The sequence below is a fragment of the Gramella sp. AN32 genome (assembly GCF_023718305.1).
Classification (GTDB): domain Bacteria; phylum Bacteroidota; class Bacteroidia; order Flavobacteriales; family Flavobacteriaceae; genus Christiangramia; species Christiangramia antarctica.
The window spans coordinates 1-57,671 of the sequence record NZ_QEYO01000008.1; the positions used below are offsets into that span (position 1 = coordinate 1).

Annotated in this window: 46 protein-coding genes (1 of these 46 running past the window's edge); 10 read left to right on the forward strand and 36 right to left on the reverse strand. The window is 36.3% G+C overall.

Annotated features, from left to right (window positions below; all coding sequences use genetic code 11):
• Positions 1-290 precede the first annotated feature (290 nt).
• Positions 291-818: an AraC family transcriptional regulator gene (locus DHD80_RS20005; protein ID WP_251741114.1), complete on the forward strand. Its 528-nt coding sequence runs from the start codon at positions 291-293 to the stop codon at positions 816-818.
• A 512-nt stretch (positions 819-1,330) separates the two neighbouring features.
• The gene (locus tag DHD80_RS10440) at positions 1,331-2,530 is read left to right on the forward strand and encodes a site-specific integrase (RefSeq protein ID WP_251741115.1); all 1,200 of its coding nucleotides are present in this window, start codon (positions 1,331-1,333) and stop codon (positions 2,528-2,530) included.
• A gap of 1,110 nt (positions 2,531-3,640) precedes the next feature.
• Here the strand turns inward: DHD80_RS10440 and DHD80_RS10445 are convergent.
• Positions 3,641-4,363 carry an NUDIX hydrolase gene (locus DHD80_RS10445; RefSeq protein ID WP_251741116.1) on the reverse strand — a complete coding sequence of 241 codons (723 nt, stop codon included), beginning with the start codon at positions 4,361-4,363 and terminating at the stop codon, positions 3,641-3,643.
• A 463-nt stretch (positions 4,364-4,826) separates the two neighbouring features.
• Here DHD80_RS10445 and DHD80_RS10450 point away from each other — a divergent pair, with 463 nt between their 5' ends.
• The 4 genes from DHD80_RS10450 to DHD80_RS10465 all read left to right on the forward strand — a co-directional run bounded on the left by DHD80_RS10450 (position 4,827) and on the right by DHD80_RS10465 (position 9,759).
• The gene (locus tag DHD80_RS10450; RefSeq protein WP_251741117.1) at positions 4,827-5,462 is read left to right on the forward strand and encodes a hypothetical protein; all 636 of its coding nucleotides are present in this window, start codon (positions 4,827-4,829) and stop codon (positions 5,460-5,462) included.
• A gap of 25 nt (positions 5,463-5,487) precedes the next feature.
• A complete protein-coding gene (locus tag DHD80_RS10455) occupies positions 5,488-7,203 on the forward strand; it encodes a hypothetical protein (protein WP_251741118.1) in 1,716 nt (571 codons plus the stop codon).
• Between the two features lie 19 nt (positions 7,204-7,222).
• Positions 7,223-8,719 carry a mannitol dehydrogenase family protein gene (locus DHD80_RS10460; protein ID WP_251741119.1) on the forward strand — a complete coding sequence of 499 codons (1,497 nt, stop codon included), beginning with the start codon at positions 7,223-7,225 and terminating at the stop codon, positions 8,717-8,719.
• Positions 8,720-8,829: 110 nt separating this feature from the next.
• Positions 8,830-9,759: a carbohydrate kinase gene (locus DHD80_RS10465; RefSeq protein WP_251741120.1), complete on the forward strand. Its 930-nt coding sequence runs from the start codon at positions 8,830-8,832 to the stop codon at positions 9,757-9,759.
• A 176-nt stretch (positions 9,760-9,935) separates the two neighbouring features.
• Here DHD80_RS10465 and DHD80_RS10470 read toward each other — a convergent pair whose 3' ends face one another.
• Both DHD80_RS10470 and DHD80_RS10475 read right to left on the reverse strand, forming a co-directional pair.
• Complete coding sequence (locus tag DHD80_RS10470; protein WP_251741286.1) at positions 9,936-11,393, reverse strand: potassium/proton antiporter; 1,458 nt, start codon at positions 11,391-11,393, stop codon at positions 9,936-9,938.
• A 160-nt stretch (positions 11,394-11,553) separates the two neighbouring features.
• Positions 11,554-17,490, reverse strand: a complete 5,937-nt coding sequence (locus tag DHD80_RS10475) for a HAMP domain-containing protein (RefSeq protein ID WP_251741121.1) — start codon at positions 17,488-17,490, stop codon at positions 11,554-11,556.
• A 240-nt stretch (positions 17,491-17,730) separates the two neighbouring features.
• Here DHD80_RS10475 and DHD80_RS10480 point away from each other — a divergent pair, with 240 nt between their 5' ends.
• Positions 17,731-18,108: a response regulator gene (locus DHD80_RS10480; protein ID WP_251741122.1), complete on the forward strand. Its 378-nt coding sequence runs from the start codon at positions 17,731-17,733 to the stop codon at positions 18,106-18,108.
• A 641-nt stretch (positions 18,109-18,749) separates the two neighbouring features.
• Positions 18,750-19,142 carry a hypothetical protein gene (locus DHD80_RS10485; protein ID WP_251741123.1) on the forward strand — a complete coding sequence of 131 codons (393 nt, stop codon included), beginning with the start codon at positions 18,750-18,752 and terminating at the stop codon, positions 19,140-19,142.
• A gap of 344 nt (positions 19,143-19,486) precedes the next feature.
• On the opposite strand, the gene DHD80_RS10490 is transcribed toward DHD80_RS10485, so the two are convergent.
• From DHD80_RS10490 to DHD80_RS10585, 20 genes are all read right to left on the reverse strand, one after another.
• Positions 19,487-20,068, reverse strand: coding sequence for a hypothetical protein (locus DHD80_RS10490; RefSeq protein ID WP_251741124.1), 582 nt, complete (start codon positions 20,066-20,068; stop codon positions 19,487-19,489).
• A 100-nt stretch (positions 20,069-20,168) separates the two neighbouring features.
• The gene (locus DHD80_RS10495) at positions 20,169-20,747 is read right to left on the reverse strand and encodes a hypothetical protein (RefSeq protein ID WP_251741125.1); all 579 of its coding nucleotides are present in this window, start codon (positions 20,745-20,747) and stop codon (positions 20,169-20,171) included.
• Positions 20,748-20,749: 2 nt separating this feature from the next.
• On the reverse strand, positions 20,750-23,821 hold the full coding sequence (locus DHD80_RS10500; protein ID WP_251741126.1) for a hypothetical protein: 3,072 nt from the start codon (positions 23,819-23,821) through the stop codon (positions 20,750-20,752).
• 30 nt (positions 23,822-23,851) lie between these two features.
• On the reverse strand, positions 23,852-24,643 hold the full coding sequence (locus DHD80_RS10505; RefSeq protein ID WP_251741127.1) for a hypothetical protein: 792 nt from the start codon (positions 24,641-24,643) through the stop codon (positions 23,852-23,854).
• A 225-nt stretch (positions 24,644-24,868) separates the two neighbouring features.
• Positions 24,869-25,513, reverse strand: coding sequence for a hypothetical protein (locus tag DHD80_RS10510; protein ID WP_251741128.1), 645 nt, complete (start codon positions 25,511-25,513; stop codon positions 24,869-24,871).
• Between the two features lie 450 nt (positions 25,514-25,963).
• Positions 25,964-26,260: an STAS domain-containing protein gene (locus tag DHD80_RS10515; RefSeq protein WP_251741129.1), complete on the reverse strand. Its 297-nt coding sequence runs from the start codon at positions 26,258-26,260 to the stop codon at positions 25,964-25,966.
• A gap of 404 nt (positions 26,261-26,664) precedes the next feature.
• Positions 26,665-27,372, reverse strand: coding sequence for a LytTR family DNA-binding domain-containing protein (locus DHD80_RS10520; protein ID WP_251741130.1), 708 nt, complete (start codon positions 27,370-27,372; stop codon positions 26,665-26,667).
• 12 nt (positions 27,373-27,384) lie between these two features.
• Entirely contained in the window at positions 27,385-27,708 is a 324-nt protein-coding gene (locus DHD80_RS10525; RefSeq protein ID WP_251741131.1) for an Hpt domain-containing protein, read from the reverse strand.
• Positions 27,689-28,753 carry an ATP-binding protein gene (locus tag DHD80_RS20010; protein ID WP_251741132.1) on the reverse strand — a complete coding sequence of 355 codons (1,065 nt, stop codon included), beginning with the start codon at positions 28,751-28,753 and terminating at the stop codon, positions 27,689-27,691. The genes DHD80_RS10525 and DHD80_RS20010 overlap by 20 nt, the downstream gene beginning before the upstream one ends.
• Positions 28,750-29,886, reverse strand: coding sequence for an FIST N-terminal domain-containing protein (locus DHD80_RS10535; RefSeq protein ID WP_251741133.1), 1,137 nt, complete (start codon positions 29,884-29,886; stop codon positions 28,750-28,752). Before DHD80_RS10535 ends, DHD80_RS20010 begins: the two co-directional genes overlap by 4 nt.
• Positions 29,887-29,889: 3 nt before the next feature.
• Positions 29,890-32,256 carry a PAS domain S-box protein gene (locus DHD80_RS10540; protein ID WP_251741134.1) on the reverse strand — a complete coding sequence of 789 codons (2,367 nt, stop codon included), beginning with the start codon at positions 32,254-32,256 and terminating at the stop codon, positions 29,890-29,892.
• A gap of 4 nt (positions 32,257-32,260) precedes the next feature.
• Positions 32,261-32,794 (reverse strand): heme NO-binding domain-containing protein, encoded by a 534-nt coding sequence (locus DHD80_RS10545; RefSeq protein WP_251741135.1) that lies wholly within the window; start codon positions 32,792-32,794, stop codon positions 32,261-32,263.
• Positions 32,795-32,797: 3 nt separating this feature from the next.
• Positions 32,798-33,211, reverse strand: a complete 414-nt coding sequence (locus tag DHD80_RS10550) for a response regulator (protein ID WP_251741136.1) — start codon at positions 33,209-33,211, stop codon at positions 32,798-32,800.
• A 699-nt stretch (positions 33,212-33,910) separates the two neighbouring features.
• On the reverse strand, positions 33,911-36,133 hold the full coding sequence (locus tag DHD80_RS10555) for an amino acid permease (RefSeq protein ID WP_251741137.1): 2,223 nt from the start codon (positions 36,131-36,133) through the stop codon (positions 33,911-33,913).
• A gap of 135 nt (positions 36,134-36,268) precedes the next feature.
• A complete protein-coding gene (locus DHD80_RS10560) occupies positions 36,269-36,661 on the reverse strand; it encodes a response regulator (protein WP_251741138.1) in 393 nt (130 codons plus the stop codon).
• A 10-nt stretch (positions 36,662-36,671) separates the two neighbouring features.
• Positions 36,672-39,362: a PAS domain-containing protein gene (locus DHD80_RS10565; RefSeq protein WP_251741139.1), complete on the reverse strand. Its 2,691-nt coding sequence runs from the start codon at positions 39,360-39,362 to the stop codon at positions 36,672-36,674.
• Between the two features lie 355 nt (positions 39,363-39,717).
• Positions 39,718-40,680: an acyl-CoA desaturase gene (locus DHD80_RS10570; protein ID WP_251741140.1), complete on the reverse strand. Its 963-nt coding sequence runs from the start codon at positions 40,678-40,680 to the stop codon at positions 39,718-39,720.
• A 500-nt stretch (positions 40,681-41,180) separates the two neighbouring features.
• Positions 41,181-41,516, reverse strand: a complete 336-nt coding sequence (locus DHD80_RS10575; protein ID WP_251741141.1) for a hypothetical protein — start codon at positions 41,514-41,516, stop codon at positions 41,181-41,183.
• Between the two features lie 86 nt (positions 41,517-41,602).
• Positions 41,603-43,852 carry a molybdopterin cofactor-binding domain-containing protein gene (locus tag DHD80_RS10580; RefSeq protein WP_251741142.1) on the reverse strand — a complete coding sequence of 750 codons (2,250 nt, stop codon included), beginning with the start codon at positions 43,850-43,852 and terminating at the stop codon, positions 41,603-41,605.
• Between the two features lie 48 nt (positions 43,853-43,900).
• Positions 43,901-44,368, reverse strand: coding sequence for a (2Fe-2S)-binding protein (locus DHD80_RS10585; protein WP_251741143.1), 468 nt, complete (start codon positions 44,366-44,368; stop codon positions 43,901-43,903).
• A gap of 216 nt (positions 44,369-44,584) precedes the next feature.
• On the opposite strand from DHD80_RS10585, the gene DHD80_RS10590 reads away from it, so the two are divergent.
• The gene (locus DHD80_RS10590; RefSeq protein WP_251741144.1) at positions 44,585-44,971 is read left to right on the forward strand and encodes a hypothetical protein; all 387 of its coding nucleotides are present in this window, start codon (positions 44,585-44,587) and stop codon (positions 44,969-44,971) included.
• Entirely contained in the window at positions 44,968-45,162 is a 195-nt protein-coding gene (locus DHD80_RS10595) for a helix-turn-helix transcriptional regulator (RefSeq protein WP_251741145.1), read from the forward strand. Before DHD80_RS10590 ends, DHD80_RS10595 begins: the two co-directional genes overlap by 4 nt.
• A gap of 1 nt (position 45,163) precedes the next feature.
• On the opposite strand, the gene DHD80_RS10600 is transcribed toward DHD80_RS10595, so the two are convergent.
• The 13 genes from DHD80_RS10600 to DHD80_RS10660 form a co-directional block, all read right to left on the reverse strand.
• The gene (locus tag DHD80_RS10600) at positions 45,164-45,739 is read right to left on the reverse strand and encodes a class I SAM-dependent methyltransferase (protein ID WP_251741146.1); all 576 of its coding nucleotides are present in this window, start codon (positions 45,737-45,739) and stop codon (positions 45,164-45,166) included.
• Entirely contained in the window at positions 45,736-46,368 is a 633-nt protein-coding gene (locus DHD80_RS10605) for a Yip1 family protein (RefSeq protein WP_251741147.1), read from the reverse strand. The genes DHD80_RS10600 and DHD80_RS10605 overlap by 4 nt, the downstream gene beginning before the upstream one ends.
• 518 nt (positions 46,369-46,886) lie before the next feature.
• On the reverse strand, positions 46,887-47,300 hold the full coding sequence (locus DHD80_RS10610) for a hypothetical protein (RefSeq protein ID WP_251741148.1): 414 nt from the start codon (positions 47,298-47,300) through the stop codon (positions 46,887-46,889).
• A gap of 316 nt (positions 47,301-47,616) precedes the next feature.
• Entirely contained in the window at positions 47,617-50,694 is a 3,078-nt protein-coding gene (locus DHD80_RS10615; RefSeq protein ID WP_251741149.1) for an efflux RND transporter permease subunit, read from the reverse strand.
• Positions 50,695-50,937: 243 nt separating this feature from the next.
• Positions 50,938-52,440 carry an efflux RND transporter periplasmic adaptor subunit gene (locus DHD80_RS10620; protein ID WP_251741150.1) on the reverse strand — a complete coding sequence of 501 codons (1,503 nt, stop codon included), beginning with the start codon at positions 52,438-52,440 and terminating at the stop codon, positions 50,938-50,940.
• A gap of 355 nt (positions 52,441-52,795) precedes the next feature.
• A complete protein-coding gene (locus DHD80_RS10625; protein WP_251741151.1) occupies positions 52,796-53,053 on the reverse strand; it encodes a hypothetical protein in 258 nt (85 codons plus the stop codon).
• A 181-nt stretch (positions 53,054-53,234) separates the two neighbouring features.
• Complete coding sequence (locus tag DHD80_RS10630) at positions 53,235-54,419, reverse strand: TolC family protein (RefSeq protein ID WP_251741152.1); 1,185 nt, start codon at positions 54,417-54,419, stop codon at positions 53,235-53,237.
• Positions 54,420-54,495: 76 nt separating this feature from the next.
• Entirely contained in the window at positions 54,496-54,879 is a 384-nt protein-coding gene (locus DHD80_RS10635; protein ID WP_251741153.1) for a hypothetical protein, read from the reverse strand.
• 159 nt (positions 54,880-55,038) lie between these two features.
• Complete coding sequence (locus DHD80_RS10640) at positions 55,039-55,461, reverse strand: DsrE family protein (protein WP_251741154.1); 423 nt, start codon at positions 55,459-55,461, stop codon at positions 55,039-55,041.
• The gene (locus DHD80_RS10645; RefSeq protein ID WP_251741155.1) at positions 55,458-55,865 is read right to left on the reverse strand and encodes a DoxX family membrane protein; all 408 of its coding nucleotides are present in this window, start codon (positions 55,863-55,865) and stop codon (positions 55,458-55,460) included. The genes DHD80_RS10640 and DHD80_RS10645 overlap by 4 nt, the downstream gene beginning before the upstream one ends.
• Positions 55,866-55,933: 68 nt before the next feature.
• Positions 55,934-56,308 carry a hypothetical protein gene (locus DHD80_RS10650; protein WP_251741156.1) on the reverse strand — a complete coding sequence of 125 codons (375 nt, stop codon included), beginning with the start codon at positions 56,306-56,308 and terminating at the stop codon, positions 55,934-55,936.
• A gap of 259 nt (positions 56,309-56,567) precedes the next feature.
• Positions 56,568-56,984 (reverse strand): transcriptional repressor, encoded by a 417-nt coding sequence (locus DHD80_RS10655; RefSeq protein WP_251741157.1) that lies wholly within the window; start codon positions 56,982-56,984, stop codon positions 56,568-56,570.
• A gap of 13 nt (positions 56,985-56,997) precedes the next feature.
• Positions 56,998-57,671, reverse strand: partial view of an efflux RND transporter periplasmic adaptor subunit gene (locus DHD80_RS10660; RefSeq protein ID WP_251741158.1) — the 3' portion only. 511 nt of this gene lie beyond the right edge of the window; only the last 674 of its 1,185 coding nucleotides appear in the window; the start codon falls outside the window, past its right edge; its stop codon occupies positions 56,998-57,000.

Consider the following 57,671-nt stretch of genomic DNA (forward strand, 5'->3'; position numbering starts at 1 on the left):
TCCCGCCTTCTGCTTCGGGTAATAAAGGAGGTGATTTACTCGGCTAACCCCTATCTTTCCATTTCCGATGGTGGATCCGGAGGAAAAATAAAGGTATTAATTGTCTTGATAACATCCCAGAAAATTTTCCCGCCACGGTAGTAATTATATATTGCTATTCTGAAATTACCTCGAACTTGCCATCGGTACTTATATAAATGATACTTTCATTGATAGAAACATCTGGTTCAAGGAAGCGGCTTATATCCTCGAACTACAACCAATTGCCCGGTGAGATTATCAAAAACGAAGTGGACCGACAGCATCTGGAACTCATAGCCATGATACTTCAAGAATCGAGAGGGTATGGAGAGGAATCGATTATGCTTATAAAAAGCCTGATGACCAGTGTCCTGGAGATTTTAATACGAAATATCAAAAAAGGAAGCCATTACGAGGTGGCCGAGACCAATGCAGATGACAGGGCCACCAGGATGCTGACCTATATCAATGAAAATATCAACCAACCGGAATTATTGAAGGCTGACCACCTTGTCAGCACTTTTGCCATGTCACCCACTTCTGTCAGCGAGTTTTTTAAAAAACAAATCAAGATGTCCTTGCGTGAATACATTATAAAGGCGAAGCTAAAATTAGTAGAGATTCGCCTGCTTAAATCTGATTATACCCTTACCGAAATCACGGATGATTTAGCCTTTACGGATGTAAGCCACCTCTCTAAAACCTTTAAGCGATATGTGGGCATGTCCATACGTGAGTTCAAGAATAATGGGGAGTATAAACTTCTAAAAAAAAGTATATGTGAGACCAATAAATGAATGGATAAAATGCAACATTGTTAACCATATTATACTGAATCAAAATTTACTTTACCGGCAACCTCCTTTTTGAAACCATTGTAATCAAACTACCATATTAAATTATAATTTTCTATATTTATTCTTATGCGCGATCTTTAAATTTCAGATCAATTAAATTGATATTTTGAGTCCGATTCGGTGACCTTTTAAAAGATAAATTTTGAAATAGCACTGTTAACAAGGCATATGGGAAAGAGTGTGCGTTCTGCCACCCCGACTTTTTAACATTTCATTAAGAAATAAACAATAGGGTAATTATATGATTTTCATGTAATTACCCTTTTTTTATGCATTAAATTAACACAATTTTACACAAATAAAACGTGAGTTTTTAGTGAGTTCATGTGTCAATCGTGAGTCAATCGTGAGCTTATTTTTTGTATCTTGATAGAAGTTGGATGGTCCCATCCACGTATTGTTGATTTGACTTTCGTACCCAGAATTTTTTGTCTCATTAAAGTCAAATCGTTATGCGTACTACCCAAACTTTTTCTATTTCTTTTTTTACCCGCAAAAAGAAAAACCAACCTGAATCAGCCATCCTTTATGCCCGAATTACCATTAATGGTAAAAAGCTTGAAATTAGTCTAAAACGGACCATTGCTGTGGACAAATGGAATCAAGCCTCTAGTAAAATGATGGGAAACAGCCCGGAGGGTTTCCAGATCAATAAGAAGATTAACGAGGTCAGGAGCCAGTTATTTAAAATCCATGATGCTTTACAAAAAGAAGATAAAGTGATTACCGTAGATTTAGTAAAATCCAGATTTCTGGGAACTGACCAGGAACACACAACCTTGTCCCAGCTGATTGAATACCATGATACGAATATGGGCAAGGTCTTAAAGTATGGCACCATGAAAAATTATACGACTACTGGTGCGTATTTAAAAGATTACCTAAAGACAACATACCAGAATAGTGATGCTTATCTAAAGCATATCGACTACCAGTTTACCCTGGGTTTTGAGAGTTATCTAAGAAATTTGGAGGGATTGCATAACAATGGACTGATGAAGCATATGGAACGCTTTAAAAAGCTCATGCGGTTAGCGGAAGATTTAGACTGGATCGAAAAGAACCCCACCAAAAGATTTAAACTGCGTTTTGATTCGGTGGATATGGTTTACCTCTCTAAACAGGAGCTGGAAAAACTGAAGGCAGAAGAACTGGAAAATCCAACCTTAAGGTTAAACCGGGATATTTTTATTTTCGCTTGCTATACCGGACTGGCTTATGCCGATGTAAAAGCCTTGAACAAAAACCATCTGCAGTTCGGGATTGATGGCAAGAAATGGATCTATACCCGCAGAAGCAAAACAAACACTTCGGTCAGAATTCCGCTATTAGAAGAAGCAGAGAATATATTGGACCGGTATAAAGATCACCCAAAGGCAGAGCAAAACAATACCTTGCTCCCCGTATATTCCAACCAGAAAACCAATCATTACTTAAAGCAAATCGCCAAAAAGGCGAAGATTAATAAGAAACTAAGTTTTCATACGGCCAGACATACATTTGCCACTACCGTGACCCTGGCCAATGGAGTGCCCATTGAAACTGTATCCAAATTATTAGGTCACCATAAAATTTCCACTACCCAGATCTATGCCCGGGTGATTGATTCTAAAATAGCAAAGGATATTGACGGCCTGAGAGGAAGATTGTAGTTTTAAAAACAAGGTTTAAAGCAAGCAAAGCAAGATGTGTCATTGTCATGACAATCTTGCTTTGCGCCCGGAGGTTGCAAAGTTCTAAAAAGATTTAACTTCTGAATTATTTTTTATAAATTAGAATAATCATTTTTACAGTCCTATTGAAAATGATGAAGAGGGAAGTACAGGTAACAGCGTACTTCCCCCTTTTAATTTACAGTCAACTGATGAACACCCCAAACACTTTATAGTATTAGTTCGGTAGATATGGGGGCTTTAAGTCTGCTACTATTCACGATGCTGTTTTCGCCATAAACATCTCTTTTTTCATTGCGACCATCGGGAGTAATCAAGATTGTGCCCACAGGCACACATCTTGCATTATTTTTTCTTTATGGAATTATGAAATAGAAATTACTGCTGTTGAGAAAAAAGAAGTTCTACTCTCCTCAATTATTTAGATCCAGAATTAAATTCCTATGCCAAACCCTGGAAATTTAATTTTGAAAAGTTCTAAAATTCAAAATCTTTTTTATCCAATTACCCAGCCCAGTAGGAATAGGTGTTTAGATCATAATTTGATTTATTTTCTAATTACCCAAAAGTTCAGGTGGGGTAATTAGAGGGTAATATATTTAAACTCCTTAACTACCCAGTTTGAATGGACTGATAATAGGACTTCGGAGCTATTTGGGTAATTGGGTAATTGGGTAATTAATATTATATATATTTTTATTTCATGAGCATATAAGGGAACAATACGCAGCAAAATAATTTGTACCTTTCACTTGTACAGAAGTATCAAATTACTTCAATACGTTCTATTGATGTTGTGAGTTAATCGTGAGTTTTAAAACTTGGGATTACGTGAAACCATATAAATACTGGGTGTTTCAGAGCTTTAAAAGCATTCTGCCGCCCCGACTTCTGATGTTTTAAATAACATTAAATAATACCTAAACAAATGATTTTCAATACTTTAATAGAATTGAGGGTTATTTGTTTTTATTTAAAATTATCCTTAAAGTGACCTAATCGGTCACCTTTAAGGATGGTTTTTTCTTAACTTCAACTTACCGGACTTTTCAAAGTGATTTGACTTTCGTTTATCCCAATTATCAACTTTTAAAAGATGAAGAGCTGGTGTTTTTCAACTATTTTATTGTAGATGTCCTTACTAAAAATATAGAGCTGAGCAGGTTTTTTAGAGTTTCCCTTCCTTTTTTCATCCAGAAGAACAATATATTTTTTTCTAAGAACCTTTTTCCGGAAATTTCTGTTATCCATTTTAATGTCTAAGATGGCTTCAAATGCAATCTGGAGTTCATTTAAAGTAAATTTATCTGGCAAAAGTTCAAATATCAAAGGCTCAATTAAGACCTTCTTTTGCAAATATTCGTACGCATTTTTTATAATGTCTGTATGATCAAAACCTAATTCGGGAAGTTGGTGGATAGGGAACCATTCCAGGTTTTCATCATTTATTTCAAATAAATTCGCTGTTAAAAGGGATATATAGCCTACGGAAAGTATCCTTGGGTTAACATCCAGTTTTTGCATCCATAATAAATCTTTTTCATTCTTAATACGGTCTGGATCCCCAAATGCATTAAACTGTTCCTGATATGCTTGAGTTAATATAACGTATCGCTTGAGAATTCTTTTTGCTGCTTCCCGAAGTGTTTCGCTTTTCTGAACATAATCACCAGTGATCATCCAGTCATCAATAGTGGTTTCTCCGAGATTCATTTTCAGTTTCCTTTTGGATAGAAGAATTTTTAATTCCGAATCATCCAACCCAAAAATTACACACTCTAAAGAAACATTGGGGATTTTTCTGAAATCCATTTATCATGCTTTTTGAAAGACAATCATAGATAGTCTTAATTGTGAACGAAAATACTAATTGAAAACTTTAATCCCAACTAAAAACTTAAAAACAAATATATTTAAACGTGTATACTACGCTTAATAGTGTCATTTTAAACAATTATATTATTGGAATTATAAGGCTAATTTATTAGCAATAACAGCTATATAATAGGATAAATTTACAATTATATAAAATAAATCATGGTGTTTTATGAAAATTTGATATATTTGAAAATATATAACGTCATATAGACGCTTTATAAATTTTATTTTAATGTATTAAATATATATGATGAAGCCTGATAAAAACTATATAAAACAATATTTCCAAATTGGCTTATTTATATTTATAGTTTTAGGCGTTGCTCGTTTTTCCTATGGGCAAAGAGAAAATAGATCGTTTTACGAAAACGTTTCCTTAAGTATAAATTTAAAAAATATGCACACGTGGCATGGATTCGTGGTTACTCCCGGGGCTATGGTAGCCTCCAGCTTAGATTATAGCTTTTATAATAATAAATTTAAAATTGGTGCCTGGGGTGGTTCAAGTTTTAATGGAGAATATATCGAGCTTTCCTATTTCTTAACTTACAATACGGGCAAAAGCTTCAAAGCTTCCTTAATTAGTCACAATAACTATAGTGGGTGGGAAAATCCAAATATTTTTAGTTGGAATAAATATAATTCTCCAAATTTTCTAGATATCGTAGTAGAAACCTCAATCTCAGAAAAGTTTCCTTTAGATATGTACTTCTCAACCATCTTATTTGGTCAGGGTGGTGATTTCCAGACTACTCCTAATGGAGAAGTAACTAATTCTTATTCTAATTATTTAGAATTAAGATATCCGGTTGTTATTAATGATAGATTAAAAATAACGCTATTTGCCGGAGGGGCTTTCTCCTTCTTTACAGAAAAAACATTCTACACCAGGCACGATAATCTTGTGAATATAGGCCTGAAGTTACAAAAGAATATTTCCATTTTAAAATATTACAGAATCATTAAAGCAAAGGCATTTTGGAATCCCGAAAGTAAAAGAGCGGCTCTGGAAGTAAACATTGCACTTTTATAAACCCACTTTTAAATATAAACCAAGCATGGAAAATACATCTCAGCAAAATTTTGATCATTTAAATGAGGAGCAATTACCTGTTCCCAAGTCTAAACTCCATGGCGGTAAGTACTTTGCGGGATTATACGCAGGAGAACATGTTGCCGCGACCGAGTTTGTTATTGGTGCTACATTTGTTTCGCTCGGTGCAGGCGTCCAAGATATTATTCTTGGATTATTAATAGGGAATATTCTGGCTGTGCTCAGTTGGACATTTATTACCGCACCCATTGCGGTACAAACCCGGCTAAGTCTTTATACCTATTTAAATAAGATTGCGGGAGATTCTATGACAAAATTATATAACTGGGCGAATGCAATAATATTTACGGTGATATCGGCCGCAATGATTACTGTATCTGCTTCAGCGGTACGCTTGTTATTCGATATACCTGCACAATTGCACTGGTACTCCACTAACCTGGGGTTTTTATTAATTGTAGTAGCGGTAGGTGCCGTGGTAGTTTTTGTGGCGATTTACGGTTTTAAAACAGTGGCAAATTTTTCTGGTATTTGTGCGCCATGGTTATTTGTTTTATTTGTGTCTGGAGCCTTACTCCTATTGCCTGTATTATCTCATGCAGTTCTTGGGGAAACTTCCGTGGGAAGTTTCCAGGAGTTTTTAAAAATTGGGAGCGAATCTATTTGGAAAGGCGTTACTAATACGGGAGAATCGGGTATTGGACTTTTAGAGGTAATTGGTTTTGCCTGGGCGGCAAATAGTATTACTCATTTTGGATTAATAGATATGGCCCTTTTTAGGTTTGCAAAAAAACCATCTTATGGGTTATATACAAGTTTTGGGATGTTATTTGGTCATTACATCGCCTGGATCGCGGCCGGGATTATGGGAGCTGGTGCGGCAATTTTATTAAAACAAGATGTAATTGCTTTAGATCCTGGTGATGTCGCTTTTAAGGCACTGGGGGCCTCCGGCTTCATTATAGTTATCGTAGCAGGATGGACTACGGCAAATGCTAATCTTTATAGGGCAGGACTCGCAGCCCAGGCTATTTTCACAAGCTGTTCAAGAAGAAAAGCCACGATCATAGTTGGTATTTTCACCGTGATTATAGCATGTTTCCCATTTGTATTTTCAAAAATTTTACCTCTGCTTACTTATGCCGGATTATTGGTAGTTCCTGTGGGCGCTATTGTGTTTGCTGAACATTTTATATTTCCCAAAATAGGGCTCAATCGATATTGGGCGTATTATAAAGATTTAACTACCAGTAAACCTGCAATAATTTCGTGGATTGTTGGCCTTGTTTTCGGTTTTGCCTTAAATGCGCTAGATATTATGTCATTCTATTATTTGTTTATTCCCACCTGGATTTTTACCATAATTTTGTATACCGTATTAGCCAAATTTAATGGTGCTTCTGAAGATTTTACTGAAGAAATTCAGAAAGAAAAAGAGCTTCAGGAAAATATAAAAAGTTATCAGGAATCTAAATCCAGAAATGATAAGGAACATGTTGATGATACTTCAGTTTTTTCCAAAATCTTGAAGGGTTTATCAATAATATTTTTACTCATTATTGTAATACTGGCAATAAATACTTTTGTAAACAGCGAGAATCTGGATATTTACTACACAAACAAAAACCTCTTCAATACATACGCTTTTGTTGCAACTCTGGGATATTTTATAACTGCGTACTGGGCGTTGAAAAGATCACAAACCTTAAATAAGAATTAAAATACATTATACATATCTTATGAAAACATCAGTAATATTAAATCAGGAAAATTTAGGTAGCGTGCTTTCGAACGTGAAAGCACCTACTTACGATCGGGATAAAGTAACTACCAGTATTGTGCATATTGGCGTGGGAAATTTCCATAGGTCTCATGAAGCCTATTATACAAATGAACTTATGGAACATTTTGGTGTGCTGGACTGCGGAATTTGTGGCATTGGATTACTGGATTATGACCGAAAAATTTATAACATTCTTAAAGATCAGGATGGACTGTATACCTTGATGATTAAGGAATTAGACGGGACTTATACGGCAAAGGTTATCGGCTCTATTGTTGAATTTATTTTTGCCCCGGAGAATCCCTTTGCGGTTATCGAGAAAATCGCCCATCCAGATATAAAAATAGTATCCTTGACGATAACGGAAGGAGGGTATAACCTGAATGAAGCGACCGGTAAATTTGATTTCAGCAATCCGGTGATCATTGAGGATATGAAGAATCCCATGTCGCCAAAATCTGTATTTGGCTACCTTACCCAGGCTCTAAAATTACGAATGGAGCGTGGAGTTGGGGGAATCACTATTCAATCTTGCGACAATATTCAGGGGAATGGAGATGTTGCAAAAAAAGCGCTTACAAATTATGTGAAAGAAGCAGCACCTGAATTACTTTCCTGGATCGAAGAAAATGTATCCTTCCCAAACGCAATGGTAGATAGAATAACCCCTGTAACGGTTGCAGCAGATAAAGAAATCCTGAAAGAAGAATTTTTAATAGAGGATCAATGGCCGGTAGTTTGCGAACCTTTTATTCAATGGGTGATTGAAGATGATTTCAAAGCTGGACGCCCGGCCTGGGAAAAAGTAGGAGCTCAATTTGTTGAAAATGTGGTTCCTTTTGAGAACATGAAGCTTCGATTGTTGAATGCAGGTCATAGCTTACTGGGAATGCTGGGTGCACTTCACGGGTACAATACGATTGATGAGGCGGCAAATGATCCCGATTTCGAGCAATTCTTAAAAGATTTTATGGATGTGGAAGTCACTCCAACCTTAGGGGATCTGGGAGATATCAATCTTGATAAATACAAGAAGAGTTTAATAGATCGTTTTCAGAATATTTATATCAAAGATCTTATTTCAAGGATATGTTTAGAAAGTTCGGCAAAAATCCCAATTTTCCTACTTCCCACCTTAAAACAACAATTAAGAAATGATGGGGAAATTACCCGAGCTGCATTTGTAGTTGCGGCCTGGTGCAAATATAACGATGGCGTTGATGAGAATGGTAACACTTACGAAATTAAGGATGCAATGAGCGATACACTAATTAGAGCTGCGGCCTTGTCACATAAAGATCCTATTGCATTTCTTAAAATTGAAGCTGTTTTTGGAGAACTTGTCAATAACAAGAGGTTTGTTGAAACTTTCACCAACACATTGAATATGTTACGGATTAATAGTGTTAAACTTTGCGTTCAGAAAATAAACAGCTCTTCTACGAGTGTATAATGGCATCCGATTTAACCAAGTGGCAAGTTTACACGAGTTCATTCCCTCTAACGGCACTTAAAACGTTTGGGGGATTTTAAAATCTTAAAAAATTACCAGTTCTAAGTAGTATGTTTAAAAATAAAAATCTCAAGTTCATCAGTTTCGGGGAAGTTTTGTTTGATGACTTCGGAAAAGACAAAAAAATAGGAGGAGCTCCTTTAAATATTGCGTTGCGTATTAAGTCTTTCGGCTTTCCGGTAGCGATGATTAGTGCTGTTGGGGCAGATGAAAGCGGAAAAGAAATTCTTGAATTTATACAGCAGAAGGAAATTCATATGGCTTCAGTTTCAATTGTTCCTGAATATCAAACCGGCCTGGTGAAGGTGTCTTTAGATGAAGAAGGAGTAGCCGACTATGAAATAGGCCATCCAGTAGCCTGGGATGCAATTTCATTATCTGATAATACCAAAAAGATTGTGAATAATGCCGATGTGATTATTTACGGCAGCTTAGCTAGTAGAGATGAGGTTTCCAAAGATTCGCTTTTGCAAATACTTAAGAAATCAAATGGCATGAAAGCATTTGATGTAAACCTTCGCCCGCCACATTATAATGTGGAAACCTTAAAAGAATTAATTCAGCAGGCTGATTTCATTAAATTTAATGAAGAGGAATTGTTGGAGATTTCAGGTTTATTGGGTTCTAACGACATTTTGATAGAGAAAAATATAAAATTTATACATAAAATCACCAATGTTCAAACAATTTGCGTAACGCGGGGAGGTGCCGGAGCAGTTCTTTTTCATAATAATCAACTTTACTACAACGGTGGTCATAAAATTCAAGTGGTAGATACCGTAGGAGCAGGAGATTCATTTCTGGGATCTCTTTTATGTCACTTGTTAAGCAATGGAAATCCTCAAAATGCCCTCGATTTTGCCTGTACCGTAGGAGGAATTGTAGCCAGTTCCGCCGGAGCGAACCCCAATATTGATCTTGGAGAAACAGAAGCTATACTAAACAGGTCTAAAATATTTGCAACTAAATCTTCATTTTAGCCGTAACTGACTATAATTATAAACATCTCTCTGGAATAAAATTCCCGGTCAGAGCGGGAATTAATAGATTATTAGTTCGAAACAATCTAAAAAAGAAAGATTTCTAATTCCCATCGATATCGATAAGGTTTGATACAATTTTCTTTCTATATTTTATGAAGTACTTAGAGTAAGGATTATTCCAGATATTCCTTTATCTGCAAAAAGTTAGAACGATCTTCGGTTAGGATTAATAAAATATCGTTTTCCTCTACTACGGTATCTCCTTTAGGTGTAATGAAGTTATTGTTCCGCGTAATCATCGCTATAATGGCGCCACTTGGAATTTTCAGATCCACAATGCGTTTTCCTATTGCAATACTGCCTTTCGGAATTTCAATTTCCTGTAAATGGGATTTACTTTCATCCATCAGGATCTTATCTACCGGAGATAATTTTTTTTCAGAGCTTGGCAGCGATACCCGAAACCAATGTGCAACAGCAGCCAGGCTGGAACCTTGAATCAATACCGAAGTAAGCGAAACAAAGAAAACAATGTTAAATATCAAATTAGCCTTTTCGATCCCGGCGATAAGTGGATATGTCGCAAAAACAATGGGAACAGCACCTCTTAGGCCTACCCAGGAAATGTACAGCCTTCTTTTCAATTTCATTTTAAAAAAAATCAAACTTAGAAATACTGCAATTGGCCTTGCCACGAATATGAGAACTGCTGCTATCGCCATCCCAATTCCTATCACGGGGACCACCTGAGAAGGAAATACCAGTAGTCCCAAAGTTAAGAATAATACTATTTGCATAAGCCAGGCCAGCCCGTCAAACATGCGAATCACTGTATTTTTATGGATTAGGTTCTGGTTTCCAAGATAAACTCCACATAAATAGACCGCTAAAAACCCATTTCCACCAATGGCATCTGTAGCTGAAAAAGTGATGAACATGAGGGATATAACTAGCACCGGATAAAGCCCTTCAAATCCAAGCTTAATTTTATTGATAACCAGTTTACTTATATGTCCAAAGGCAAATCCGGCAATTGTTCCAATTATTATTTGCAGGAAAAAGATAGGGATGATACTCCAAACTGAATCTTCAGGATTCATTACTAAACTTAAAAAAGCAATGGTCAGGAAATAAGCCATGGGATCGTTACTACCACTTTCTAATTCCAGGGTTGGCCTTAAGTTGGAGCGTAAGGCCAGATTCTTAGATCTCAAAATAGAAAAAACCGCGGCGGCATCTGTAGAAGAAATTATGGCCCCTAATAATAACCCCTCCATTAAAGTAAAATCTGTAATCTGCCAGGCAAAAATTCCAATACACAAAGCTGTTATCAGTACACCTAAAGTTGAAAGCGATATTCCCTGCCATAGCACAGGCTGAATACTTTTCCAGCGAGTATCCAGACCCCCAGAAAATAAGATAAAATTGAGGGCTACAATCCCAATAAACTGGGCAATTTTGGGCTCGTCAAAATAGATCCCCCCAATACCTTCGGAACCTGCAAGCATTCCAACTGCCAGGAATAATAGCAGGGTGGGTACTCCAAATCTATATGAAGTTTTACCCGCCAAAATACTGATGAACAAAAGAAGTGAACCAATAAGTAAAATATTCTCAATAGTAATATCCATCAGGGCCGTAGCATAAAGTTTTTGCAAAAATATTGTTTTAAATACAAATCAACATATTAATATTTTCGTAATCCTTTAAAATAGAAATTTGGTAGGTATGGAAAACTATGAGTGCTATTCCTTCTTAGTTTAGCTCTATGATTTACTTCATTCTCTGATATTATTGGCTTAGCCATAAACGCACTACGTTTATTAATTTATCAATTTTAACCGGTTTGGTAAGGTAATCATTGGCACCTGCCTCCAGGCTTTTGGCTTTATCTTCCGGCATTGCTTTCGCGGTTAATGAAATTATTGGTAATTTTTTATAGGTTGCATATTTCCTTATTTTTGTCGTGGCTTCATACCCATTCATAATGGGCATCATTACATCCATTAGGACAATATCTATATCTTTATCCTCTTCTAATTTTTCAATTGCAACTTTTCCATTATTTGCGACTATCACCTTCATACCTGAGTCAGATAAAGCTTTAGAAAGTGCATAAGAATTGCGTTCATCATCATCTACTATCAGTACTTTTCTGTTCTTCAAGACATGTTTCGGATCATGCAAGTCAGATATTATCTTTTTTTGCTTAGGCGATAATTTAATTTCGTTAAAATGTATATATAAAGAAACCTCATCTAAAAGTAACTCCGGTGAAGATGCCCCTTTAATTAAAATACTGTCTGTAAATTTGTTAAGTTCTACGTTTTCTTTTTTTGTGAGTTCCTTTCCGGTATATACCACTACCGGAATATGATCTGCTTTTTGACGGGATTTCAGCTTTTCCAGTAACTCAAATCCGGTAATATCCGGGAGTTTAAGATCAAGAATTATACAATCGAAGCTTTTGGATTTTAGCTTTTGCAATGCAACTTTCCCCGTAGTTGCGGTAGAAATTTTAACCTCCTTATTCTTCAGGATACTTTTAATTGCCTTTAAAGTTGCCTCATCATCTTCAATAATAAGAATCTCCCTAACCGGTGTGTTATCTATTTTTTCCACCTTTTGAATGACATTCTCAACAACCTTGGCACTTATAGGCTTTAGACTAAATCCCATTGCTCCTTTACTAAGGGCCTCACGACTTTTATCTTCATCTGCCATGAAATATACCGGTATATGTCTGGTTTTTAAATTAAATTTTAAATGATCCAAAACACTTAGCCCTTTCATATCAGGTAACTTTTCATTCATGAGGATACCCTTGGGTTGATATTGCTCTGCCAGTTTCATTCCTTCTTTTCCATCCTTTGCAAAAAGTAACTTAAAGCCATATTTCTTAACTAGTTTTTTTATTGTCTGCGCTAGATATTGATCCTGATCAATTATCAACAGGGTGTATTCCGAAACTTTTAAATTCTCTCTATCATCAGGTATATAAGATTCTATAGTATTTGTAGTTTCACTTTCTGTCAACTCCCTCCCCTTATCTCTAGAATGAATTTGATTTGACTCACTATAAGAAGAAATGGCATCATCCATTTCTTTTATAGGCGCACTTGGTAGGTCCATAGGAATATATACTTTAAAGTCGCTTCCTTTTCCTTCCTTACTCTCTATATGTATTTCACCTCCTAATAATCGTGATAATTCCCTCGAAATTGTCAATCCAAGCCCTGTGCCTCCATATTGACGACTGGTACCTCCTTCCGCCTGTTGAAAGGCTTCAAAGATCATCATTCGCTTGGCTTCAGGAATTCCAATTCCTGTATCTTTTACTGAAATTTCTAATACTTCAGATTTTGAGAGGGTTATTTCACTGAATTTAACGCTTGCATCTGGTTTACAAATCATAACATTCACCGATCCTTTTTCTGTAAATTTAATGGCGTTTGAAATAAGGTTCTTAATAATTTGTTCCAACCGCTGCCCATCGGTTACTATCCTTTCAGGTGCATTTGGTTTAGATTGTATAGAAAACTTTAGCTTTTTCGATTTTGCCAGGGGCTCAAACTGGTTTTTAAGGTTATTTACAAGACCTTCTATTACGACTTCTTCTGGATTAATCTGTAGTTTTCCTGCTTCTACTTTTGAAAGATCTAAAATATCGTTAATAAGGTTTAACAGGTTTAATCCTCCTTCATATATAATGCTAGCGGACTTTTGTTGATCTTTAAATAAGTTCCCTTTATTATTATCACTAAGGTCTTTGGAAAGGATCAGAAGACTGTTTAATGGTGTTCTCAATTCATGAGACATATTGGCCAGAAATTCTGATTTATATTTACTGGCAAGTTCTAATTCTTTTGCTTTGCGCTCTACCTCGACTCTACTGGATTGTAAATCCTCTTTCTGCATCTCTAAATCTGTAGTCTTAGTTTCAAGATCCTCATTGGCCATCTGTAATTCCTGACTCTGAATCTTTAATTTTTCCTGTTGTTGTAATAACTCTTCAGATTGTCGCTGCGACTCTTCCAGGAGGTCTTTCATTTTTTCCCTATCCAGGGCAGAGTTGGTAGTAATAGCTATATTTTCTCCTACTGACCGTACTAATTCCAGCTGATTATCATTAAAAGACTTGAAGGAACCAATCTCAATTACACCTTTTACCTCACCATCAATGATGAATGGCTGAACCAGAATATGTCTGGGTTCTTTTTTTCCCAGGCCTGACGATACACTTATATAATCTCCGGGTATACCTGAAAGAACAATGGCTTCTTTCTCCATAGCAGCCTGACCCACGAGTCCTTCGCCAAAATCAAAAGTAGTTTTAAGGGATTTTCGGTGGGTAAACGCATAGGAACCTGTCATCCTTAGTTGTTTCTTCTCTTTATTTTTTTCAGACAGATAAATTACTCCTACCTGACCATCAAGGTACTTAGTTAAATAGGAAATAATATTCTTCGACAAAGTCAAAAGATCTTGTTCGCCCCGCATTCGGTCATTAAGCCCGGCCTGTCCGGTCTTAATCCAGGCTTCATTTTCGTTTTCCTCTGATATCCGTTTTAAGTTCTCAGTCATTGAATTCAGGGCAATACCCAGCTGATCAGCTTCACTTCGAAGGGGCATCTCTATTGCAAAGTTCCCTTCAGCAATAGTATTTGCCGCCTTCACAATAGTGGTGAAACTGTCTACCATTGCATTAATGTTATTTTTTAGTTCCTGAACTTCACCTTTTACTTCTACATCAATTTTTCTGGAGAAATCACCCCTGGCAAGGGCAGTAGAGACCCCGGCGATATCCCGTACCTGCGACGTTAAATTGCTCGCCATTTGATTTACATTATCGGTAAGGTCTTTCCATGACCCGGCCACATTTGGCACCTCGGCCTGCCCGCCAAGAATCCCTTCCGTACCCACTTCGCGGGCAACATTGGTCACCTCATCTGCAAAAATGTTAAGAGCATCCACCATTATATTAATGGTAGTAGAAAGTTCTAATACTTCGCCCCCTTTTCCCTGTTCTGAAATTTTCTGTGAAAGATCTCCGTGAGCAACGGCAGTGGTCACCGAAGCAATCTCTCGTACCTGTGTGGTCAAATTACTGGCCATGGTATTCACGTTATCGGTAAGCCCCTTCCAGGTACCTGCAACATTAGGCACCCTGGCCTGGCCCCCAAGCATACCTTCAGTTCCAACTTCCCTCGCCACACGTGTTACCTCCGCTGCAAAGACATTCAGCGAATCCACCATCTGATTAATAGTGTCTTTTAATTCGGCTATTTCACCTTTTACATCAATAGATATCTTTTGGGAGAGATCTCCGTGTGCTACCGCTGTTGCTACATTGGCAATCTCCCTCACCTGACTGGTAAGATTACTAGCCATAGTATTCACATTACCGGTAAGGTCCAACCAGGCACCTGCAACATTAGGAACTTCTGCCTGACCTCCCAACATACCTTCAGTACCTACCTCACGGGCTACACGCGTTACCTCATTAGAAAGTATGTTCAGGGAATCCACCATCGTGTTAATAATGGTAGAGAGTTCCAGTACTTCTCCTCCTTTTTCCTCTTCAGAAATCTTTTTAGATAAATCCCCATTGGCAACGGCTTTGGTTACCGATGCAATTTCCCTTACCTGTGTGGTAAGATTTGATGCCATGGTATTTACGTTATCCGTTAATTCCCACCATGCGCCACCTACGTTGGGAACTTCTGCCTGACCACCCAGGATACCTTCGGTACCTACTTCCCGTGCAACACGGGTAACCTCATCAGAAAAAATGTTCAGAGAATCCACCATCGTGTTGATGGTTTCTTTTAGTTCGGCTATTTCACCTTTGGCCTCAATACCAATTTTTTGTGCCAAATCACCTTTTGCCACTGCGGTTGCTACATTTGCAATCTCCCTTACCTGTGTGGTAAGATTCGAGGCCATATAATTCACATTATCGGTAAGGTCTTTCCAGGTTCCGGCCACATCGGGCACCTTAGCCTGTCCGCCAAGAATTCCCTCTGTACCTACTTCACGGGCCACACGCGTTACCTCATCAGAGAAAATATTAAGGGAATCCACCATCTGGTTGATCGTATCCTTAAGTTCCGCTATCTCTCCTTTTACATCAATCGTTATTTTTTGTGAAAGATCACCATCGGCTACTGCGGTTGCTACGTTTGCTATTTCTCTAACCTGGGTAGTAAGGTTGCTCGCCATGATATTAACATTATCAGTAAGATCTTTCCAGGTTCCGGCTGCACTTGGCACAGTTGCCTGGCCTCCCAGTTTTCCTTCCGTACCCACTTCACGGGCCACACGCGTTACCTCAGCGGCAAACAAGGTTAATGAATCAACCATACTGTTGATTGTGTTGGAAAGAATTAATACTTCTCCTCCTTTTCCTTCTTCAGTAATCTTTTGTGAAAGGTCTCCCTGCGCAACCGCGGTTGTGACCGAGGCGATTTCCCGCACCTGATTGGTCAGGTTATTTGCCATGGTATTTACATTGTCTGTAAGGTCTTTCCAGGTTCCGGCCACATCGGGAACTTTGGCTTGTCCTCCCAGTTTTCCCTCTGTACCTACTTCCCGTGCCACACGGGTAACCTCATCGGAGAAAATGTTCAGCGAGTCCACCATCTGGTTAATCGTATCCTTTAGCTCTGCGATTTCTCCTTTTACATTAATAGATATTTTCTTTGAAAGGTCACCATTTGCAACTGAAGTTGCCACTCCGGCGATCTCCCGCACCTGAGCGGTAAGATTGGAAGCCATTGTATTTACGTTTACCGTAAGATCTTTCCAGGTTCCTGCAACGTCCGGCACATCTGCCTGGCCTCCCAGTTTTCCTTCAACCCCCACTTCCCGGGCAACATTTGTTACCTCTGCGGCAAAAATGTTCAGGGAATCTACCATTCTATTTATGGTGGTGGATAACCCAAGAACTTCCCCACCCTTTCCTTCTTCCGTAATTTTTCTTGAGAGATCTCCATCAGCTACCGCTGTGGTTACTCCCGCTATTTCACGTACTTGCTCCGTCAGGTTGCTTGCCATCTGGTTTACATTATCTGTAAGATCTTTCCAGGTCCCCGAAACGTTCGGTACACTTGCCTGTCCTCCCAGTTTTCCTTCCACTCCCACCTCACGGGCCACTTGCGTTACTTGTTCTGCAAAAATGTTCAGACTACCTAAGGTTCGGTTGATTACATCAGCCATGGCTCGAAAATCACCGGTTACCGTCAGACTAAATTTATCTTCCAGCTTTCCTGCCGCTATACTATTAAGGATCCGACTTACTTCAAGTACAGGTTTGGCTATCGCTTCAATAAGGATGTTTATATTGTCTATCATATCCTTCCATACCCCACTGGAAGCCTTAAATTCCGCCCTCGCGTCCAAATTACCTTCAATTCCCCCCACACGTGATATACGTGATACTTCAGTACTAACCCCACCAATCATTTCAACCATGGAATTGTAAGCTTCGGCCACATCCGCGAATTTATCATTTCGCTCCTTTGATAGCCGAACGGAAATATCCCCTTCCCTAAACGCCTCCAGTGCAAATATCAGTCTATCCAGTTGTTCATGCATATAATCATTATCCTTGAACATATCTTTATCTGGTACGCGTTTGGCCTTTTTAACAATTTGGTCTTTTGCCGGGATAGTTTTACGGGTAGAGGTTTTACTTTTGGTGTTAGGGGAAGTGGTCTTTTTGGACATTCTAATTGGCTGATTTAAATTATTTAAGAAAAATAAAAATGAATGTTTTATTAGGAATCATTAAAATTTCGAAATGTAAAAAAAGCTTTTAAATCTAAAAGTTGTGTGAAATTTATGTGAAAAATGGAGAAAAATATATTTCTAAAGGTATTTTTGATAAAAGAAAATTCGTTTTCGCCACATATATTTTTCTACCCTCTATAGCGGGCAAAAACTACAAATTTGACAAAAAGTCTCAAAATGAATAAAATCTTACTGGTTGAGGATGACGATCACCTGGGTTTAATACTCAGAGACCAACTGGAATTGAATGGTTATGAGGTGCAACTATTAAGGTTACCCTCTAAAACGGTCGAAAATCTCTTAAAAGATAAATTTGATTTGGTAATAATGGATAAGTTATTGAGCGGAATCGATGGGACGGATATCTGTGCCGATATTAGAAATACAGTGCCTATTTCAACTACTCCCATTCTTATGATGTCCGGATGGGATGGGGCTGAAAAAATATGTATCGCCGCCGGGGCTACAAATTTTATTGCCAAACCCTTTGATGTTAATAGCTTCCTAAGGCACATTGAAAGTACCCTAAATAAGGCCAAGGATTTTCAGGATTGAATTGGTTTATTTTATCATTGGGTTAATCCATAATTATCAGGAAAAACCAAGTTTTATCTTAAAACATTTGAGTCCAATTCAATGATCTCTTATTATTTTGGACTGATTGCCCCAACAGAAAATTCTTCCACGAGCTTCAAAAAGAAAATAATGAAGTGTTGGCATTTTTTATCAGTGAAAGGGAATTTAGAGGGAAGTACGTGTTACCTGTAATTCACTCTTGATCATTTTCCAATAGTACTGAAAAATGACTATTCCAATTTATAAAAAATAATTCAGAAGTTAAATCTATTTAGAACTTTGCAACCTCCGGGCGCAAAGCAAGATTATCATAACAATGACACATCTTGCTTTGCTACTCAAAAATGAATTCCTCCCTAGGAGAAATTACTGGTCTATTTATATTTCTCATATGAAATTAATTTTTCCACTTTACTACCTTTTTTTAAATTAAATTTCCAATAACAGCTCCAATTAAAATTCAGGTAGTTTGTCTATACATCTTATATATTTCGTCGAAAAACAGGTCTATTAAGAAGATAATTACCTCAATTTTAAAGAGAAATTAGAGGTAGTTAACTAATGACAAAACAATTTCCTATTTCTATTGTCTCCCAAAATTATTAATAAAAATAATTCAGATGAATAGTATTACTATATTTAATGACATGTATACGGGAATGCTTATAAAGGAGTTTTCCGATGGTATGGATTGCCTAACCTCCATGGAATATTTTTCCAATGCTATGGATGCAATAAAATATGTGAATGAAAATCCAGTTGATCTTATTTTATTAGAGCTTCACCTCCCTGAATTTATGGGATTAATTCAATCTTTAAAGAAAATTCCAAAAATAATTATCATTATTTCAGATTTGCCATCCGTTTATAAAGCCTCTGGATTTCCTTGTGAAGTAGAGTATTTGATAAAGCCTTTTTCCAAGGAAAAATTCGATGTAGCATTACATAAAGCTCACAATTATAAATCTATAAACAGCAATTCTTTTCCAATTGGATTTGCAGGGAAAAATTAAGAATCTAAAAGGCCCTACTGGCAGACTCTAATCTAGATGATTGTTGTTTGGTTAACTTCTTGAAGAAACGAAATGCCGGTAAAATTACCGGCATTTCTATATTGAAAAGGTTAAATGCGCAGGTATTGAATAACCATCCTTTTATTACCTGTTTTAATTGAATTATCTTGAATGAGAGATCAGGAAGTTTATATTTGAATTAGATAACCCAGTGTTCTAAAAAAGGTATATAAGACAGTAAGTATAAAATTGAATTGTAAACCAACACGTTACACTTTTTTATATGCCAAATTTGAAGAACATTATAACATACAAAAAGTAACTACTAATAAGCTTAAAAGCTTTTACATTAAACTTCCAACAACGGTATAATAAATATCAAAGTTACTAGGCGTGCCGGGAACCAAGGCACTTGCTTTAATTTTGAATTGAATAGGAATATCAGTTCGGCAACCTGTAAACTCAAATATTTTTATAGCTTGGGAACCGCTATTTGGAACGGTAATATAAGATCCTCCATTATTTGGCGTAAGGTCTCTAGGCCCAAGTGGTTGTATGGGAAGTGAATCATAAGTGCTAACCGCTGGAAAACGCAGTCCGCTATTAAAAGTTGTTTTCGCTTCAAGTATTAATCCTACTGGAGCATTGGTCGTATGAATATACACACTATATCTAAAAACGTTTGCTTCACACATTATTTCTGAATTCAGGAGGAGCTGAGGATTTAAAACAAAACCAATTAGAGTTGCATCAAAATTACTTTCAAAGCCAATTGTAGTATCATCCAGACCTGCTTCCATTACGACATCATCTAAAGATTGAATAAAATTTGGCATTCCTGAAACATCTAATGTTCCTGGTAATAATTGCGAATATGTAGTTTGTGTTAAACTCAAACAGATTATAAAGAGGATTAGCTTTTTCATATGTAGATATTTATTGTTTTTTATTTGTCATATGCAATTCGCATATCTTCATGGGTGTTTGTATCTTATTCCCGTTATGCTCATTTCATAATATAGAGATTTATCTAATTTCAAAAATTATTTCAAATCCTGTTGGTAAGGATTTAAAACTTGGGTTTTCTATTGTGTATCTTATTAAGTACCCGGTGTTTTCTCCATCACCTGTATAGCCACTGTCAAAATCATTAACAATAACTTGGTCAGAAGTGGTTAAGGTTATTGGATTGGTATTAGGATTGGCATTATATACCCCGCCAATATTTGCGGTAGAAATTATTTGAATAATTACATTTATGCCTTCAGGAATGGGTTGATTTGATCTAGTGAATATCCTGGCATTTTCATTATTTATGGATCTATAAGTGAAATTAAGCCAGAACTCATCAGTTGTAGGGCTTCCTGTATTAATATAAGGCTTTCCCGCTTCTATAGGTGTTGCATTGGAGGATAATCCTGTATATAGATCCGGTTCAATATCTGTAATAGCAATTCTCTGCAAATCCATAAATGCAGTATTGGTTTCTTGGCCTCCTCCTAAAATAAATGTATCTGGATTAGAAGCGTCAATGATTTCCTGAGAGAAGCAATTCCCTATAAATAATGAGAAAATAGCAATTGATATGAGTTGTGATTTTTTCATGATTACTGTCCTATTTTAAAATTCTTATTGGTAAATTTCACTTTTCGTTCCTTAGCGATTATAACAAAGGGAACATCCATTGTTTCTCCCGCCCCCACAGATATCTGTATATCCTTTTTTATTTCGAAGTCATCATTTTCTTTGAATCTTATTAAATTGAGGGTGTAGGTGCCAGGTACAATATCTTTGAACTGGAAGATTCCTTCTTTGTTCGACTCTACATGATAGGTGAAATTTTTATTTTCTATTTTGAAATATTTTTCAAGCATATTGGAAGCGGTTTTATTACCAGCAATGCTAATTGTTCCATTGATGTTGGCAGATTTAATAAGTTGGAGCGTAATATCGCTTTCTCTTTCTTGACGGATTTCTACTTCTATAGATGTTTTTTGCGAAGAAACTATGCCCATGGGAAGGGATGATTCATCGATTAGAACGTAATTTTTTCCTAGCGGAAGGTTATTCAATTGAAATCTTCCATTTTTATCGGTTAGTATGGTTTGCCCCGCAGCGATTATTTTAATTCCAGATACTTTGATGGATTCATCTTCTGCATAAATAACTCCTCTTAAGCCGCCTTGTTGTAAAACTCTTTTTAAGGGAACTCCAAAAGAATAGGTGTATTTACCTAATGCTAATAATTCCTTTTTATTAACGCTCCCGGGATTTTCATAATAATTTGCCCTTACCTCAAATTGATGGTTTTTGTTGAGATGTACTAAAAGATTGGCATTAATAAAATCTCGTTTTAAATAATTTTCTTCCGGACTAAACCCGCTGTTATATGATGCATTTATGCGTAAAGTTTTATTCATATTATAATTAAAACCTAGGCTATATCTTAGATAGTTCATATTAATATTAGAATTACCATACCTGTTACTGTAATTATGATTGATGCTTCCTCTTAAAGTTAGTTCATCCAAAATTCTGTAAGAAGAATTTAAGTTATGGGAAAAGGTATTCCTATATTTTAAGCTTTCACTTAATAGGTTTTTGGTCCTGGATAACCTTCCGCTAAAGTTTAATACAAATGCTGGAGAGGAATAAAGGTACCTATAGTTAATACCATGTTCTTTATAATAATAGGATTTGGGTTCCATTTGATCTTCTCTCGTTCTTTGTTCTAAACGAATATTTACTAAATGACGATTTTTAAATCGGTAACCAAGCATCCCGTAATAATTTTCATAATAAGGTTCTGCAGCATAAAATAAAGGATCCAAGCGTCTATTAACTTTGGAAATGGTTTGCCCTAATGCAAAATTCCAACGATTATTTTTATAATAGAAGTTATTGGAGTATTGTAGGCTATTGCGTATACTTCCAAAATAATCTTTTCCTGCAATGGTAAGAGTTCCTGAATATGTTAAATTTTTATACTGCTGTACCAAATTGATATAATTGGCCAAGGCAGTAGCTTCATTAGTCAAACTAACCGAAGTTTCTGCATCTATATAAGTACCCTTATTTCTATAATTTAAATTAACAGTACCTATTTGGCCAGATTCGTTTGGATTAGCTTCAATATTACTGTTTACGCCTTGGATGGTTCCCTGTGATCTTTCTATAGCAAGACCAATTTTTAAGGAATCGCTAACATTATACACCGATTTTACACCATAAAGAGCTGAAGAGTTAAAGCTGTATAACCTAGGTTTAGAATAAAAAGTTGAAAATGTCCATTTTTTTATATCCTGATCTATTCTAAAACCCATACCATATCTACTATCAAAACCCAAGCGGTTAATAAAATAAGCATGATCCCCCACATAAATGTTCGTTTTGTTATTGTACCTGTATATAAAACTATACTGATCTGTTACTCCAAATCGTTTTAAATTTTGTTGTTGAGGGGCTCTTATTATAAAATTTAAATGATGCTTTTTATTTAAATCCAAGTAACCATCTCCCATAAGCTCCGAAGAGATTGTAGAAAAATGATTGTTTTTATAGGTATGACTGTTGTAATTTAAACTAGCTCTAATTGGAAATCTAAAAAAAGGATCTTTTTTCTCAATTTTACTAGGAAATATTTGAGTACTGGTATACGCTCTATAGGTTTGTTTAGAAGTTTTACTATAAACATCTAACTGAGAACCTACATTTCTCAAAAAGTAAACTTTAGAATCTGTTTTCTTTGAAACTTCAATTACAAGCGTGGAATCTGGAGCAATAGAATATTTTTTATCACCGGTTATTGTTCCTGTAGAATTTAACTCTATTTCTTGTTTGATATTTCCATTGTTTTGGATACCAAATCTGGCATTTATCGTTTCTCCGGCTTTTAAAGTTTGTGGAGCAGAAATATTATATACCTGAAGTTCATAATTTTTATCTACTTCAAAATCAACCTCTAGAGTTTTTACAATAGTGCCTTCGGCGTCAACCAAATTAAATACCGCATTAGATTTTCCAGATTTAGCTTTGGCAGGAATATTAAAGCTTACAAGAACAAGTTTTTTCTCATTGGGTTTTAGGTTTTCAATATCCCCAGCAGATACTAACTTCCATGATTCAGGTAAAGTTTCATTTAGAAATAGATTTTGTATGGTGTCAGTTTCATTGGTGATTTGTAAAGTAATAGTATGGTTAGAGGCGGTTTTATAAATTTCAGATGGATTAAGAATCTCCATTTTTATTAGGATGTTCTCTTTCTGGTTTACAGAGGTATTTATTTGCGATCCGTTATTAGATACGGTAGGCGAATTTCTTTTTTTATTTATTCTCAGTGCAGTTGTATTTTGTTCATATGAGGTTTCTCCAACATTTACTATACTGTCCACCTTATTGTTTGAAGTTTTTACAGAAGGTCTTTTCTTTGAATCTTGTCCTTGCTGAAAATTATCCTTAGAATTTTTATAAGATATGGTTTTTACAGTCTTATTAGGGGCATCTGAAAATACCGTTAAATCTTTCACACTGTCATTTCTTGCTTCTTGCTCTAAAAAGATGGGCGATGGTGTGTTGTATATATCACTAGGATTTGCATCAAAACGTTCATTTTGCAAATCTCCCTCGCATCCCACTATTAGGACAACAAAAAAATAGCTAAGTTTTAATACATTCTTCATGAGTAATGGTTTTATGTGAGAGGTATTTTTTTATTCTATAGTAAGGCTAACGTTAGTGGCTACAAATTCCTTTCTAGCATCGGCAATTAGAATACATTCATAGTTCCCATTTTCTAACTGTGAAATATCAATATCATATTTTTTACAAAATCCAGGAAAGACCATGTTTCTCTTCGTGCTAGTTTCCAGAACTTTTTCTCCATTTTGATTGTATACTTCTAAAGAGAGTTTTACACCTTCTATAAATAAACTTTCATTTATTAGTTTGATAAAAAGGCTTTTTCCACCCGTATTGGTATTTTGCTCCAGATCCAATTTTTGAAAATCTAAATTAACCTCGCTGTAATTGTTTACATTAGTAAGTAATCCTATAGCATATCTTATTTTAGTGTCTAGATCTATGTTTTGGGTAAGTCTTTCTTCTTTAATGGGTTTTTCAATATCAAGCATTAATGCTGTCCAGAAAGAACCTCTTAATGTTGGATCTTTAGGAATATTAATAGAGAATCTGTATACATATTTTTCTTTTGGTGCCAATACTTTATCCATAAGGCTTCCATCAAACCATTTATTTGAAGACTGACTGTGGGAAATTTCTTCAGAGAAAAAGCGATCGCTATCACAAGAAAAGATAGCATCGTTAAGTTGAAAACTTACTCTTTGTTCAAATTCGGTAGTATTAAGTAAAATAATTTCACCTTGCAATTGATCTCCAGAAGCTCCAGAATAAACATGGGTCAATCCGTTGATTATAACTACACTTGAATAACTTTGGTTGACCATTAGTAATAATAAAATACTAGTAAAAAAAATATGTCTCATGGCAGTAAAATTTAAGATTTGATTTAGATAGACTTTCTATACAAGTAAATTTAAGGGGATGTAGGTGCTTTAAATAGTAGTATTCGTTGGGGAGTCTGTTTCTGTAGATAAGAGGTGGATAATCTACTTTTAATGGAAAATGATATAAATCGATGTTTATCATCATTTTTATAAAATAAAAGAGGCTCCTTATAAGGAGCCTCTTTTGATGGAGCAAAAAAAGAATTAAAAATCTGTAAGGGTGTACTTCACAGTAGATTGATAAGTTCCGGCATAGTATCCGGCAAAATTTCCATTTTGCTCTAGTGTATAAGTTAACCTTACACCATAGTTCTCATCTCCAGTATATACACTTTCAATGCTATCTACCAATAGAGCATCTGTACCAATAGGAGTAGTTGCACCTAATGCAACACCACCTGGCATTACAGTCCCTGCAGAGTCAGCAGTACCACCATCTACAACAATCACCGGTGCTTCTGGCATTATTCTAAGGTCTAGGTTCCCTGGAAATGTGCTTCCGGCTTCAAATTGAACGTTTATTTTTCGATCCAGATCGTATCCACTAACATTGGCAGCTCCTGCTACAACGCTGGTGTAATTCAAATATAAATCTGAATAACTAACATCCTGAAAGGCATATAAACCAGCCTCTGCATTTGTTCCTGAAAGCGTGACATTTGTCATATCAAACATTATGGCAGCGGCTTCTGTTCCGGTATTGGCATCAAAAATATCCAATAAGGCTACTTCAGGAACATTCACATCCAATATATGCGTTGCAATATTGGTGTCATCATTGTCTTGGGCACTCAGGCTTTGTGAAAGTACAATTGTAAGTGCAACAAATAAAAGTTTTACATTTTTCATAATAAAAGGGTTTAAAGATTAATTTTGAGTAAATTTAATTTGAAAGGAAGCATTAGGATTTAATTTTTCGTTGGATGGTACATAAGTGTAGGTAATTGAGCAATAAGCTTGGATAATTATATTTGAGTTTATATTAATTTGAATACATACTCTATTATTGATTGCCCGTAAAGTATCATAAAGGAATATAAGGACGTCATTCTGTTCCCATAGCTATCGGGATGTTTCAGAATCTTTAACATTGTAAATCTTTACAATAATAGAAGACCCTGAAATCAAAAATTCGACGGAGTCAAATAAATTCAGGGTGAAGAGATAAATATTCTGACAAAAACAGATATACATTAATATATTATGTCATTATGAAAAAAGGGTTCATGAAGTAAAATTCATGAACCCTTTTTAGCGATATGATAGCTATTGCCAACTAGCCTTTAGTACGACCTATTACTAAGCAGCTTCTACAAATATTCTTTTAACTCCTGCGATAGACATTGCGGTTTTAATAACTTGGTTATCTAGACCATGAAATAAAATTTCTTTCTTTTTTTCTTTAGCTTTTACAATAAGAAGGTACAGCATAAATATGCCTGATATATCCATGGAGCTTACAGAATTTAAGTTAATGATTACATTATTGAATATTTCTAAAGCATATTCAATTTGTTGTTGTGTTTCAGTTACATTTCCACAATAAAGTTTTCCCTTTATTTCTAATATTTTTCCAGTAGAGTTTAGTACAGACATCGTAAACAGTTTTAAAATTATAGATGCAAAGTTGGTATTCAATTCAAGAAAAAGGGAGTTTTTTCGATAGATGGAATCTTGGTGTAGATGAATAGCAATAAATGATTATTTGACATGAAAATTTTATATCCTGCACTAATACATCTGCAAATAAAAGCCTGCTATTTAAAATGAAGATACTAAGGCAGAAACCTTGCCTTGGTAAAATAAAACCCACAACTATTCAACTAATGAAGTAAGATTGAAATGAAATTTTGATACGTTATTTATAATAATTTCATAGAACCGATATTATCCCATGTAGTAAATACAAAATAGATAAAATGGTAGATTTTTAATGTCTGGTACCAGGCTTTTAGTGTTGGTGGATGCCAACATGGTTTGCGATGAATACAAAAAGGAAATTATAATAAATTAAGTTTTTTCATTAATTCGCCTCTATTCGATCTGCTTATTGGAATAACATCTTTTTCAATGAGCACACTATTATCTTCAATGTCAATAATTTTTTGAAAATTAATTACATAAGATCTGTGAACTTTTAAAAACATATTCCCAGGTAGCTTGTCCTCAATTTTTTTTAAAGTAGAATGTACGGTATAATTCTTTTTTTCCGTTTTAATCAATATATAATCACCTTTAGCTTCAATAATATTGATAGAAGGAAGATCAATTTTAATAAGTCTCCTATCTATATTAACATAAAGGATTTTATGGGTTTCCTCATCTAAGGATTCGGCCTCACTTGGTATTACGGTATTATTAGAAGAGAATGCTTTTTGAACTGATTTATTGAACCGATCTATAGATAATGGCTTTACCAAATAATCTACTATACAGTCATATTCAAATGCGGTTATGGCAAAATCTTTATCTGAAGTAGTAAGGACTATTTTTGGTGGATTTTTTATAGTTTGTATAAAATCAAACCCGGTAAATCCGGGCATATGGATATCTAAAAAAATAAGATCGACCGCATTTTGGTTTAAGAATTTTATAGCTTCTATTGCATTTGAGAAACAACCTACTAACATTACCTGGGGAGTATTCGAGATCATCCCTTCAATAATAGTTCTTGCCATTTCTTCGTCATCAATAATAATACAATTCATATAAATTATGTGTTAAAGATCCGCAGTAAAAGCAAGCATGGAATTTAGTATCTCATCAAATTCAACTTTCCGTTTTAAGTTAGATTTTCTTAAGTCTTCCTCAAAAAATACTGCAATTTCATAGGACTTCTCAAGGCCTAAAATACTAATTTTATGCTTCAGTTTATGAACATTTTCTGCACATTCGATATAATTGTTCAAAGAAAGATTTTTTTGGTAGGTATCTATTTCTGAAATAAGTTCACTCTTAAGAATATATATAAGCTTTGTTTTAAAATCTATATTGCTTCCGCAAATTTCGTTTACTTGTATGAGGTTAGGATGCTCTTCTATCATCTCGACTATTTTTGGGTAACATAAAGTAAAAGGTACTTCCTGAATTGGGCTTACTCTCTAACCATAGCTTTCCATTATAAAAATCTATGATTTTTTTCACTATGGAGAGGCCTATTCCAGTTGCTGCTTGATCATTTTCTATTTTTTCAAAAATTCGAAAGATCTTTGTATGATACTCCTCAGGGATTCCTATTCCATTATCTTTTATGGAAAATTTCCAAAATACATCATCTTCTACTACATCGATTTCTATTTCGCCAAAAGGTTTATCAATACTTTTTATCGCATTTTGAATTAAATTTTGGAATAATTGCTGAAGCCTAAATTTGTCTCCTTTAATAGTAGGTAAAACTTTGTTAATAGTGAATTTTATATTTTTTGGAATATAGAGTATTTGAATGATGTCTTTGGTTAAGACATTTAAATTTACAGGATAGCTGTCTATTACGGCTTGGTCTATTGTAGAGTAATTTAAGATTCCATCAATTAAGGCATCCATTTTTTCTACATTTAGTAATAGGAGTTTAAAGTGGTGTATACCTTCTTTAGTAAGCTTTTCTTTATTGTCTTGCAAAATCCAATTCGCCAGGGAATCTATACTTCTTAAGGGAGATTTTAGATCATGAGAGACCATGTGGGCATAGTCTGATAATGCTTGATTTTTTTTCTCTAAGTTTTTTAGCAATTCTTCTCGTTGAAATTGAATTTTATGAATCTCCTCAGACTGCTCTTCAATAAAACCCGTCAAGTCTTCAATCTCCATTCTGTTTTCTCCATTTGTTGGAGTTTTTAAATTTAGTGTGTTTATGCAATTTTTAATAGTATCTATTATCCTTTGCTGGTTATTCGCTTCTAAATTTAATTTTTTATTAGCTTCAAAAAGTTCATCTGAGCTAAGTTTCATAGCTCTTTGAATCATTTTTAAATGTTCATCATTATTATAATATGATTTCTCTACAGCCTCTAGAAAAACTTTTAAGTTTTCATTTGCATGAAATTCTTCAGGTAAATATTTTCGTATCTGTCTTTGAAGTAATAAGTTCACATTTCGCTAATTAAAGTTAGAGTCATTGTTTGATTGTGTAATTCACTTACATATTGATCTTGGAGAGGAGCCATTTCACCATAAGAGTAAAAACCGGCTATATTTACTTTTTCGCCAATTATATGATTTATTTCTTCTATTTCTTCCTCAACTCTTTGATCCATCACCAATTTCCGTCCAATACAACTAACCAAAAGAGCGAGCTGTGGTTTCTGTTTCCTGTTTTTCATTGCAATGGTGGCCGCTTCTGCTGCTCCTTGTACAAGCCCATCTACAGAAGCCATCATTAGTTGGACTTTGGAGTTTAAGGGAACATCCCCAGCCAAAATCATAGAATTGTTGGTATTATCAATATTTAAAATTGTTCTAACAACAGGTTCAGTCTTCCCCTCGGCAGTAATATTTAGTGGGTAAAAAAGGGAAGCTTTTGGGAGTTCTTTAGCTTTATCACCTAAGTATTTTGAATATAAATCCAATGCAGGCAACTTATCTATCTCATATAATATATTTCCTTCAGCTTTGGTAATTGTTCGTTCCGGTCCAAATGGAATCCATCCGCCGGAACTTGCACAGGTTACTTCGAGCTTCTCACCGTATAAACCAATAATAATAACTTCCCCTTCCCTGGGTTTATCTTTATATGAAACCAAAGTTTTTTCAAACCTGTCATTGTCCCCACACATCCCTCCAGCTAAAATGACACTTGAGTCCAGATGCTTCTGTAGGCCTTCAATTAACTTACTTCCGTTTATGTAACTGCCTTCAGAGATAACAAAAACATGCTTGAGCTCATTCTTTGAGAGTGATTTCAATAAAGCTTCTCCAAGCTTATTAGAATCCTTATTGAAATCAAGTATGTTGGCACGTTTTATCTCAAATTTACTTTTTTCAAATTCTATGGCTGTTATTACAGCTGAATCTTCATTAACACAGTTTCCAATAATTTCACCAGAGGTAGATCCAAATATAAGATGCTCATATGGAAAGTTGTTTTTAACATCATTATAGAATGATTCATTTTCCAATAACATTCTATCCGCAAAAATGAATACTAAAGGATTTTGTAGTCTTAAATTGGGGGTCAGGTATTCCCATTCCTTATTATTAAATTTTTGGGCTTGAACTATTTTCATTTTCTATTTTTTTAAACTGAAGTAGAATGTGGTTCCATTTCCTAAAGTGCTTTCCAACCAAATATCACCTTTATGTAAATCGATAATCTTTTTAACTATACTTAATCCTATACCTGTTGATTTATCATGATTCCCGAGTGATTTAAATATGGTAAAGATCTTTTTATGATCCTCTTCGGCAATTCCAATTCCGTTGTCTTTTATCGAAAAAACATAATGAGATTCATTTTCTAAATGATCTATCTCGATGAGCCCTTTTTCTTTATCAATATAATTTACCGCATTGCTTAGTATATTTTGAAATAGTTGTTGCAACCTGGTAGAATCTCCTTTAATGGTTGGAAGTTTTGAAATGATTTTAATTTCAATATGCTTTGGAATGTGTATAGAGTCTATAATATGATCTATAATATTATTTAAGTCGACATCGTGTGAGAGTTCTATATTATTGGAAATGCTGGAATACTTTAAAATGTTTTCTATCAGGTAATCCATTTTTTCTATTCGGTCTTGCATTAAATCAAGATTTTCCATGCTTTCCTTTCCTAATTTTTCTTTGAAGTCTTCTTTTGTCCAAGTTAAAAGAGCAGAAATATTTCTTAAAGGAGATTTTAAATCATGAGAAACTATGTGAGCATACTCATTTAATTGATCATTTTGTTGTTCTAAACTTTTTAACAACTCTTCTTTTTGCAATTCTAGTTTTTTCTGATCGGTAATATCAAGATGAATCCCTATAGAACCAATTACCTTCCCGTGAACATCATAATTCGGTGCCCCACTTAATAGCCAATGTCTAATTTCATTGGTTTTAGTTCGAACTGTAATTTCGTACGAATCAGAAATTCCCTTATTACGTTTATTAATAATATCTTGAGCTCTTTCTTGATCTTCAGGTAATAGCATTAAGCTTTTAGCCTTTTGATTTAGCAGTTCTTCTTCAGAAAAACCACTAATTTCACAAAAGTTTTGATTTACAAATCGAATTGAGCCTTCAGTGTCAATTTCCATTAAGCCCAGCTTCATATTAGCAATAATATTGCTGTATTTCTCCTTTTGAGCCTTAAGACTTTCTTTATAATTTTTCTGGATGGTTACATCTTCATAGCTCCATAAATGCCCTTTATAATCACCATTATTGTATATAGGAATATAATTACGTTCATAAATTTTCCCATTTACCAGTTCAAGTTCGTCGCCAATAACGATCTCCTTTTTCTCCAGTAATTCTTTTATTCTCTTTACAAATGCTTTTGGATTTTTAAAGAAGTGTTTTGAGTCTTCCGCAGCATTTGAACAATCACTTCCTATGAGATCATTAGGAGATACATTAATGGAAAACATTTTACAGAATTGTTTATTGGTAAGTGTTATTTTTCGATTCTCGTTTTCCAGTAAAACACCTATTTGTAAATTACTTATTAAAGTTGAAAGTCTATTTTCAGACTCCTTTAGTTTTTCTTTTGCAACTTTTTCTTTTGTGATATCTTGTATAGTAGCTACTTGATATTCTATGTTTCCCTTTTCATCCCTAATTGCTGTCACAATTGTTTTAGCCCAAATGATGTTATTTGTTTTTGTTATATATCTTTTCTCAAGGCTAAATGTATCTATTTCACCGGCATATAATTTTTTTAGGAATTTTTTAGATTCAGTTCTGTCTTCGGGGTGCGTAAGGTCCTGGAGCCTTAAATTATTAAATTCTTCCTGAGAATATTCCAGTATGTTACAGAGTGCATTGTTGGCAATAAGCAATCCAAGTTGATGCTGAGTAGAAAGGGAAATTCCGATTGAAGAATTATCCATAATTAATTTTAACTGCTTTTGCTGAGCTATCACCATCTCTTTATTGGCTGTTTCTTCTGTGATATCTCTTGCTATACCTTGTGCTGCTATTGGTTTGCCCTCACTATTATATATTAAACATGCATTTATTTGAACAATTTTTTCTTTTAGATCTTTGGTGATAATAACTGCCTGATAATTGGAATAAGATCCTAATTCAAGCAATTCTTTAAATGCACGTACAGTATAATCTTTATAACCTTTCTTTAATAATTCAAACAGGTTTATGGCTTCCAGTGTCATATTGTAGCCTATTAAATTAATAGCTGCATCATTCATTTTTATAACATTTCCGGTAAGATCCATTACTATATAGGCATCTATAATATTTACAAAAACCCCTTCAAGTTCAGAGGATTTTTCATTAAGTAATTCTTTTAGTTGATTGTTAGATTGGGTTAAGGCATTAGAAATACTATAAAGTTCACTTGATTTTGCTTCAAGGATTTTTTCTGCTTCTTTACGAGCAGCCTTTTCCCGTTTAAGAGCCCTTTCTAAAATTTCATTTCTTTCGGTTAAGTCCATGAGGTTATGAAATTAAAAATTTCACTTTAGTGCCATCTTTCTTTAATTTTATGTAGGTAATATTTGAATCCTGATCATAATATTCAAATGTTTTATCCATCAAGGCCTTGGCAAACATATACATGGCATTATTTGAATGATAAATCATTTCCAGGTAATCATCCTTGAATTCTATAACTTCAAAAGTCGGAAGGTCAGCACCTGGATAGAGTTTTTTAACTTGAACGTGAATATGATCTTCTACGGAAGCAAGCATTGCAAATGGCGAAGAGTAATGTTTAAATATATCTGGATGGATTCTTACAAGCGTATTAAAAAAATAACAACCATAGGTGTAAATCAAATCTTCTTTAGAAATATTTGTTTTTTCACTTAGATGTATAATTAATTGTTGCATTTCAAAAAAATCATACACTCCCACAGCGGTATATGCTCCCTGGGACTTTAATTTTGATTTGGTAATTATAAAATCTACGGTTTCTAAACCAAATGAAGTTTCTACCATTTCTAAAAATTCTGTAAAAACAATTCCTTTCATTATTTAAATATTTATCAATTCATTTATTCTCCAATAATCGAAGACCACTCTAATTTTTTCTACATAATCCTCATATTTTAAGGGCTTAACTATGTAGCCGGATATCCCAATTTTATAACACTCCATCAAATCTTTGTGATTTTCGGAGGTTGTTAGAATGATTACAGGAATGTGTCTTAACTCAGGTTTGGATTTTAACATTTCTAGAAACTCTGTTCCATTTATTTTAGGCATATGTAAATCCAGCAAAATAATATCGGGTAGTTGACTGGTTTGCTGTAAAACTTCCATTGCTTCTTGCCCATTGGTTGCCTCAATAATATTATGGGGTAAATAGAGGCTGGTAATTGTTCTATTCATTTTCATAACCTCTATAAAATCGTCTTCAATAAGAAGAATATTTAATTTCTTTTTCATTTTAATAAGATAAGTTATAAAAATCTATATTTAATAATAAAAACTATCGTCTTTATAGTTGAAACAATGGTTAAGTGTAGATGAATGATCCTTCTCTGTCGATGAATGTAATTTCATCTTTGGATAAATTTTATTTAGTTGAATTGTGGTAAAAAAGAAAACCTTGAGTAAATGATGATTTACATAAGAATGATTAATTCAAAAATTGAATAAATTATAAACTTTCATTCTAATACTCTCTTTGATTTTCATTATATAATGTATATGTGTAAAGCCACCTACACTAAGATCAGGAAAAACATCTGCAATTATACCCCAATTGTGATGGCAGGCATTACAGCGAATGCATACTAAATAGATACCAATTACTTTTTATTTTCTTAATCATTCAGCAAAAAGCTGACTTGACACAATTTAAAAAAGAGAAAAAAAGATTTATATTAAATTTAGTGTGAATAAATAAAGGCTGAGTTCAACGAATATTTATAATATGAGTCTGATTCGGTGACCTTTCGAAAACAAAAAATTAAACATCACTATTAACAAGGCATTTAGCATTAAGTATGCGTTCTGACACCCCAACCAAGACCAGTCTATTAGGACTGGTTTTTTTTGAACAACAGTTTCAAAGGGCGAGAAATTTATTGGGTGTAAGTAATGAAGAAATCGGGAACAGCGGCGGGATTTGTGCCAGATCCATTAATTTTTACTTATAAATATCAAAGCCGTTTCTGTTTTTTCAGCGAGGCTTAGTGCCAGGTTCCCAAATGCTTTCTGATGTTTACCGGCTTTGCCCAATCCCATTATGACCAAATCATGCCCAGACGCCTGTTTAATTATTTCAGATACTACATCATCATTTGAAATAATATGCACCTCAGTCTTTCCAGGGATTATACGACCCGCAAAACGTGAAAGTTTCAGTTTATTCTTTTGAAGTGTTTCCCGGGGGGTATTGTGAGGCAGAATTTGGATAAATGTGATTTCCGGTTGTGAGGCGCGCCACAGGCTGGCAGCAACCCGTGCCCGAAGCGGATCATGACTTTCAAAACCTGCTACCGGAATTAGGATTTTTCTGGCTTCATTTATATTCCAGCCGCTGTAAGGCTGCCGGAAAACAACCACATCTGCTTTAACATGTTTTACCAGTTTTTCAAGATTTTGATTGGTTTGTAAATCATTCAGATCGCTCAACCCTAACAGCAAACTCTGGCAGTTGTGTATTTGGACAACCCGTTCGATCTCTTCCCATGGATGGTCTGCAATAGTGGTGAGGGTTTCCGGTCTCAAGCCTGCTTCAAAGGAGGCTTTAAGGGCATATTGTGTAACATCACGGCTTGACAACAATCGTTTCTCAAGGTCATCCTTTTTGGTGCTTGGGATAACGATGGAATGAAGCAGGATTCTGCCAATTACCGGAGGTGCCAGTGCATTTGCCAGGAAAACCATGGATTCCGCATTTGCCGGATTAGAAATGGGGAGCAGCACGAGTGGACTTAACCCCCTTAACCGGACCAGATCCGGATTCAGGGCATGTTCAGACGCTTCAATAGCCCGGGCTTTTTTTACAAAAAAAGATACAAAGAGGACGGCACCTATCAAAAGCCATAACAGGGCAATAAAGCCGGCAGCAGGCACCACAATAGCCTGAAAAATTGCCAGGCCTAAACAGGTTATAATTCCCACGATGGGAAGGGCAGGAAAAAAAGGCGCTCTATATGTTTCACTCTCTTTATATCCCCTATTTCGCATTAAGATCATGATGAGATGTGCCAGTGCGAAGGTGATCAAAAAGATCAAACTGGAAGCCGCACCGGCTGCCGCTAGATCTGGCAGGATCAATACTAGAAATGCCACGATTCCACAGGTGACCAATATGGAGGTTACGGGAGTACCAAATTTTTCATTGATATTTGAAAGGTAATGGTTTAAGGTACGGTCTTTCGCCATGCTCAGGGAGATGCGCGAAGCGGCAAAGAGGTTGGCCTGTAAAGCTGATAACATTGAAAATATACCCGCTACCAAAACCAGCCAGAACCCAAAGGCTCCCAGGTAGTTTTGTGCCGCGACAGCCAAAACGGTCTCGGGATTTTCCCGGCTCATTTCTGTTATTGAATCCCCCGGCAGCACTCCCACGGTGGACATTATAAATAGCAACGGAATATAAACCGCCAGTCCCACGGCAAGTGTCCCTACCATTGCTTTCGGGATTGTCTTTTCCGGATTTTTGATTTCCCCTGCGGCCGAACCAATTAAATCAAAACCCTGTAGGGCGATAAAAGTATAACCCATTGCCGCTACCACCCCACTGAAGCCCCCGGAGAAAAAAGGATCTAAGCTCTGGGTAATTTGGCTGAATGGCGTTTGTACAAAAACAGCGAGTCCGCCGGCAATGAGAATAGCGAATACGGCAAGTTTTCCAATGTTGATAACGGCACCGCCATCACCGGAATTTCTGGTAAGGCTGAAAGTGAAAAAGGCTATGGCAGCCAGGGCCAGCAAAACCGGAAGCATTCCAAACTCCAGGATTTCGCTGAATTCTCCCAGCGGAATTTGCTGCAGGGCAAACACTGCAAAGGCCCCAAAGCCAAGTGCATACAAAACGGCCGCTACCAGAGAAGCAAACCAAACAATCCAACCTACCCCAAAAGCTACCTGAAGGGATAGCGCCTTTTTGGCATAAGTATAAGTGCCGCCCGACTGCGGATTTGCCGAAGCCATTTCGGCAAAACTTAGAGCAGTTATAAAGGCAATCAATCCGTTTAATGCAAAGGCCAGGATGGCGGAAGGTCCGCTCACCGAAAAGGCCACCCCGGCCAGGGCCAGGATTCCGCCGCCTACCATGGCACCAACGCCAATGCCTAAGGCCCCAAAAAAACCGATGGTACGTTTGGCTACTGAAGAGGATGGATCTGGATTCATATTAGCTCAATATCTGGAAAATAATCAGGAGTTTATTTGGGCTAAATTTAGTCAATACTAGCCCCCCTGCACCAATAGGAAGAAATTTTTTACGTGCGGATAACTCAAAGTCAGTAAATAGATGATTCGGCCATATTAGAAAACTGTTTTTTTAAGATCCTCCAACATTCTTAATACTAAAGGCTTAGTAAGGAATTTCTTTACGAAAGGATATTGAAATGAGCGGTCAATATCTTTTGGATCATTGGAGGAAGTTAGCATGATCACCCTACATTGATTTTGAATTGATTCCGAAAATTTCTTGAATTCTTCAAGAAATCCAAACCCATTCATTTCAGGCATCTGGATGTCAAGAAAAATATTATCAGGAAATTCTTCAGGATTGTTTTTTAATGTTCCTAAAAATTCCAGTGCATCTATGGCAGAATTTTGAACATTAATTTTTTGCGCCATTTTACTTTTGGTGATGATATGTTTGGCAATGTAACTGTCAATTTCATTATCATCAATTAATAGGACGTGTTTCATAAATGGATTTTTAATTAAGTACGGGCAGTTGATTGGGAATGCTTACAATAAATCTTGTCCCTTCGCCCAGTTCCGATTCTACCTTAATAGTGCCTTTAAGCTTATCAAGGGTTTCCTTTACAATATACAATCCAAGTCCAGAACCTTTAGAAACCTTGGTGGCCCTGTAAAACATTTCAAATATTTTTTCCTTATCCTTTGGGCCAATGCCAATACCGTTATCTTTAACACATATAGTGGCCTTGTCTTTATTATACTTAATTGTAACAGTTACAACTTGATTTACTTTTGAAGGGTCTTTATATTTAAGAGCATTGACGAGGAGGTTGTTCAAAACCACAATGATCCTTTTTTTATCTGAAATAAACTTCCTGTCCTGTGATATGTCTCCTTCTAGTTTTATTTCCTTAGCTCCATCTAAGTACTCATGCTTTTTAAGAATCCCTTGAAATATTTCTTTAAAATTCATTTCTTCAAGTTCTACCTCGGTACGCGCATTGCTTGAATACAGTAATATATCTTCAATAAAATTATCCAGTTTTAAAATACTTTTTTTCATCATGTCCATCTGTTCCAATTGAATAATATTATCCTGATCCATATCTTCTTTTATCAAATCTGATAGGCCGAGCAATGATTTTAATGGGGACCTTAAATCGTGCGATGCGCTGTAAACAAAACGGTCCAATTCGTGGTTTGTTTTTTGGAGCTCTTTATTGGTAATGTTCAACTCTTCCGCGCGTATTTCAGTCTCGTGGTTTTGAAAGGCAAGTTCTTTATTGGCAATTATCAACTCTTCCGCGCGTTTTTGTTTTTCCCCATTTTGAAAAGCAAGTTCTTTATTTGCAATAATTAACTCCTCGGCTCGTTTTTGTTTTTCCTCGTTTTGAAAAGCAAGTTTTTTATATTGTTCTTTTATCTTCTCACGTATTTCCTTTCGTTCAGTAATATCAACAATGCTGGCATAGATTGTTGGGGTTTTAGATTCGGGCATGGAGGCAAGGTGCACTTCACACGAAATATTCTTTTTGTTGGCATCACAATGCATCCATTCAAAACTTACTCTTTCGCCCTGCATAGCTTTTTCAATATACCTCTTCGCTTTTTCTTCTGAAAGACTGCCATCCGGCTGAAACTTCGGACTAATGTCTACAGGTCCTTTTTCAATAAACTCTTTTGCGGAATATTTAAACAATTTTATGGCATTTTTATTGACTTTTTCAAATTTGAAAGTTATCAAATCAAGTACAAGGCTACTTTCAGGGGCATTCGCAAAAAGATTTCGAAACCTGTCTTCGCTTTCGGTCAATTCCTGGGTCCTTACTTCAATTTTTTGTTCTAATTCAATATTAAATTGTTTGATTTGATCTTCTAATTGTTTTTTTTTCGTAATATCTTCTCTAATCACTAAATACTGATAAGGCTTGCTCTGTTCATTTAGGAAAGGAACAATGGTGGTATCTACCCAATAAATGGAACAGTCTTTTGCTTTATTTTTTAATTCCCCTTTCCACACATTTCCCCCGGCAATGGTGGTCCATAAATCCCTTATAAATTCTTTGGTATGAAATCCTGAATTAATAATTCTGTGATCCTGCCCAATCAATTCCTCACGGCTGTATTTTGAAATTTTGCAGAAGTTATCATTAACAGATTTAATAATGCCCTTTTGGTCGGTAATAGCCACTATGGCCGATTCGTCCAAAGCGTGTTTATAATCAGAGACTTCTTTAATATTAAGTTGGAGACTGTCTTCTTTTTGTTTGATTTTCGTAATATCCCAATTGGTTCCTATCATCGTTATGGGCTTACCAACTTTATCACGCTCTATGATTGCAAGTCTCCGGATATGATGAACAGACTTATCTGGCCAGATAATCCTAAATTCGGTGTTGATATTCTTGTTACCAAGCATAGCCACATTCACATCATCATTGCAACGCGCCCTGTCTTCAGGATGAAGTCCCTGCTGCCACAATTCGTATACGTTATCAAATGTTCCGGGCGTAAGACCATAAATATTATACATTTGATCGTCCCATTTCATTTCATTAGTAACAAGGTCATATTGCCAAATGCCAACCCCTCCCGCTCGAACGGCAAGCGACAGTTTTCTGTTGACTTCAGAAATCTTTGCTTCACCTTCTTTTACCTCTGAAATATCAATCCAGTTACCTACCATTTCAATAGGTTTTCCTTGCTCATTATATATAAGATGTAACTCATCGCTCATCCAGTGATATTCCCCATTCTTATATTTCCAACGATATTCATGCTTGTGGTGACCTTCTGTAAAAAGCTTGGAAAGTCCACTTATAACCCTCTCTTTATCGTCTGGATGAATGTTACTTGCCCAAAAATTAGGGTCCTGGATATAATCTTTAGGGGTATAACCTGTAAGTTTATTCACATTTTCACTGATGAAGATTGCCCCATAAGGTACTTCTGCTTCACAGGTATATGTAATAGTGGTGGTAGATTCGAGTAAAAACCGAAATCGCTTTTCCGAATCAAAAAGAGACTTTTTCTCCCGTTGTGTAATTTTAAGTTTATCTGTAGTTTCTTGTAGGTTTTCCAGCGTATCCTTGTGTAGGCTAATCTCATTTTCTAATAGTTGGCCTTGATGCTTAAGCTCATTATTAGCCATTAAAAGCTGGTCTGTTAGTTCTTTGTTATTTTTAATGGGGAGGTCGTTCTCCATATGCTGCAGCCTAATTAGTTTAGATAAAAATTTTATGGATTTTCATCTACATTGTATGATTTTAAAACTTTGATCATTTCACTAAAATCTGATTTATAAAAAAATGGTCTTAAACACAAATATCCCTATAAACTTCGGAAAATCAGATAAATAGAATTTTTTAAATCTATTGAATCATTTTCAATTCCCGGCTGAAAATGTTGATGAGGTATAATAGCTAAAATACTATTTTCTATTTTAGGTCAATTTAGAACTTAAAAAAGAATCCCTCCAATTTTTCATAGTATTAGTATGATAGACGGAGGGGAAACTCGATATTTTCTGAAAATAATTACAAAAGAAAAAATAATCCTACTTATTTTCCAAGGGTTTTGAGCATTTTTAAATGGTCACCAAGAGCTTCTACAAAGGTAGATTTTTCATTGTAGGCGATTCCATATTGTAAGGCTATGTCTTTTACAATGGGTGAAATATGGCGATAGTGTACATGACAGATATTTGGAAATAAATGATGTTCAATTTGATAGTTTAGGCCCCCTATTAACCAAGAAAATAATTTGCTTTTAGGTGAGAAATTAGAAGTCGTTAATAGCTGGTGAACTAACCAGTTGTTTTCAATTTCTCCTTCTTCATTTGATGTGGGATATTCTATTCCAGGCATAATATGGGCAACTTGGAACACACAGCTAATCACTAAACCTGTAACAATATGCATACTTAAAAAAGCTAATAAAACTAAACCAAAAGAAAAGGGTAAGAATACAGCGGGTAAAATAAGGGCATAAGTATAATAGAGTATTTTCCAAAAAATAAGTTTTATTAGGCTATCCCGAAATTCTGCCTTACTGGGAATCATCCCCATATTCCTATATCTGAAAAGCCTCACAAAATCCTTCATAGTGATCCAGGCGATCGTTGAGATAGAATAAAAAAACCAAACATAGATAAACTGAAATTTATGGATTTTATATTTTTTTGCATGAGGTGAAAAACGGAGGAAAAAAGGCATATTAATATCGTCATCAGATTCTTGGATATTTGTATACGTATGATGAAGGACATTATGTTGAAGTTTCCAAACAGTCGCGTTCGCACCAATTAAGTTCATCGTATACCCCAGAATTTTATTTAGTTTAGAACTCTTAGAATAAGATCCATGAATAGCGTCATGCATGACTCCCATACCTATACCCGCCATACCAAACCCACTTAAAATGTATAAAGTAAAAAGCATTCCTGTAGAATTGATAATTCCCAAAGAAAGGGTGGTGAGAGGAATGAGAAAGAGCGAAAGCATCAGGGCAGTTTTCAACTTCATACTTATATTAGCATGAGTAGAAATACCATTGTCTTTAAAGTACCTACGTACTCTTTTTTTTACTTCGTTGGAAAAGTTTTTATCTAGAGATCTAGAAAATTTGGGATGTTGCAAATAAGATAAATTAGAAAAAATTTAGTAAAACGTTACTCGGTCAGAAGGAAATCCTTATAAAACGTACACTACTACCTACTTTCAGTTAATAAAAAACTTTCGATTTTATGGAAAGTTGTGAACTTTGTTCTTATAATATCGTCCAAAGACCGTGCCTTTAAATATTTCTGCAATGGATTTGAGATAAGGGATGGGTAAGAAGTATCAAATAATTCCAATACTTTCTAATAAAGTGGCCAACCAACCCATAAGCTTAAAAAACTCGAAATTACATAAAACCTTGGAAATCCTGGTCTCTTAGAACTTTTAAATTATTCTGCCAACGAGACAAAAAAAGCCAGCTATTTTGCTGACTTTTTATTCAATAAACCGGGACTTAAAATATCCTAATAAATAATATTATCAAGGATACGCTCCATGTTACGCTCCATCAATTTATAAATCCTGTCGCTAAAGAAAATTTGCTGCATCTCACTTTTTAACTGATTAATTTCCCTTTGAGAAAATTTAAGTACCGCAATGGAGTCCTGGATTTTTTCCAGGCTCTCCTCTTCAGAATCATCTCGAAATTCCCCATAAATTTTCTCGAATTTCTTTTCTTTGAAACGGCTTTTAATCATGTTCAATTCCTCTTCGGTTTCTTCGGAATCAACATTTGCACATAGAAGGAGAATATAAATTTGAAGCTCCTTTTTCGACCAGTAATCTTTTTTACTTTTCATTTGGTTGTTTTTTAATGTCGCTCACGTAATTGATGAGTAGTAAAAAGGGTCTTTTTTATAGTTTTATTTAATTAAACAATTTGTTATTAACCTAAAATTTGTTTTGAGGTCATATAGGGTTGATGATAATGTCTTTCCCCGGTGGCCTTATATAATGCGTTTGCCAGAGCTCCCATAATTGGTGGGAATGGCGGCTCCCCAAGACCGGTAGGATCAATTTTATTTTCTACAAAATAAACCTCGATAGATTTTGGAGCTTCACCATGCCTTATTAATCGATATTTATCAAAATTGGTTTGATCTGGAACTCCTTCTTTTAAAGTTAATTCGCTGTACAACGCGTGTCCAACTCCATCTACAATTCCTCCCTGGGCAAGATTTGTTGCGGCATCTGGATTTACAACAATTCCACAGTCAATTGCACAATGCACTTTTTCAATCACCGGCTGATTATTTTTCATGGTCATTTCCAAAACCTGTGCTACATACGAATTATGGCAAAAATAGGCAGCCACTCCCCTATGCGCCCCGGAATCATTTTTAACCCAGTTAGATTTTTCCCTGACCAGTTCTAAAACACCGGCATATCTATCCGCTTCATAATCGTTATTTTCACCTACAGGATTCTCTTGAGCTTTTTTCAGCAATTCTAATCTAAATTCTATAGGATCTTTACCTAATTCTTCAGCTAATTCATCTAAGAAGGATTGCTCGGCACCAGCAATAAAATTAGAGCGCGGTGCTCTAAATGCCCCTACGCTAACATGGGAATCTATCGTCCATTCTTCAGCTAAATAATTTTCCAATGCCCCGGCAGGGAAACGATTGGCCGCAAGCGGACTTTCAGGAATACCTCCGGCAATTACATGAAAGCCTGTAAGATTATTATTGGCATCTAAAGCTGCTTTATAAGTGGCATAATATGCGGGACGGTAGGTTCCCTGAGTCATATCATCTTCCCGGGTGTAAACCAATTTAACCGGAGCACCCACTTTTTGAGAAATAAGCGCTGCCTCTACAAGGAAGTGGCCATAAAGCCGGCGCCCAAAACCACCGCCCATCCGGGTCATTTGGATATCTACATTTTCAAGTGGAATTCCCAGTCTTTTGGAAACACTTTGTTCCATATATTCTGGAGTTTGTACAGGCCCTACCAGCAAAGCCTTGTTATCACTAACATTTGCAAAGAAATTCATGGGTTCCATAGTGTTATGGGCCAAAAAAGGGCAGGAATAACTTCTCTCTACGATCCTTGCCGCATTTTTAAAAGCTTTTTCAGGATCACCATCTTTACGCACTACTTTTGCCCGATCTGAACCAATTTGCTCCATCAACGATTTATGGATTTTGGTAGATTCCAGGCCACCTGTAGAACTAAGATCAGGAGTTTTATCCAGAATTATTTGTTGCTCTGTGATATGTTTGGACAATTCCCATTCTACTTTTAATTTTTTCTTGGCCTGCATCACTTCCCAGGTAGAATCACCGGTAATCACCGCCAGCTTGCTAAATGCGTTTACATCAACCCAACTCTTTTCAAAATCTTCCGGATAGGTTTCAATTTCAAAAACGTCCCGTATTCCCGGCATTTCTTTAACTTCGGAAGCATCTATAGATTTTAATTTCATTCCAAAAGCAGGCGGGTGTACCATCATGGCATATATCATCCCTTTTTCTTTATAATCCAATCCAAAAAGCGGCTTTCCAGTTACTATTTTTTTTCCATCTACATTTTTCCTGGAGGTGCCTATAATTTTAAAATCCTTCGGATCTTTTAATACAACTTCTTCCGGAGCTTCAATTTTAGCTGCGGCAGATGCAATTTCACCATACCCCATAGAACGGTTTGAACCCGCATGTATAATTTTGCCTTCGTTGGTGCTTAATTCCCCAATAGGGACTTCCCATTCCTGGGCTGTCGCCTCCAATAACATACACCTGGCAGTTGCCCCTGCCATTCTTAAGGATTCCCAACCCTGTCTTATGGACTGACTTCCCCCGGCAAGCTGACGTGTAAAAATATCAATATTTAAAGGTGCCTGTTCTACGATCACATCATTCCAGTCCACATCCAGTTCTTCAGCAACGAGCATAGGCATGGACGTTTTAACATTCTGACCAATTTCAGGATTTGGGGACATGATCGTCACCATCCCATTATCAGCAATTTTTAGAAATCCGTTGATCTCAAACCACTCTTTGGGCAGGTTCTCCACTTCTTCTTTGCTCATATTACATGAAGCCAGCCAGCTAAATCCTACTACCAGCCCACCACTGGCTAATGCGGAAGTTTTAATAAATGAACGTCTTCCTATCTTTGTTTTAATGATCTTCATTTTATAAGGTTTTGAATTGAAATGCAGAAGGTTTTTTCTTCTGAAAAGTTAAGCAACTGGACTATTTTTTCCGGCAGTTTTGATTGCTTCCTTAATTCTAACATAGGTTCCGCAGCGGCAAATATTACCATTCATAGCCCTGTCTATCTGATCATCACTGGGATTTGGATTTTTTTTCAACAAAGCTGAAGCACTCATGATCTGTCCTGCCTGGCAATATCCACATTGTGGAACATCATGCTCCAACCAGGCCTGCTGTATAGGATGATCCCCCTCTTCTGAAAGACCCTCGATAGTGGTGATCTTTTGATCTCCTATAGAAGATATAGGAAGCTGGCAGGATCTTACTGCTGTACTTCCCAAATGAACGGTGCAGGCACCACATTGAGCGATTCCACAACCATATTTTGTACCTACTAAATTTAGGTGGTCCCTTAAGATCCAGAGCATTGGAGTTGTTGGATCAACGTCCAATTCTTTTTGCTCTCCGTTTACATTTATTTTAAAATTTGCCATAGTGATAAAAATTCATAGAAATTTAAGGAATAATTTCCACAATCACGTAGACTTCACAAGATGTAAACATCTGAAAATACAAAATTTAACTATTAGTAAATTTTACTATAAAATAGTAAAGTCAGAAAAGATTAATAATATTTGTAAAGTTTGCTTTACATTTAAAATAATACTTATATTTGTCAAATAAACTTTACATTATAAATAAGATTCAAAATGAAAACACGATCAAAAACAAAAAGTCTCGCTATTTGGACTGGTCTCTGGACCTTGAGTATTGCCCTGGTAACTTTTGGTTCGAAATTTATCTGGGATGAAAACACAGCTATATCAGCGATAGCAATTTTATTCTCTACGATTATTGGATTGGGAATGATAAGAGCTAATATTAAATACCTAATGTCTATCGATGAATTACAACGAAAGATAATGTTGGACGCTATGGGAATTGCCCTTGGCACCGCTTTAGTAGGCGGCTTAAGTCTTGCAATGCTGGATAGTACCAACGTGATTTCTTTTGATGCGGATATTTCTTATCTGGTCATTCTTATTAGCTTAACCTATTTAGGCGCTGTTATAATTGGAAATGCCAGATATCGATGAAAAACAGGCTTAAAGATTTACGTTCAGAAAACAACTGGACCCAGGCACAACTTGCTAAGGAAACAGGGGTTTCACGGCAAACCATTAACGCCATTGAAAAAGGCAAATTTGATCCCAGTTTACCTCTAGCATTTAAATTTTCTAAACTCTTTAATCTAAAAATAGAAGATATTTTTATTAGTGAAGAATGATTTATAAAAGCTTTGTTCCAATAATCACACCGGTAGACCAGTTTAATTTGGTGAAGACGAGATCTGTTCGGGAATCAAGGATTTCTATAAGAGAATTCGCTTTTTCGGCATGGCCATCAGGCCAGTTGGGCTGTTCTTTCATATCATCGATCATGTAGAAGCCACCGGGATTCAGCATTGCCAGGGTTTCATCTAACAGACTATATTTTCCGGGCCAGGCATCAGCGAAGATCAAATCAAATTTTAAATCATTCTGAACGATCCATTCTTCTCCATTAGCACAAATAAGTTCGAGCCTTTGATCATTTCCGAAGAAGGAATTTGCAATTTCAATAAGTTTAGGATCATTATCTACGGAAACCATCCTGGATCCTGAATCCATCCCGGAAAGCATCCAGGAAAGGGAAAGACCGATCCCCGTTCCCAGTTCTAAAAAATTTGAATTGGGCTTAGAAGTTATCAGGTTTTTTAATAAACTTCCTATGTAAAGATCTGATGGCATATTAAAACCAATCTCCTTCCCTTTTCTTTCTAATTCTGCAAAAATTGATGGCTTATTAATATCTTCTAGTTTCATATAATTTGCGTAAATAAAAAAATGATTAAAACTATTCCCACAATGACCATAACCGGCAAAAGAAGGTTTCCAATAGCTCTTAAAGTACTAAAATTTTGGATTAATTTAACCCCAATAACCAGCAAAACAAATGACCAAATACTAAGGACTAGATGAATCCCGCCAAAGATAAAAAATACGATCATGAGGGCGACATTTGTTTGATCTGTCGAGCTGCTAAACCAATCACTACCAAAAATGATCAATTCGGGTACTAAAAGAATTAGTGTGGCGATTTGGGGAATCATCGAACAGGCGAGAATGGTTCTATGTCGTTCAGATCCCGCTTTACCACCCAACCAGTTCCCGGTAACACTTAAAGCATAGGAATACAGATAATAACCAATAATTCCTGCAATTCCTCCCAAAAGTGACAGAAGAAGTATGGAGGTTAACGACTGGCTATCCCCAGCATCTTTTTGTACTGCACGATCCAGATAATTCACAATCCCAGCGAGATAAAAAAGAAGCAGGATATTTTTTCGGGGATCGGTTTTTAAAAGATATTGAAATACTTCTTTTGGTTTAGTCCAAATATCAATTAGCAGTTCTTTATTCTCCCGAGAAGAAATATTGTTGGCTTCGGTCAAAATTTAAGTTTAAAATAGAAATAAAAAAATTAGTTATTAATTGGAATTAAGCTTCAGTTTTTAAATTTTTAATAAAAGAGGCGTCTGTTTTTATAAAATGGTTCTCTCCTAATTTCCAGAATTCAAACAAACACTTCAGATTATATTTTTTATCATTTAATCTTCTACTGAACTTTGCTATAATCGATTCAGAAGAAGGAATAAAAACAATATTGGCTTATGCATAGGACTGGCTACTATCAGCACTTAATTTTTTAAATAGAAATTAAGCGAGCTGTTTAAGCGGAGTGAAGTTAATTATTTTTTGAAAAGTGAAAAGAACATATTTACCGGAAAGACTAATTGCCCTAATCAAATAACTAAAATAGAAACAAATTGATAATCTGGTTTATTTTATTTCTAAAAAGAATTAATGATATCATTTCTCAGGTTTCCTTTTCTAATGCTGAAAAGAAATTGGCTATAAAAATCCTTCAGAATTGAATAGCCAATTAAACAATAAGAGAAAATTTAAATGTTTACCGTCCGGAAATACTCAGAGCTACGGAATAATCATCCTGCATAATATTTTCCGGAGTTTCCGGATATGGCGAAACATTTAATAGAACTATTTTCAGGCCATCTATTAAAGTATCTTGTGGAAAATTTTCATTGGTATGCAATAGGAAATCTTTTTCAACTGTTGCAGATTTTAAACTTAATCCAACAACTGCATCACCTTCCCAAATACAAACTACCCCGGTAGGGCATCTTGAATCCTCAACAAAATCGAGGCAAAGTTCAAAAGCGGTTTCTTTAATATCCAAGCATTCACTCACTTTTAAAGTTGCATTTTCATCAACTTGCAGATCATATTGCCGGATATCACTATTATCTTCTTCACTACATCCTAAAATAAGGATCGATATCAAAATAACAAGAGCTCTTTTCATAATTTCAAATGCTAAATCATATATATAATCAGATGCGAAAATGGGGAAAAGGTTGCGTAATTTATAGGCCGATTTTTTCAGAAAACTACCCATTTATTCCTGGTATAAAATTGGGCGGTTTTTTTTATTAAAGCAGGAACGCTAATCCCCAAAGCCTTACCAATAAGCTGTTTCAATACCACAAACGTTTATTTAATTGTATATCACCTCCTACCTCTTTGTAAAAAAGTTTATCTACTGGAAGAACTATAAACAAGATAAAATTGCGGTTCCAAAATTTGAATGCACCCTTACCTTCAATTATAATGATCCTATATCACTCTTTCGTAACCAATTCATAAACACACGGAATTACAATCAAATTCAAAATAGTAGCCGACAGTAATCCACCAAGGATCACTACCGCCATGGGACTTTGAATTTCACTTCCCGGCTCCCCTCCTTTTAATGCTAAAGGAATAAGTGCCAGGCCTGTGGTAAATGCCGTCATCAAAATAGGGTTAAGCCTGTCCAATGCACCTGTCCTTATAAGTTCAAAACCTCTCATCCCTTCCTTGCGAAGGTCTTCATATCTGGACACCAATAAAATTCCGTTACGGGTCGCGATCCCGAAAAGGCTAATAAAGCCAATGGTCGCAGCAATGCTCACTATTCCTGAAGTAAAGTAAACGATTAGGATTCCCCCAATTAAAGCCAGCGGAAGGTTAATAAGCACTACGAATGCTAATTTAACATTCTTAAACTCAAAATAGAGCAGCAAAAAGATCACGAAAATGGCAATTATTGCGGTAATAAGCAATAATTGTGAGGCTTTCGATTCACTTTCAAATTGCCCGCCATACTGCACCCGGTATCCTTCGGGAATATTCACCGAATTACTTACCGTTTCCTTAATTTCTTCCACGGCACTGCGCAAATCCCGTCCCTGTACGTTCGCAGCAACTACAATTTTGCGTTGTACATCTTCGCGGCTAATGGTATTCGGACTACTAACCGATGAAACTGTCGCCAGTCTTGTTAAAGCAACCTGGCTGCCATTGGGCAAACCTATAAGTGCAGACTTTATATTTTCTATAGTGTTCCGGAAACCTTCACCATAGCGCACCACCAGGTCAAAATACTTCTGGCCTTCATAGATCTCACCTACTTCTTCCCCGGCAAAAGCGACATCTACCTGTCCCATCAAATCGCCAACCGTCATTCCGTAGGCAGATAAGATTTGGCGTTTCGGGGTTATCTTTAACTGCGGAACTTCAATTTGTTGATCAACTGCTACATCGGCCAGGCCTTCGATAGGCTTGATACTTTCTTCAATCGCTTTTCCGGTTTCGTATAACTGCTGAAGGTCCGGACCAAAAATTTTAATGGCGATATTGGCCCGTGTCCCTGAAAGCATATGATCTATCCGGTGCGCAATAGGCTGGCCCAAAGTGATATTCACCCCGGGAACAATACTCAGTTTTCTTCTTACTTCTTCAAAAAATTCCTCTTTCGATTTATCTTCCAAAATAAAAGGAACGTCAATTTCGGCAGCATTCACTCCCTGGGCATGTTCGTCCAGTTCTGCCCGGCCAGTCCTCCGGGTGACCACTTCAACTTCGGGCATTTCCATCAACAATTCTTCCACCTGCCGGCCAGTTTTATTGCTTTCTTCCAAAGACATTCCCGGAGGCCCTACCACACTTATTACCAGGGAACCTTCATTAAATTCAGGAAGGAAACTTCGACCTAATTGGGTAAACACAATAATACTTAAGAGGAATGCGACCACGGTGATGCCAATCACCGTCTTCGGAATACGCATTGCCCGGTTTAATACATCGGAATAAGCTTTTTGAAGCCAACGTTCCACCCTGGTGCCTTCCGATTTTTTCTTCAGCATTTTTTTATTCCGAAGAAGATAAGAACACAACACCGGGGTTACCGTTACTGCAACAATCAGGGAAGTAAGCACCGATGTCACAAAAGCAATTCCCAGCGGTTTTAGCAACCTGCCTTCCATTCCGCTTAAGAAAAACAGGGGAACAAAAGAGACGATTATGATCAGGGTGGCAATGATAATGGAACTTCTAATTTCCACCGAAGCGTCCTTTACTACCGTTAAAACTGGCAAACGCTCTTCTTTTGGTTTTCTAATGTTTTCCCGAAGGCGTTTATAAACATTTTCCACATCTATAATTGCATCATCCACCAAAGCCCCAATAGCGATGGCCATTCCTCCCAGGCTCATCGTATTGATCGTGTAACCCAAAAGTTTCAGAACAATTATTGAAACTAACAGCGAGATAGGGATTGCCAGTAAAGAAATCAGGGTAGTTCGCCAGTTCATAAGAAAAATAAAGAGGACTACCATCACAAAAAAAGCGCCTTCCAGCAGGGTCATATTTAGGTTGCTAATAGAGGCGTCAATAAAATCGGCCTGCCTAAAAATTTGACTTTTGATCTCCACACTTTCAGGTAAACTGGTTTCCAGTTCGGCGATGGCTTCATCCAGCCTTTCAGTGAGTTCTAAAGTATTTACATCAGGCTGTTTGGAGATCGTTAAGATCACGGCCGGTTTCCCATTTAAAGAACCATCCCCTATTTTATCGGCAGCGCCAATTTTTACACTGGCAACATCTTTTATTTTGATACTTTGGCCGTTAACCTGCTTGACTACGGCCTCTTCGAGATCTTCTACGGCATAAGCCCTTCCGTTCCCTTTAATGATATATTGATTGCCGTGCTGATTTAAAAATCCGCCCGGAGCATTGGTATTGGCTTCCTGCACTTTTTCCGTGAGTTCCTTGAGGCTAACATCGTAATATTTCATCTTGCCGGGATCGGCAAAAACCTGGTATTGCTTATAATCCCCACCAATCACAACTACGTTGGCAATCCCACCAATTGCTTTGATCCGCGGACGAATTTGCCAGTCAGATAATGTTCTTAGCTCCATTGGATTCAGGCTATCTGAAGTTACCCCCAGCAGCATGACTTCGCCCATTATTGATGAGATTGGGGCCATTGTTGGAGATCCTATTCCGCTGGGCAGGTTTTCCCTAACTATGGGGATTCGTTCGCTCACAATTTGCCGGGCCTTGTAAATATCAGTGCCCCATTCAAATTCAACCCACACAATGGATATTCCGGCAGCCGATGAGGATCGGATCCTTCTTACATTTGGAGAACCGTTCATCGCAGTCTCCAGCTGGTAGGTGACCAGTTTTTCAACTTCTTCAGATTCCATACCGTGGGCTTCCGTAAGGATGGTTACCGTTGGTGCGGTGAGGTCTGGAAATACATCCACGTTCATGCTCCGTGCGAGATAAAACCCCATAACACTAAGCACTACCGCCGCTAACAGTACCAAAAGCCTGTTATGGAGTGATATTGATAATATTTTATTTAACACGTTTTTTTAAATTTTGAATTATTAATGCTGAATTTTGAATGTCAAATTTTGAATGTTATTCCAATCCATTTTGGGAAGTCTTAATTATGGAGGTCAAAATCCGGATAAGTTCTTCTGATTTTTCAAGTACCACTGAAATATCAATTTTAACTCAATAATCAGGAATGCAAAATCAAAGGCCTTCACCCGAACTAAATTTTCTTTTACTTCCTTCATAATTAAAAATTCAACATTCAAAATTGTCTAATGGTCATGCCCATGTGCCGGAGTTTGTCCGGACATCGATGACATTTTAACCTGGTACGCACCAGTAGTTACCACAACTTCTCCGGGTTTTAAACCTTCAACAACTTCCACATTCTTACCATTTCGTTTTCCAATTTTAATTGGTCTTCTTTCAAAACTTTCCCCACCTGCTTGAACAATTACTGAATAATTTCCGTAATCTTCCAATAATGCGGCTTCCGGTACTAAAATGCTTTCTTTAGCTTCACCCAGGGCGATTTGTACTTCGGTAAAACTGCCTTCAGGCATCTCTACAACTTCAGTAACCTGTACGTACACAGGAATCATCGGTTTTTGGTTTTCAACCTCTTTTCCTACCGAAATTACCGAGCCACCAGATTCTTTTATCCCTTCCCAATTACCGCTATCGGTTTGATACCATACATTATGGATAGATTCAATGGAAGGGTTATAAGACGGACTTATCTGGGTCTCCAACAGTCGGGAACGATCGGTTCCTATAGAAATCAAGGTTTTTCCCTGTTCTACATAGTCACCATTCGAGGTATTGATGGATTTGATAAAACCATCAAATGGCGCACGTATTTGCTTTCCACCAGCTCCATAGCCCGAGGCCAGGGTTCGATAATTCGATTCGGCAACCTTAAAATTGCTTTCTACCTTTTCAAATTCAGCTTTGGGAACGATTTTGTCTTCATACAATTCCTTTTTCCGCTCATATTCCGCTTTAGCTTGGTCATACCTCGCACGAGCCTGGGCAATCTCCGCCTGAATATTATTCGAGGAAAGGCCTTCACTGCTCAGGTTCATCAATAACTGCCCTTTTTTAACCTGGGTGCCTTCGGTAAGGTTTTCAGTATCAAAATCCACCATTCCGTTGGCATTTGCCGCAAGCGCTTTATAAGTGCCGGGAGCCGCTTTCCAAATTCCGGAAGTATGCACAATCTCAAACACCTCCCCTAGGGTGACCGGCTGGGTCTGGAAATCGATTTTCCAGGCCTGTTCCTTTAGGAAACTAATCCCACCGGCTTCTTCTTCACCACCCAGAGCCTTGATTGCGGCTTCAGGATTGGCGTAAACCTGCACATTTTCAAGCACAATCCTGTCTTCATAATCAGGGGTGTTTAATTCAAAAACCAGATCATAAATTCCGGGTTCTTTGGGTTGCAGTGCCGGGGAAAAAATTCCGGGAGATGAAGGCGTTTCTACGGTATGACGGATGCCTTTTCCCTTCTTTAACAGGCTCACTGTAACTGAACCCTTTCTTACGGGTTGATGTTTATCCAGTACCGTAAAATGTGCGGCAAATTTGCTGGTATTTCCTTCCACTAAAGCCGGAAATTCCACAAAAAGTTCTGTTTTATCGGTCCAGACCGTATGGCTTAATGCTGGGATTTCACCTGCTAGATGGTTCCCTTCCGCATCATGGGCATGATCTTCTTCACTACCCGACTGGCAGGAAGCCATGATCAATACCATTAATATTATTAAATATCTCATTTTATGTATTGTTAATTTTAATGTTCGTATTACAGAATAATGTTTGTTCATTTTTTCCATTGATGAAAAAACGAACCAAAAAAATCTAGGCTTACGAAACTTTCTTTAAATTTTTCGTTCGGCGCCTAAATTTTAGGAACTCGCCATAATATAAATTATACAACGAAAATTAAGGAAGCTCAAACAGCCTAAAATTTGGCGGCGCTTTCACTTCAAATTTTACTATAAATTTTCGATAGGCCCGAAAACATCAAAGCATCTAGTTTTAAAAAAGATGTGGAATTGATACCCCTCTCTAAATTTTGAAAACAATGCTTTATTCATTATCGAAATTTTTTTTAGAATATTTGTTTTTTTAATGATCGTCATGTTCACTTCCGTCGGCATGGGTATGATGGCTCGCTTCTTCTTTGTGCTCTAGAGAATCTTCCCCCACGGTAAATTCCTCCTGTTCAGGATGATCCTCATGCGGGTGGCCGTGTTCAGCTTCTTCTTCATGGGCATGTTCCCCGGCTTCGTTACCATGCTCATGGCCGTGGTCATTAGATTTGGTTTCCCGACAGGAAAAACTTAAAAAAAGAAGGCTGGCGAATACTATATGTTTGAAATTCATGATTTTATGTTTTAAAAAATTATTTGATTGTCTGTTTAGAATCACGTATTTATAAACTACGTTATTCTGAACCTGTTTCAGAATCTTATTATATTGTGAATCAGTATAATAGGATAAGACCCTGAAATAAATTCAGGGTGACGTTCTAACTATATGACAAAAAGCGGACATATTTAAATATTTATAATTGATGTTTTAATAATTCTGCTTTTAGCTGGAAAAGTTCTTTTTGCATTTCCAGCATATTATTATATGCGCTTCGGTAGAACTGAAGCTCCAGATAATACTCCATATAAGAAATTTCACCCAGGTTATAGGCTTTGTACAATAGGTCTTCCGTATTCAGATTTCCTAATGTTTCCTGATATTCCTCCAATTTTTTCAGAAGGAGAACATACTGGTTATACCGCGTTTGGAATTCAGTAAAAAATTCTGCGGTCATGGCTTCCGTATGGGATTGCTCATAATCGTAGTTGGCCTGGGCAGCCTTTACCTTGTTTTTACTGTTCCATAACGGAATGGAAATTCCGCCCAGAAAGCCGGAATAATTTTCAGAATTTATCCCCTGATAATTATAGCCAATATTTAGATCTGGCAAGACTTTGTTCTTTTCCAGTTTTACTTGCTGAAGTGCCACTGTTTTCCTGCTTTCCAACATTTTAACTTCAGCATCACGGGCTAGTTTCTCTTCCCAGATAATTTCCATGGAAGCAATTTCAGGTGAGGGAAGAAAATGGATTTCCTCAACAGTAATAGATTTTCCACCGTTCAATTTTTGGAGGCTAAGCAATACATTGCGCATCTCAGTTTCCAGTTGTTCTACTTTGAACTGGTCCTGAAGCCAGGCCACCTTGGCTTTATTCAGTTCCAGGATTCCCAGCTGTTCCGCATCAAACAATTTCTGAATCTGATCGTACACTTTTTTAGCCTGTTCGGCACGAACATGTTCTACTTCTTTTCTTCGTTTCAGGAAATTTAGCTCCAGAAGCTGTTTTTTCGCCATAAGCAAAACTTCCTGCCGTAATTGGGAATATTGAAGTTCCAGAAGCTCCTTTTGCCTTTCAATTTGTTTTCCCCTGGCCGTATAAACCGTGGGAAATTCAAAACGTTGCGAAATTTGATATTCTGAATAATCCCCGGTAGCATGTTCCCCGTAAGGCAGATAAAAAGCCGAAAGCTGTGGGTCTGGCAGATTATTCTCCGTTTTATTCATGAGTTGCCTGCTTCCTATATAAGACTGATAGGCCCGGAGCTGTTTATCGTTTTGCTCAATTTGCTTTAATAAGGTTTCTTCCGGTGCATTTTGTGCAAAAAGACCGAATGTAAGCAGGCACCCGCAAATAGCGGATACGATATTTCTATACATTTAATTATTTTTTAGATTAATCTTAGTTAAAGAGGAAAAGCCTGACTATAAAAACTATAGCAGAACCATCCTGAGATTAACCTAAAGCTGGAGGTCCCCGTAAGGAAAGGTTGGAGAGGTTAGGATTAAAATAGAGCTGGGGAGGCTGATAAACCAATGGTTTTTCAGGTTCTGGGTATGCTGTGAATAAAGATTTTAAAGAATAGGACTTATCTAAGGCTTTAGAAAATTCCTTTTTCTTATGATAATCTGAAACTGCATTTTCAACGATAAGTACTTCACTGGCGTTCCCAAGATGGGTATGTGTTGCTAATAAAAGTGATAGAAAACCATCTTTTTCGTCATGATTCTTATTGTGCTTGTGCTCATGGGAATGACCATGCTCCGTTTGTGCTATCTCATGATTTGTTTTGACATGATCATGATGTAAATGTGGAAATACCTGATGCAGCAACAGCATACTGAATATGCCGAGAAAGAAAAAAGCTTTTATTTGGTTTTTTAATTGCACCGATTACAAAAATAGTAATTTATTACAGGGATTTATGTAAAAATAAAATAAACCACGAAAACTTCCGCTCTCATGGTTTATACTTGAACTAATTAAATATCAAATCATTTAAAGTTCTATACTCAAATAGCCTTTCTTCTGAAGTTGAAAATCGTGTAATATACCATTGTCCACAACTTCAAGTTCCTCAGGGATATCTTCTTTATTGACTTTGAATTTTTTTAAAGAGAATCCGCACACCACAATTTTCACGTGGGATTTTTCAGCTTTTTCAATAAAGCTTTTCATCATTTCCTTATCAGTGAGGTCTTCAACAGTTTTTCCACAGATAATCGTCTGAAAATCACCAAAACTCACTCCATCTTCTTCCGCCAGGGCCTCCGCCGTTAAAATAATGGGCTGAAGTTGGGGGATCTTTTTTGTGAGCACTACATAATTATGTGAGTGATGCTCTTGTTTAGAGGTTTGTGCATTTAGAGTATTTGTTAATGTTAGTGCTAGGATAGTTAAACCTAAAATTAGTTTTTTCATAGTTCTTGTTTTTGAAACGTTTGAATATCATTTAATATAAAAAATAGGAGCCCTCCTAAAATTGCTATATTTTTAAAAAGAGGGCCTAAAGTGTGAATCTGTCCAACCTGTACGGTTAAGGTTATTGGGATAATAACTGCTGCCAGGGCTATCGCAGCCCATCTGGTTTTATAACCGATTAGGAGACAAAAGCCTGCGATCATCATCACCACTCCAGATATAATTACCAGGTACTCCGGATTGCCAAAGAAATAGGCCATTCCTTTAAATCTCGCCTGGTCAATCCGCGTTAGTGTCTTCTCCAGGTTTAAAATATGGTTAAAACTCGCTACTAAAAATATTCCGCTGAGTAAAATGCGAAATAGCTGTACCGATCTATAGGATACAGAGATTTTTGCTTTCATTAAATTCAATAAGTTATCGTTAATAATTTGATCTGGAAATAACATACAGATCCAAAACCAGTTTTGAATTATATTGCTATTGAATATTTTGGAGGCGGGTATAATTTTCTCGAATAATTATTATTTATTCGAAGTTTTTTATACACAAATTGCTTATAATCGGAAGGGAAGACGATAGGGATTTCTTTTCCTGAAATCAGCTGATAATTATTGGAACAGGTCCTGGCCAGTTTCAATATTTGAACCGGAGAGGAGGTTTTAAAATGATCACCCGTTTCCTTAATATTATTGCTTTTCTTTTCACAAAAGGGATTTAGAAGCACTACCTGATTAGCTTCAAGTATAAAACTGAGAATATCAGTATCCACAGTGATTAGTTTTCCTGAAAAAACCATCACTAGAAATATCGCTATGTATTCTTTTCCCGGCATAGAAGTTTTCAAATATATAGGATTTCAAACCCTTTCATTGTAACTGTTGTTACACATGATTTTTAATAAACTGAGTTGCAATAAGTTAATGCGTCATTTTATATCGCCTTATTTTATGAGTAAAATTCTAAAAAATTAAAGACGAAACCCAAATGATTAAAAGTACGGCCTATGAAGATATTAGTTCTTACGTCTTAATTTACAAAGCTTATGCCTCCTTAAGGCTATTTTATAAAATAATAAGTTCTTTAAAACAATACTGCCAAGTGCATTATTGTCCGCTACATTTTTCACAGATTCCCGTTAATACTAAATTTGCATCCTCTGCAATGTATCCATCCGGAAGGTTGATATGCGGTATTTTATGGGCGGTCAAACAAACCGTTTCATCACAATGATTGCAATGAAAATGTAAATGCAAATCCTGGTCAAGTTCACAATTGCAACCAGGTTCGCATAAAGCAAATTTTGAAATGTTCGTACCATCATCTATCTGGTGAACGATTCCCTTTTCCTCAAAGGTTTTTAGGGTTCGGTAGAGGGTCGTACGTTCTGCTTTGGCGAAGGTCTTCTCTATATCAGTTAAGGCAACCGCTATTTCCTTTTCGGCCATATACTTATAAATCAAAATACGCATTGCCGTAGGACGTATTCCATTGTTTTCTAAGGTTTTCTCTATCTCTGTCATAAATCGTATTATTTTAATCATGATGCCCACCTTCAGCTTTGTTCATAACGGCTTTAAGCATTAGTGCCCCATTTAGGACAATCGAGGTAGTGTCTTCTATTTCATCAAAACTACTAATTTGAACAAGTTCGGCCGATTTTATGCCCTGTTCAAAAGCAACTTTCTCAAAACTGATTTTGTTTTGTTTATTTTTGGTTTTAATAAAGAAGTAGGAAATACCCTTATCGGAAACAACTGCCGAAGCTGGTAATACCCTAAGCTTTTTGCTATCCTGCATAATCTTTGCTTCCACGTAAAGTCCTGGTATCAACATTTCGTTTTCTTTAAAGTGGGCATGTACCCGGATAGTCCTGGATTCCATATTCAGGTTTTTACCTACCAGGGAAACTTCTCCTTTAAACACAGGACTATCCTCAAATGCCGGAATTGTAAAAATCACATTTTGACCCTTTCTTACCTTCGGAATGTCTTTCTGAAAAAGTTGAAGCTCCAGGTGCATATGTTCCCTATTGATGACCTGCATAATTTCCTGGCCAGACGGTACCTTCTCCCCGTTATTTGCTGAAACCGAAGTAACCGTTCCGCCAAATGGCGCGCGCAGATATACCCGGTTTTGAATCTTGCCGTTTTCAATAGCGGTGGCACTAATCCCCACGTAATTCAATTGCTCTTTCAAAGCTGCAAGTT

Excerpts from the sequence above, each read along its gene's own strand:
- DHD80_RS10560 (WP_251741138.1), bottom strand. The coding sequence starts at position 36,661 with ATGAAACACGTCCTATTAATTGATGATAATGAAATTGACAGTTACATT.
- DHD80_RS10520 (WP_251741130.1), bottom strand. The coding sequence starts at position 27,372 with ATGAATTGTATTATTATTGATGACGAAGAAATGGCAAGAACTATTATT.
- DHD80_RS10635 (WP_251741153.1), bottom strand. The coding sequence starts at position 54,879 with ATGCTGTTGCTGCATCAGGTATTTCCACATTTACATCATGATCATGTC.
- DHD80_RS10470 (WP_251741286.1), bottom strand. The coding sequence starts at position 11,393 with ATGGATATTACTATTGAGAATATTTTACTTATTGGTTCACTTCTTTTG.
- DHD80_RS10510 (WP_251741128.1), bottom strand. The coding sequence starts at position 25,513 with ATGAAAAATGTAAAACTTTTATTTGTTGCACTTACAATTGTACTTTCA.
- DHD80_RS10485 (WP_251741123.1), top strand. The coding sequence starts at position 18,750 with ATGAATAGTATTACTATATTTAATGACATGTATACGGGAATGCTTATA.
- DHD80_RS10480 (WP_251741122.1), top strand. The coding sequence starts at position 17,731 with ATGAATAAAATCTTACTGGTTGAGGATGACGATCACCTGGGTTTAATA.
- DHD80_RS10535 (WP_251741133.1), bottom strand. The coding sequence starts at position 29,886 with ATGAAAATAGTTCAAGCCCAAAAATTTAATAATAAGGAATGGGAATAC.
- DHD80_RS10460 (WP_251741119.1), top strand. The coding sequence starts at position 7,223 with ATGAAAACATCAGTAATATTAAATCAGGAAAATTTAGGTAGCGTGCTT.
- DHD80_RS10440 (WP_251741115.1), top strand. The coding sequence starts at position 1,331 with ATGCGTACTACCCAAACTTTTTCTATTTCTTTTTTTACCCGCAAAAAG.
- DHD80_RS10575 (WP_251741141.1), bottom strand. The coding sequence starts at position 41,516 with ATGAAAAGTAAAAAAGATTACTGGTCGAAAAAGGAGCTTCAAATTTAT.
- DHD80_RS10545 (WP_251741135.1), bottom strand. The coding sequence starts at position 32,794 with ATGAAAGGAATTGTTTTTACAGAATTTTTAGAAATGGTAGAAACTTCA.
- DHD80_RS10515 (WP_251741129.1), bottom strand. The coding sequence starts at position 26,260 with ATGTCTGTACTAAACTCTACTGGAAAAATATTAGAAATAAAGGGAAAA.
- DHD80_RS10585 (WP_251741143.1), bottom strand. The coding sequence starts at position 44,368 with ATGGCAAATTTTAAAATAAATGTAAACGGAGAGCAAAAAGAATTGGAC.
- DHD80_RS10500 (WP_251741126.1), bottom strand. The coding sequence starts at position 23,821 with ATGAAGAATGTATTAAAACTTAGCTATTTTTTTGTTGTCCTAATAGTG.
- DHD80_RS10495 (WP_251741125.1), bottom strand. The coding sequence starts at position 20,747 with ATGAAAAAATCACAACTCATATCAATTGCTATTTTCTCATTATTTATA.
- DHD80_RS10455 (WP_251741118.1), top strand. The coding sequence starts at position 5,488 with ATGGAAAATACATCTCAGCAAAATTTTGATCATTTAAATGAGGAGCAA.
- DHD80_RS10570 (WP_251741140.1), bottom strand. The coding sequence starts at position 40,680 with ATGAAGTTGAAAACTGCCCTGATGCTTTCGCTCTTTCTCATTCCTCTC.
- DHD80_RS10580 (WP_251741142.1), bottom strand. The coding sequence starts at position 43,852 with ATGAAGATCATTAAAACAAAGATAGGAAGACGTTCATTTATTAAAACT.
- DHD80_RS10645 (WP_251741155.1), bottom strand. The coding sequence starts at position 55,865 with ATGAAAGCAAAAATCTCTGTATCCTATAGATCGGTACAGCTATTTCGC.
- DHD80_RS10450 (WP_251741117.1), top strand. The coding sequence starts at position 4,827 with ATGCACACGTGGCATGGATTCGTGGTTACTCCCGGGGCTATGGTAGCC.
- DHD80_RS10550 (WP_251741136.1), bottom strand. The coding sequence starts at position 33,211 with ATGAAAAAGAAATTAAATATTCTTCTTATTGAAGACGATTTTATAGAG.
- DHD80_RS10475 (WP_251741121.1), bottom strand. The coding sequence starts at position 17,490 with ATGTCCAAAAAGACCACTTCCCCTAACACCAAAAGTAAAACCTCTACC.
- DHD80_RS10625 (WP_251741151.1), bottom strand. The coding sequence starts at position 53,053 with ATGAATTTCAAACATATAGTATTCGCCAGCCTTCTTTTTTTAAGTTTT.
- DHD80_RS10640 (WP_251741154.1), bottom strand. The coding sequence starts at position 55,461 with ATGAAAAAACTAATTTTAGGTTTAACTATCCTAGCACTAACATTAACA.
- DHD80_RS10610 (WP_251741148.1), bottom strand. The coding sequence starts at position 47,300 with ATGAAAAGAGCTCTTGTTATTTTGATATCGATCCTTATTTTAGGATGT.
- DHD80_RS10595 (WP_251741145.1), top strand. The coding sequence starts at position 44,968 with ATGAAAAACAGGCTTAAAGATTTACGTTCAGAAAACAACTGGACCCAG.
- DHD80_RS10630 (WP_251741152.1), bottom strand. The coding sequence starts at position 54,419 with ATGTATAGAAATATCGTATCCGCTATTTGCGGGTGCCTGCTTACATTC.
- DHD80_RS10590 (WP_251741144.1), top strand. The coding sequence starts at position 44,585 with ATGAAAACACGATCAAAAACAAAAAGTCTCGCTATTTGGACTGGTCTC.
- DHD80_RS10655 (WP_251741157.1), bottom strand. The coding sequence starts at position 56,984 with ATGACAGAGATAGAGAAAACCTTAGAAAACAATGGAATACGTCCTACG.
- DHD80_RS10555 (WP_251741137.1), bottom strand. The coding sequence starts at position 36,133 with ATGAATCCAGATCCATCCTCTTCAGTAGCCAAACGTACCATCGGTTTT.
- DHD80_RS10525 (WP_251741131.1), bottom strand. The coding sequence starts at position 27,708 with ATGATAGAAGAGCATCCTAACCTCATACAAGTAAACGAAATTTGCGGA.
- DHD80_RS10565 (WP_251741139.1), bottom strand. The coding sequence starts at position 39,362 with ATGGAGAACGACCTCCCCATTAAAAATAACAAAGAACTAACAGACCAG.
- DHD80_RS10490 (WP_251741124.1), bottom strand. The coding sequence starts at position 20,068 with ATGAAAAAGCTAATCCTCTTTATAATCTGTTTGAGTTTAACACAAACT.
- DHD80_RS10620 (WP_251741150.1), bottom strand. The coding sequence starts at position 52,440 with ATGAGATATTTAATAATATTAATGGTATTGATCATGGCTTCCTGCCAG.
- DHD80_RS10540 (WP_251741134.1), bottom strand. The coding sequence starts at position 32,256 with ATGGACTTAACCGAAAGAAATGAAATTTTAGAAAGGGCTCTTAAACGG.
- DHD80_RS10445 (WP_251741116.1), bottom strand. The coding sequence starts at position 4,363 with ATGGATTTCAGAAAAATCCCCAATGTTTCTTTAGAGTGTGTAATTTTT.
- DHD80_RS10505 (WP_251741127.1), bottom strand. The coding sequence starts at position 24,643 with ATGAGACATATTTTTTTTACTAGTATTTTATTATTACTAATGGTCAAC.
- DHD80_RS10600 (WP_251741146.1), bottom strand. The coding sequence starts at position 45,739 with ATGAAACTAGAAGATATTAATAAGCCATCAATTTTTGCAGAATTAGAA.
- DHD80_RS10465 (WP_251741120.1), top strand. The coding sequence starts at position 8,830 with ATGTTTAAAAATAAAAATCTCAAGTTCATCAGTTTCGGGGAAGTTTTG.